Annotated in this window: 60 protein-coding genes (2 of these 60 only partly in view); 33 read left to right on the top strand and 27 right to left on the bottom strand. The window is 74.7% G+C overall.

Translation table 11 applies throughout. From position 1 onward, the window contains the following. Positions 1–291, top strand: partial view of a Pup--protein ligase gene (gene pafA / locus BM142_RS16990; RefSeq protein ID WP_092201401.1) — the end only. 1,068 nt of this gene lie to the left of the window's left edge; the window shows 291 of its 1,359 coding nt (coding positions 1,069–1,359); its start codon lies off the left edge, out of view; it ends in the stop codon at positions 289–291. A 3-nt stretch (positions 292–294) separates the two neighbouring features. On the opposite strand, the gene BM142_RS16995 is transcribed toward pafA, so the two are convergent. Beyond that, complete coding sequence (locus BM142_RS16995) at positions 295–588, bottom strand: putative quinol monooxygenase (RefSeq protein WP_092201403.1); 294 nt, start codon at positions 586–588, stop codon at positions 295–297. Beyond that, entirely contained in the window at positions 585–1,721 is a 1,137-nt protein-coding gene (locus BM142_RS17000) for a DUF3866 family protein (RefSeq protein ID WP_092201405.1), read from the bottom strand. The genes BM142_RS16995 and BM142_RS17000 overlap by 4 nt, the downstream gene beginning before the upstream one ends. A gap of 122 nt (positions 1,722–1,843) precedes the next feature. Between BM142_RS17000 and BM142_RS17005 the strand changes: the two genes are divergently transcribed. The 8 genes from BM142_RS17005 (at position 1,844) to BM142_RS17040 (ending at position 9,955) form a co-directional block, all read left to right on the top strand. Beyond that, positions 1,844–2,821: a helix-turn-helix transcriptional regulator gene (locus tag BM142_RS17005; protein ID WP_092201407.1), complete on the top strand. Its 978-nt coding sequence runs from the start codon at positions 1,844–1,846 to the stop codon at positions 2,819–2,821. A gap of 31 nt (positions 2,822–2,852) precedes the next feature. Next, a complete protein-coding gene (locus BM142_RS17010; protein WP_092201409.1) occupies positions 2,853–3,830 on the top strand; it encodes a helix-turn-helix transcriptional regulator in 978 nt (325 codons plus the stop codon). A gap of 9 nt (positions 3,831–3,839) precedes the next feature. Next, the gene (locus BM142_RS17015; RefSeq protein WP_092201410.1) at positions 3,840–4,034 is read left to right on the top strand and encodes a hypothetical protein; all 195 of its coding nucleotides are present in this window, start codon (positions 3,840–3,842) and stop codon (positions 4,032–4,034) included. An 87-nt stretch (positions 4,035–4,121) separates the two neighbouring features. Then, entirely contained in the window at positions 4,122–4,463 is a 342-nt protein-coding gene (gene tatA / locus BM142_RS17020; RefSeq protein ID WP_092201412.1) for a Sec-independent protein translocase subunit TatA, read from the top strand. Positions 4,464–4,488: 25 nt separating this feature from the next. Continuing rightward, positions 4,489–5,382: a twin-arginine translocase subunit TatC gene (gene tatC, locus BM142_RS17025; RefSeq protein WP_254791028.1), complete on the top strand. Its 894-nt coding sequence runs from the start codon at positions 4,489–4,491 to the stop codon at positions 5,380–5,382. A 13-nt stretch (positions 5,383–5,395) separates the two neighbouring features. Next, the gene (locus BM142_RS17030) at positions 5,396–6,301 is read left to right on the top strand and encodes a diacylglycerol/lipid kinase family protein (RefSeq protein ID WP_092201414.1); all 906 of its coding nucleotides are present in this window, start codon (positions 5,396–5,398) and stop codon (positions 6,299–6,301) included. A 101-nt stretch (positions 6,302–6,402) separates the two neighbouring features. Continuing rightward, positions 6,403–9,249, top strand: a complete 2,847-nt coding sequence (locus BM142_RS17035) for a DEAD/DEAH box helicase (RefSeq protein WP_092201416.1) — start codon at positions 6,403–6,405, stop codon at positions 9,247–9,249. 103 nt (positions 9,250–9,352) lie between these two features. Continuing rightward, a complete protein-coding gene (locus BM142_RS17040) occupies positions 9,353–9,955 on the top strand; it encodes a DUF4333 domain-containing protein (RefSeq protein ID WP_092201418.1) in 603 nt (200 codons plus the stop codon). On the opposite strand, the gene BM142_RS17045 is transcribed toward BM142_RS17040, so the two are convergent. Beyond that, positions 9,956–10,876, bottom strand: a complete 921-nt coding sequence (locus BM142_RS17045) for a 5'-3' exonuclease (protein ID WP_092201560.1) — start codon at positions 10,874–10,876, stop codon at positions 9,956–9,958. Positions 10,877–11,029: 153 nt separating this feature from the next. Here BM142_RS17045 and BM142_RS17050 point away from each other — a divergent pair, with 153 nt between their 5' ends. Genes BM142_RS17050 through BM142_RS17065 form a run of 4 tightly spaced genes read left to right on the top strand, consistent with a single transcriptional unit; the run spans position 11,030 to position 14,233 of the window. After that, complete coding sequence (locus BM142_RS17050) at positions 11,030–12,181, top strand: M24 family metallopeptidase (protein WP_254791029.1); 1,152 nt, start codon at positions 11,030–11,032, stop codon at positions 12,179–12,181. After that, positions 12,156–12,638: an Lrp/AsnC family transcriptional regulator gene (locus BM142_RS17055; RefSeq protein ID WP_092201420.1), complete on the top strand. Its 483-nt coding sequence runs from the start codon at positions 12,156–12,158 to the stop codon at positions 12,636–12,638. Before BM142_RS17050 ends, BM142_RS17055 begins: the two co-directional genes overlap by 26 nt. Continuing rightward, positions 12,638–13,054, top strand: coding sequence for a nitroreductase/quinone reductase family protein (locus BM142_RS17060; RefSeq protein WP_217640764.1), 417 nt, complete (start codon positions 12,638–12,640; stop codon positions 13,052–13,054). The genes BM142_RS17055 and BM142_RS17060 overlap by 1 nt, the downstream gene beginning before the upstream one ends. Before the next feature lie 30 nt (positions 13,055–13,084). Further along, on the top strand, positions 13,085–14,233 hold the full coding sequence (locus BM142_RS17065) for an Rv2578c family radical SAM protein (protein ID WP_254791030.1): 1,149 nt from the start codon (positions 13,085–13,087) through the stop codon (positions 14,231–14,233). Positions 14,234–14,354: 121 nt separating this feature from the next. Here the strand turns inward: BM142_RS17065 and BM142_RS17070 are convergent, their stop codons facing one another. Beyond that, positions 14,355–15,200 carry a hypothetical protein gene (locus BM142_RS17070; RefSeq protein ID WP_092201422.1) on the bottom strand — a complete coding sequence of 282 codons (846 nt, stop codon included), beginning with the start codon at positions 15,198–15,200 and terminating at the stop codon, positions 14,355–14,357. 243 nt (positions 15,201–15,443) lie between these two features. Here BM142_RS17070 and BM142_RS24630 point away from each other — a divergent pair, with 243 nt between their 5' ends. Further along, entirely contained in the window at positions 15,444–15,590 is a 147-nt protein-coding gene (locus BM142_RS24630; protein WP_175527321.1) for a hypothetical protein, read from the top strand. After that, on the top strand, positions 15,568–16,428 hold the full coding sequence (locus BM142_RS17075) for a lysophospholipid acyltransferase family protein (RefSeq protein WP_092201424.1): 861 nt from the start codon (positions 15,568–15,570) through the stop codon (positions 16,426–16,428). The genes BM142_RS24630 and BM142_RS17075 overlap by 23 nt, the downstream gene beginning before the upstream one ends. Before the next feature lies 1 nt (position 16,429). Here the strand turns inward: BM142_RS17075 and BM142_RS17080 are convergent, their stop codons facing one another. Then, positions 16,430–16,960 carry a GNAT family N-acetyltransferase gene (locus tag BM142_RS17080; protein WP_254791031.1) on the bottom strand — a complete coding sequence of 177 codons (531 nt, stop codon included), beginning with the start codon at positions 16,958–16,960 and terminating at the stop codon, positions 16,430–16,432. A 103-nt stretch (positions 16,961–17,063) separates the two neighbouring features. Then, positions 17,064–18,473: a KamA family radical SAM protein gene (locus BM142_RS17085; RefSeq protein WP_092201426.1), complete on the bottom strand. Its 1,410-nt coding sequence runs from the start codon at positions 18,471–18,473 to the stop codon at positions 17,064–17,066. A gap of 123 nt (positions 18,474–18,596) precedes the next feature. On the opposite strand from BM142_RS17085, the gene kdd reads away from it, so the two are divergent. The 8 genes from kdd (at position 18,597) to BM142_RS17125 (ending at position 27,403) form a co-directional block, all read left to right on the top strand. Next, positions 18,597–19,625: an L-erythro-3,5-diaminohexanoate dehydrogenase gene (gene kdd / locus BM142_RS17090; protein WP_217640765.1), complete on the top strand. Its 1,029-nt coding sequence runs from the start codon at positions 18,597–18,599 to the stop codon at positions 19,623–19,625. Between the two features lie 52 nt (positions 19,626–19,677). Further along, on the top strand, positions 19,678–21,195 hold the full coding sequence (locus BM142_RS17095; protein ID WP_254791032.1) for an amidohydrolase: 1,518 nt from the start codon (positions 19,678–19,680) through the stop codon (positions 21,193–21,195). Further along, the gene (gene kamD / locus BM142_RS17100) at positions 21,192–22,808 is read left to right on the top strand and encodes a lysine 5,6-aminomutase subunit alpha (protein WP_092201430.1); all 1,617 of its coding nucleotides are present in this window, start codon (positions 21,192–21,194) and stop codon (positions 22,806–22,808) included. The genes BM142_RS17095 and kamD overlap by 4 nt, the downstream gene beginning before the upstream one ends. After that, positions 22,801–23,547, top strand: coding sequence for a lysine 5,6-aminomutase subunit beta (gene kamE, locus BM142_RS17105; RefSeq protein ID WP_092201432.1), 747 nt, complete (start codon positions 22,801–22,803; stop codon positions 23,545–23,547). The genes kamD and kamE overlap by 8 nt, the downstream gene beginning before the upstream one ends. Further along, positions 23,544–23,945, top strand: a complete 402-nt coding sequence (gene kal / locus BM142_RS17110; protein WP_092201434.1) for a 3-aminobutyryl-CoA ammonia lyase — start codon at positions 23,544–23,546, stop codon at positions 23,943–23,945. The genes kamE and kal overlap by 4 nt, the downstream gene beginning before the upstream one ends. 491 nt (positions 23,946–24,436) lie before the next feature. Continuing rightward, a complete protein-coding gene (lnt, locus tag BM142_RS17115) occupies positions 24,437–26,104 on the top strand; it encodes an apolipoprotein N-acyltransferase (protein WP_254791033.1) in 1,668 nt (555 codons plus the stop codon). Beyond that, the gene (locus BM142_RS17120) at positions 26,101–26,886 is read left to right on the top strand and encodes a polyprenol monophosphomannose synthase (protein ID WP_092201438.1); all 786 of its coding nucleotides are present in this window, start codon (positions 26,101–26,103) and stop codon (positions 26,884–26,886) included. The genes lnt and BM142_RS17120 overlap by 4 nt, the downstream gene beginning before the upstream one ends. Then, complete coding sequence (locus BM142_RS17125; RefSeq protein ID WP_092201440.1) at positions 26,879–27,403, top strand: FxsA family protein; 525 nt, start codon at positions 26,879–26,881, stop codon at positions 27,401–27,403. The genes BM142_RS17120 and BM142_RS17125 overlap by 8 nt, the downstream gene beginning before the upstream one ends. Here the strand turns inward: BM142_RS17125 and BM142_RS17130 are convergent. From BM142_RS17130 to BM142_RS17160, 7 genes are all read right to left on the bottom strand, one after another. Further along, positions 27,400–27,978: a dihydrofolate reductase family protein gene (locus BM142_RS17130; protein WP_092201442.1), complete on the bottom strand. Its 579-nt coding sequence runs from the start codon at positions 27,976–27,978 to the stop codon at positions 27,400–27,402. The genes BM142_RS17125 and BM142_RS17130 overlap by 4 nt on opposite strands. 92 nt (positions 27,979–28,070) lie before the next feature. Further along, on the bottom strand, positions 28,071–28,415 hold the full coding sequence (locus BM142_RS17135) for an RNA polymerase-binding protein RbpA (RefSeq protein ID WP_089336610.1): 345 nt from the start codon (positions 28,413–28,415) through the stop codon (positions 28,071–28,073). A gap of 189 nt (positions 28,416–28,604) precedes the next feature. After that, positions 28,605–29,345, bottom strand: a complete 741-nt coding sequence (locus tag BM142_RS17140) for a thymidine kinase (RefSeq protein ID WP_092201444.1) — start codon at positions 29,343–29,345, stop codon at positions 28,605–28,607. After that, complete coding sequence (locus BM142_RS17145) at positions 29,342–30,703, bottom strand: MFS transporter (RefSeq protein ID WP_092201572.1); 1,362 nt, start codon at positions 30,701–30,703, stop codon at positions 29,342–29,344. Before BM142_RS17145 ends, BM142_RS17140 begins: the two co-directional genes overlap by 4 nt. A gap of 52 nt (positions 30,704–30,755) precedes the next feature. After that, the gene (locus BM142_RS17150; protein ID WP_092201446.1) at positions 30,756–31,658 is read right to left on the bottom strand and encodes a lysophospholipid acyltransferase family protein; all 903 of its coding nucleotides are present in this window, start codon (positions 31,656–31,658) and stop codon (positions 30,756–30,758) included. Beyond that, positions 31,655–32,431: a glycerophosphodiester phosphodiesterase family protein gene (locus BM142_RS17155; RefSeq protein WP_254791034.1), complete on the bottom strand. Its 777-nt coding sequence runs from the start codon at positions 32,429–32,431 to the stop codon at positions 31,655–31,657. Before BM142_RS17155 ends, BM142_RS17150 begins: the two co-directional genes overlap by 4 nt. Before the next feature lie 68 nt (positions 32,432–32,499). After that, positions 32,500–33,714, bottom strand: coding sequence for a MalY/PatB family protein (locus tag BM142_RS17160; protein WP_092201576.1), 1,215 nt, complete (start codon positions 33,712–33,714; stop codon positions 32,500–32,502). 89 nt (positions 33,715–33,803) lie between these two features. Here BM142_RS17160 and BM142_RS17165 point away from each other — a divergent pair, with 89 nt between their 5' ends. Beyond that, positions 33,804–34,211, top strand: coding sequence for a hypothetical protein (locus BM142_RS17165; RefSeq protein ID WP_254791035.1), 408 nt, complete (start codon positions 33,804–33,806; stop codon positions 34,209–34,211). A gap of 8 nt (positions 34,212–34,219) precedes the next feature. Here BM142_RS17165 and BM142_RS17170 read toward each other — a convergent pair whose 3' ends face one another. After that, positions 34,220–34,450 (bottom strand): hypothetical protein, encoded by a 231-nt coding sequence (locus tag BM142_RS17170; protein WP_092201450.1) that lies wholly within the window; start codon positions 34,448–34,450, stop codon positions 34,220–34,222. 844 nt (positions 34,451–35,294) lie between these two features. Between BM142_RS17170 and BM142_RS17175 the strand changes: the two genes are divergently transcribed. Further along, on the top strand, positions 35,295–35,654 hold the full coding sequence (locus BM142_RS17175) for a VOC family protein (protein WP_092201452.1): 360 nt from the start codon (positions 35,295–35,297) through the stop codon (positions 35,652–35,654). Between the two features lie 41 nt (positions 35,655–35,695). Here BM142_RS17175 and BM142_RS24635 read toward each other — a convergent pair whose 3' ends face one another. Both BM142_RS24635 and BM142_RS17185 read right to left on the bottom strand, forming a co-directional pair. After that, positions 35,696–36,478, bottom strand: coding sequence for a hypothetical protein (locus tag BM142_RS24635; RefSeq protein ID WP_092201454.1), 783 nt, complete (start codon positions 36,476–36,478; stop codon positions 35,696–35,698). Next, the gene (locus BM142_RS17185) at positions 36,475–37,389 is read right to left on the bottom strand and encodes an ATP-binding cassette domain-containing protein (protein ID WP_092201456.1); all 915 of its coding nucleotides are present in this window, start codon (positions 37,387–37,389) and stop codon (positions 36,475–36,477) included. The genes BM142_RS24635 and BM142_RS17185 overlap by 4 nt, the downstream gene beginning before the upstream one ends. A 139-nt stretch (positions 37,390–37,528) precedes the next feature. Between BM142_RS17185 and BM142_RS17190 the strand changes: the two genes are divergently transcribed. Genes BM142_RS17190 through BM142_RS17200 form a run of 3 tightly spaced genes read left to right on the top strand, consistent with a single transcriptional unit; the run spans position 37,529 to position 39,732 of the window. Beyond that, entirely contained in the window at positions 37,529–38,812 is a 1,284-nt protein-coding gene (locus tag BM142_RS17190) for a sensor histidine kinase (protein ID WP_217640767.1), read from the top strand. After that, positions 38,809–39,489 (top strand): response regulator, encoded by a 681-nt coding sequence (locus BM142_RS17195; protein WP_092201580.1) that lies wholly within the window; start codon positions 38,809–38,811, stop codon positions 39,487–39,489. Before BM142_RS17190 ends, BM142_RS17195 begins: the two co-directional genes overlap by 4 nt. A 57-nt stretch (positions 39,490–39,546) precedes the next feature. Beyond that, entirely contained in the window at positions 39,547–39,732 is a 186-nt protein-coding gene (locus BM142_RS17200) for a hypothetical protein (protein WP_092201458.1), read from the top strand. A gap of 7 nt (positions 39,733–39,739) precedes the next feature. Here BM142_RS17200 and BM142_RS17205 read toward each other — a convergent pair whose 3' ends face one another. Further along, a complete protein-coding gene (locus BM142_RS17205; RefSeq protein WP_092201460.1) occupies positions 39,740–40,384 on the bottom strand; it encodes a LysE family translocator in 645 nt (214 codons plus the stop codon). An 85-nt stretch (positions 40,385–40,469) separates the two neighbouring features. Here BM142_RS17205 and BM142_RS17210 point away from each other — a divergent pair, with 85 nt between their 5' ends. Beyond that, positions 40,470–41,165: a M50 family metallopeptidase gene (locus BM142_RS17210; RefSeq protein WP_217640768.1), complete on the top strand. Its 696-nt coding sequence runs from the start codon at positions 40,470–40,472 to the stop codon at positions 41,163–41,165. Here BM142_RS17210 and BM142_RS17215 read toward each other — a convergent pair. Together BM142_RS17215 and BM142_RS17220 are read right to left on the bottom strand one after the other, a co-directional pair. Continuing rightward, positions 41,158–43,566, bottom strand: a complete 2,409-nt coding sequence (locus tag BM142_RS17215; RefSeq protein WP_092201462.1) for a glycoside hydrolase family 65 protein — start codon at positions 43,564–43,566, stop codon at positions 41,158–41,160. The two genes, BM142_RS17210 and BM142_RS17215, sit on opposite strands and share 8 nt — an antisense overlap. Continuing rightward, entirely contained in the window at positions 43,563–44,309 is a 747-nt protein-coding gene (locus BM142_RS17220; protein ID WP_092201464.1) for an HAD family hydrolase, read from the bottom strand. Before BM142_RS17220 ends, BM142_RS17215 begins: the two co-directional genes overlap by 4 nt. A gap of 189 nt (positions 44,310–44,498) precedes the next feature. On the opposite strand from BM142_RS17220, the gene BM142_RS17225 reads away from it, so the two are divergent. Together BM142_RS17225 and BM142_RS17230 are read left to right on the top strand one after the other, a co-directional pair. Next, positions 44,499–45,044 carry a YbhB/YbcL family Raf kinase inhibitor-like protein gene (locus BM142_RS17225; protein WP_092201465.1) on the top strand — a complete coding sequence of 182 codons (546 nt, stop codon included), beginning with the start codon at positions 44,499–44,501 and terminating at the stop codon, positions 45,042–45,044. Between the two features lie 134 nt (positions 45,045–45,178). Beyond that, positions 45,179–46,012, top strand: coding sequence for a class A beta-lactamase-related serine hydrolase (locus BM142_RS17230; protein WP_254791036.1), 834 nt, complete (start codon positions 45,179–45,181; stop codon positions 46,010–46,012). A 35-nt stretch (positions 46,013–46,047) separates the two neighbouring features. On the opposite strand, the gene BM142_RS17235 is transcribed toward BM142_RS17230, so the two are convergent. Then, positions 46,048–46,860: a GNAT family N-acetyltransferase gene (locus BM142_RS17235; RefSeq protein ID WP_092201469.1), complete on the bottom strand. Its 813-nt coding sequence runs from the start codon at positions 46,858–46,860 to the stop codon at positions 46,048–46,050. A gap of 114 nt (positions 46,861–46,974) precedes the next feature. Here BM142_RS17235 and coaA point away from each other — a divergent pair, with 114 nt between their 5' ends. Beyond that, complete coding sequence (gene coaA, locus BM142_RS17240) at positions 46,975–47,937, top strand: type I pantothenate kinase (protein WP_092201584.1); 963 nt, start codon at positions 46,975–46,977, stop codon at positions 47,935–47,937. Positions 47,938–48,149: 212 nt separating this feature from the next. After that, positions 48,150–48,353: a DUF5999 family protein gene (locus BM142_RS24255; RefSeq protein ID WP_139228916.1), complete on the top strand. Its 204-nt coding sequence runs from the start codon at positions 48,150–48,152 to the stop codon at positions 48,351–48,353. 31 nt (positions 48,354–48,384) lie between these two features. Here the strand turns inward: BM142_RS24255 and BM142_RS17245 are convergent, their stop codons facing one another. From BM142_RS17245 to gcvH, 7 genes are all read right to left on the bottom strand, one after another. Then, a complete protein-coding gene (locus tag BM142_RS17245; protein ID WP_092201586.1) occupies positions 48,385–48,975 on the bottom strand; it encodes a DinB family protein in 591 nt (196 codons plus the stop codon). Positions 48,976–49,016: 41 nt separating this feature from the next. Further along, positions 49,017–51,995, bottom strand: a complete 2,979-nt coding sequence (gene gcvP / locus BM142_RS17250; RefSeq protein ID WP_092201471.1) for an aminomethyl-transferring glycine dehydrogenase — start codon at positions 51,993–51,995, stop codon at positions 49,017–49,019. Positions 51,996–52,212: 217 nt separating this feature from the next. Beyond that, positions 52,213–52,782, bottom strand: coding sequence for a MerR family transcriptional regulator (locus BM142_RS17255; protein ID WP_092201473.1), 570 nt, complete (start codon positions 52,780–52,782; stop codon positions 52,213–52,215). 277 nt (positions 52,783–53,059) lie between these two features. Continuing rightward, positions 53,060–53,548, bottom strand: a complete 489-nt coding sequence (locus tag BM142_RS17260; protein WP_092201475.1) for a bifunctional nuclease family protein — start codon at positions 53,546–53,548, stop codon at positions 53,060–53,062. A gap of 126 nt (positions 53,549–53,674) precedes the next feature. Next, positions 53,675–54,412, bottom strand: coding sequence for a transcriptional regulator FtsR (gene ftsR / locus BM142_RS17265; protein ID WP_254791038.1), 738 nt, complete (start codon positions 54,410–54,412; stop codon positions 53,675–53,677). 85 nt (positions 54,413–54,497) lie between these two features. Next, the gene (gene odhI / locus BM142_RS17270; RefSeq protein WP_092201479.1) at positions 54,498–55,016 is read right to left on the bottom strand and encodes an oxoglutarate dehydrogenase inhibitor Odhl; all 519 of its coding nucleotides are present in this window, start codon (positions 55,014–55,016) and stop codon (positions 54,498–54,500) included. 263 nt (positions 55,017–55,279) lie between these two features. Beyond that, positions 55,280–55,672: the 3' portion of a glycine cleavage system protein GcvH gene (gene gcvH, locus BM142_RS17275; protein ID WP_092201481.1), read on the bottom strand. It continues 12 nt past the right edge of the window; only the last 393 of its 405 coding nucleotides appear in the window; its start codon lies off the right edge, out of view — the gene reads right to left on this strand; it ends in the stop codon at positions 55,280–55,282.

Raw genomic sequence — 55,672 nt, forward strand, 5'->3', positions numbered from 1 at the left:
TACCACGACATCAGCCGCCGCCGCGGGCTGTACTACCTGCTGGAGCGGGCCGGCCAGGTCGAGCGCGTCACCCACGAACCGCGCATCTTCGAGGCCAAGAACGTGCCGCCGCAGACCACCCGGGCGCGGCTGCGCGGCGAGTTCATCCGCAAGGCCCAGGAGAAGCGGCGCGACTTCACCGTCGACTGGGTGCACCTCAAGCTCAACGACCAGGCCCAGCGCACGGTGCTGTGCAAGGACCCGTTCAAGTCCGTCGACGAGCGGGTCGAGAAGCTCATCGCCAGCATGTGACTTCTACGGCGCCTCGACCGAGGCGATCCGGTATCTCCGGACCTCGGCGGACAGCACGTCGGGGAGGTCGGGCTCCGGGGCGTCCGGGTCGCCGGACGCCCGGAAGCGCTCGAGGTCCGCGTCGGACTCCCAGCGCTCGTAGACGGTGATCCGCTCGGCATCGAGCACATCGGCGGCCTGCACGAAATCCAGGCAGCCCGGTGCCCGTCGCGCCTGCCCGGTCACCTCGGCGACCCCGGCCAGGTAGCGGTCGCGGTCGTGCTCGGCGACCCGCAGCCACCCCGCGACGATGATCACGGGGCCGGCTCGGCCTCGACCTCGGCGCCGGGCACCGGCACCCGGAGGGCCGCGTACCGGCCGGCGGCGGCCGCCGCCAGGAAGTACGCCCGCTCCTCGGGATACCCGCGGCCCATCGTGCGCAGCGGGACGGGGGAGAGGACGAGGGCGTCGTCCAGCCCGTCGGTGTCCACCCAGACGACGGGGTTGCGGGCCGGCTGGCCGGCCAGGTCCTCGTCGACCTGACCACCGAGCTCGGAGGACAGCCCGCGCGGGGCGATGAGCGTGACGCCGCCCAGCGCCACCCGGCCGAAGGCGGTGAGGGAGTGGTGGGAGACGCCGCGGTGCCGGGTGCGCGGATCGGCGTCGGAGATCCGCAGCGCGCCGACCGGTTCACCGCCCAGCACGGTGACCGCGTTGCAGGCCTCCCCGGCGGCCACCCCGGAGAAGCCCCACGGCGTCCCGGTGCCGAGGTTGCCCGGCCCCTGGGTGACGATCGCCAGGTCCGCGCCCAGCACGTGCCGCGCGGCCAGCAGACCGGTGTGCACGGTGACCGCCTCCAGGTCGCCGCCGTACGCCTGGCCGACGGTCACCACACCGGCCAGGGACTTCGCCAGCGCGTCGAGCGTCCGCGAGAAGGCGGCCGGCAGCGCCCCGCCGTCGGTCATCACGTAGGCGACCTTGAGGTCGGGGTCGGTGGCGAGCATCCCGATGAGGATGGCCGGCAGCGCCGAGTGCAGGTCGGCGACGACCACCGGCATGCCGCCCAGGTCGTCGACCTCGGCGAGCAGCGCGTGGTGCTCGGTCTCCTGCTCGTCCACCCCGCTCACCGTCACCTGCAGCGGCGTGTAGCGGGCCTTCACCAGGTGTCCCGGCCCCTCCGGGTCGGGTGGCAGCCGGTCGGGCACCGCGACGACCATCGCGAAGCCCCCGGTGCCCAGCCCCTGGGCGAGTGCCGTCGTGTTGAGCAGCACCTCGTCCCCGACCTCGGGGATGCCCACGAGCGAGGGGTAGGCGAGCGCGGGCAGGGCACCCTCGTCGGGCACCTCGACGGTGAGCTGCAGGGTGTCACGGCCCCGGCGTCCGGTCTCCGTCACCTGCCCGCGTCGCCAGCGGATGCGCGAGGGCGGGGGAGGGGAGGAGGAGAAGGGCATGCAGGCAGCGTAAGGACCCCGGTGCCCCCCGGCCTCGCAGGCTCGGCGCAGGCCCCTGCACCGGGGGCCGGACAGACGGACGCCCGCGGAGCACACGACGCAGGGCTGACTAGCCTGGGCGCATGGCGGCCAAGCGGGCAGAACGACTGGTGAACCTGGTCATCGCCCTGCTCAGCACCCGCCAGTACGTCACCGCCGCCCGGATCCGCGCCATCGTGCCCGGGTACGAGGCCGACGACGGCTCCGAGCGCGCCGACGAGGCGTTCAAGCGGATGTTCGAGCGGGACAAGGCCGAGCTGCGCGAGATGGGCGTGCCGCTGGAGACCGGCCGCACCAGCGCCTTCGACACCGAGGACGGCTACCGGATCGCCCGCGCCGACTACGAGCTGCCCGAGATCCGGCTGACCGGCGAGGAGGCCGCCGCCGTCGGCCTGGCCCTGCGGCTGTGGGAGTCCGCGCAGCTCGCCGGCGCGGCGCACAGCGCCCTGGTGAAGCTCAAGGCCGCCGGCATCGACGTCGACACCTCCCGCGCCATCCCGCTGCAGCCGCGCCTGGACGCCGGTGAGCCCGCGTTCGAGCCCTGCTACGCCGCCGCCCGCGACCGCCGGCTGCTCGAGTTCGGCTACCAGCGCCCCGACGAGGACGTGCCCGCCCGCCGCCGCGTCCAGCCCTGGGGCGTCGTCGCCTGGCACGGCCGGTGGTACCTGGTCGGCCAGGACCTCGACCGCGCCGCGCCGCGCGTCTTCCGCCTCTCCCGGGTGGTCGGCACCCCCAAGGCGACCGGTCCGGCGAACGCGTTCGAGCCGCCCGAGGGCCTGGACCTCGCCGAGGTCGTGGCCGGGCAGGTGACCGGTGAGGAGCAGCTCGTCGTCGTCCGCGCCCGCCCGGGGACGGCGATCGGTCTGCGCCGGCACGCGACGCCGCTGGGCCCGGCCGACGACGGGGACGACCGGCTGCAGCTGCGCACCACCGAGCCCGGCCGGCTCGCCGACCAGCTGGCCGCGTACGGCTCCGACGTCCTCGTCGAGGCGCCGACCGAGGTGCGCGACGCCGTGATCACCCGGCTCACCCGGCTGGCCGCGATGGGGGTGCCGGCGTGACCCTCCGCTCCGTCCCCGCGGGGGCCCCACGATGAGCACCACCGGCACCACCGACCGCATGACCAGGCTGCTGGCGCTCATCCCGTACCTGACCGCCCGCGAGGACGGCGTCGCCGTGGCCGAGGCCGCCCGCGACTTCGGGGTCAGCGAGCGGCAGCTGCGCAGCGACCTCGAGCTGCTGTGGGTCTGCGGGCTGCCCGGCTACGGCCCCGGTGACCTGATCGACCTGTCCTTCGAGGGCGACCGGGTCCGCGTCACCTTCACGGCCGGCATGGTCCGCCCGCTCCGGCTCACCACCGACGAGGCGGTCGCCCTGGTCGTCGCCCTGCGCACGCTGCTGGAGCTGCCCGGCCTGGCCGAGCGTGACGCGGTCAGCCGGGCGCTGGCGAAGGTGTCGGCCGCCGCCGGGCACGCCGCCGACCGGGTGACCCCCGTGGCGGTCAGCGTCGACGCCCGCGAGGAGGCGCTCGCCGTCGTCCGGGACGGCCTGGAGCGCAAGCGCGCCCTGCACCTGCACTACTACGTGCCCACCCGCGACGAGCGGACCGAGCGGACCGTCGACCCGATGCGGCTGCTGCTGGTCGACGGCAAGTGGTACCTGGAGGCGTGGTGCCGGCGCGCCGAGGGGGTGCGGCTGTTCCGGCTGGACCGCGTCGACGACGTCGTCGTCCTCGACGAGCGGGCCGCGCCGCCCCCGCAAGCGCACGAGCGCGACCTCGACAACGGCGTCTACCAGCCCGACCCGGGGTCACCGGCCGTGCGGCTGCGGCTGTCCCGCAGCGCCCGCTGGGTGGCCGACTACTACCCGGTGGACTCGGTGACCCCCGTCGATGAGCCCCCGGGCGGCCTGGCGGTGACAGTCCGCACCCAGGACCTGGCCTGGGCGCGCCGGCTGGTCGCCTCCCTCGGCGGGGAGGCGCTGGTCGACGAGCCGGCCGGCCTGGCCGCCGAGGTCGCCGCCGACGCCCGCGCCGCGCTGGCCCGCTACGGGGTCGAGCCCACCGGCTAGGGTCGCCGCGTGCTGTTCTGGATCGTGCTCGCCGTCGTCGTCGTGCTGGCCCTCGTCGTCCTCGGCGTGGTCGGCTACGGCGTCTTCGGTGCGTTCGGCCGGCTGGGCCGGGAGCTCGAGGCCGCCGAACGCGATGTGAGACCGCTGATCGAGCAGGCCGGGGCGACCGCCGCCCGCGCGACCGAGGTCGCCGACCGGAGCTGATCCGGCGCGGACATCCGCACGGACGCCGGGATCCGAACGCCTCTCGGCGTAGCATCGCCGGAAGACCCCAAGCCTGGAGGACCTGTCATGGGCGGACTCGGCCCGCTGGAGATCGGCCTGATCATCCTGGCCATCCTGCTGCTGTTCGGCTACAAGAAGCTGCCCGACGCCTCCCGCTCGCTCGGCCGCTCGCTGCGCATCTTCAAGGGCGAGATGAAGGGCATGAAGGACGACGACGCCCGCGAGGGCGTCCGCACGAAGGACGCCGCCACGACGACCCCGGTCCGCGGGGAGATCGTCGCCCCGGGTAGCACGGCCGGCGACGACCGCAGCGCCCAGCTGGACGCCGAGGCCCGCGCCGCCGAGGCGCGCGCGGCGGAGCTGCGGGCCCGCGCCGAGCAGTCCCGCGCGGCCGACGGCTCCCGCTGACCCACCCGTACCGGGCAGGACGACGGTGAGCGGTCCCCGGCTGCGTCGGCGGCGCGCACCGCGCGACGCCGAGGCGACGATGTCGCTGGTCGCCCACCTCACCGAGCTGCGCAACCGCATCGCCAAGGCGCTGCTCGCCCTACTGGTCGCCACCGCCGTCTCGTTCTGGTGGTACGAACACGGGCTGGGTGACTTCATCCGGGCGCCCTACTGCGGACTGGACGCCGAGCTGCGCTTCGGCGACGACGCGGACGGCTGCGGCCTGCTGATCACCGACGTCTTCGGCGGTGTCTTCATCCGCCTGAAGGTCGCGTTCCTCGCCGGCGCGGTGCTGTCGGCCCCGTTCTGGCTCTACCAGATCTGGGCGTTCATCACCCCCGGGCTCAAGCGCAACGAGAAGCGGTACGGGGTCGGCTTCGTGGCCGTCTCGTCCCTGCTGTTCGCGCTCGGGGCGTTCCTGGCCTACGTCTCGCTGTCCGCGGGGCTGGAGCTGCTCCTCGGCCTCGCCGGCTCCGACGTGATCATCGCCCTGACCGCGCAGGACTACATCGGCTTCGTCCTGTCCCTGCTGGTGGCGTTCGGAGTCAGCTTCGAGGTCCCGCTCTTCGCCATCGCGCTGAACCTCGTCGGCGTGCTCAGCCACGAGGTGCTGGCCAAGAGCCGGCGCTGGATCTTCTTCCTGACCATCGTGTTCGCCGCGTTCGTCACGCCCACGCAGGACCCGTTCACGATGCTCCTGATGGCCGGGCCGATGATCGTGCTGTTCGAGCTCGCCATCCAGGTCGCCCGCGTCGTCGACAAGCGGCGCGCCAGGCGTGCGGCCCTGGAGCACTTCCACGACCTCGGTGACGACGACGCCTCCCCGCTGGACGCCCGGCCGTCCTCCCTGGACGACGCGCCGTCCCCGACGGCCCGCTGAACGCGCCCCGGCGGTGAGCAGCGCGGACGTCGCCGTCCTGGTGAGCCCCTCGGCGGGCCGTGGCCGCGGCACCCAGCTGGCCGGGCAGGTGCTCGACGCGTTCCGGGACGCCGGGTTCGACCCCGCCGTGCTGCCCGCCACGACCGGCGCGGAGGGGGAGCGGCTGGCCGCCGAGGCCGTCGCGGCCGGTGCCCGGGCGGTGGTCGCCGTCGGCGGTGACGGCACCGTGCACGCCGCGCTGCAGGCCGTCGCCGGGACGACGACGCCGCTCGCGCTGGTCCCGGCCGGCACGGGCAACGACCTGGTGCGGGCGCTCGACGGCCCGTCGGACCCGGGAGCCGCCGCACGGGCGGCCGCCGAGGACCTCGCGGCCGGCACGACGCGCAGCGTGGACGCCGGCCGGACCGGGAACCGCTGGTGGGCGACGGTGCTCTGCTGCGGCTTCGACTCCGCCGTCAGCGACCGGGCCAACCGGATGCGCTGGCCCCGCGGCCGGCGCCGGTACGACGTCGCCGTGCTGGCGGAGCTGGCCCGGCTGCGGCCGCGCGAGCTGACCCTCGTCCTCGACGGGGAGGCGCAGACCCTGCCGGTCACGATGGTCGCCGTCGGCAACACCGCCTGGTACGGCGGCGGCCTGAAGGTCTGCCCGGGCGCCGCCCCCGACGACGGGATCTTCGACGTCACCGTCGTCGGCCCCTCGACCCGCCTGGAGCTGATGCGGCAGAAGCCGCGCCTGGCCACCGGTACGCACGTCGACCACCCGGCGGTGGCGGTGTTCCGGGCCTCGCGGGTGGAGCTGTCCAGCCCCGGTGTCACGGCGTACGCCGACGGCGAGCCGGTGTCGCCCCTGCCCGCGGTCGCCGAGTGCGTCCCCGGAGCCCTCACCCTCATCGGCACGGGCCGCGCCACGATCAGCTGACCTGATCATGGCGCGTCCTCCCTCACCGCCGGACGTGAGGGAGGACGCCCGATGATCAGGGAGGCTGATCGTGGCGGGCTCCCAGCGCTTACCGTGGAGCCATGTCCAGCCCCGCTGAGCGGTACGCGGCTGCCCGGCGGCGGACCGCGCACCCCACGCTGTCGGACTTCACCGTCGGGCTGGGCTTCTCGCTTGACCCCTTCCAGGTGGAGGCATGCGAGGCGCTGGACGAGGGCTCCGGCGTTCTGGTGTGCGCGCCCACCGGCGCCGGCAAGACCGTCGTGGGCGAGTTCGCCATCCACAAGGCGCTGTCGGAGGGCCGCAAGGCGTTCTACACGACGCCGATCAAGGCGCTGTCGAACCAGAAGTACGCCGACCTCGTCGAGCGGTACGGCGCGGCGAAGGTCGGCCTGCTCACCGGCGACAACGCGGTCAACGGCGGCGCGCCGGTGGTGGTGATGACCACCGAGGTGCTGCGCAACATGCTCTACGCGGAGTCGCCGGCGATCGACGGCCTCGGCTACGTGGTGATGGACGAGGTGCACTACCTCGCCGACCGGTTCCGCGGCGCGGTGTGGGAGGAGGTGATCATCCACCTCCCGCAGGAGGTCACCCTCGTGTCGCTGTCGGCAACGGTGAGCAACGCCGAGGAGTTCGGCGAGTGGCTGGTCACCGTGCGGGGTGACACGAAGGTCGTCGTCAGCGAGGTGCGGCCGGTCCCGCTCTGGCAGCACATGCTCGTGGGCAACCGGGTCTTCGACCTGTTCGCGCTGCGCCCGGCGGCGCACGCGGGGGAGCAGGGGGAGAACCCCCGCGAGCTGTCCACCCGCGAGCGCGGCTCCTCGGTGGTCGACCCCGAGCTGGTCCGGTACGTGCGCGAGCACGAGCGCCGGATCGATTCCTGGCACGGCGGCGGGAACGGGGGCTCGCGCCGCGACTCCTGGCACAGACCGCGCTACCGGGCCCCCGCCCGGTCCGACGTCGTGGCCCGGCTCGACGCCGCCGGGCTGCTGCCGGCGATCACCTTCGTCTTCAGCCGCAACGGCTGCGACGCCGCGGTGCACCAGTGCCTGCTCTCCGGCCTGCGGCTCACCGACGAGGCCGAGCGGGCGCAGATCGCTGAGATCATCGACCGGCGCACCGGGTCGCTGCCCGAGGAGGACCTGCACGTCCTGGGCTTCTGGGAGTGGCGCGAAGGGCTGCTGGCCGGGCTGGCGGCGCACCACGCGGGCCTGGTGCCGGCATTCAAGGAGACCGTCGAGGAGTGCTTCGTGCGCGGCCTGGTCAAGGCCGTCTTCGCCACCGAGACCCTCGCCCTGGGCATCAACATGCCCGCCCGCAGCGTCGTCCTCGAGCGGCTGACGAAGTGGAACGGCGAGGCCCACGTCGACGTGACGCCGGGGGAGTACACCCAGCTCACCGGCCGGGCCGGACGGCGCGGCATCGACGTCGAGGGCCACGCGGTGGTGATCTGGGCGCCCGGCATGGACCCGTCGGTGGTCGCCGGCCTGGCCAGCACCCGCACCTTCCCGCTGAGGTCGTCGTTCCGGCCCAGCTACAACATGGCCGTCAACCTGGTCAGCTCCTTCGGGCGCGCCCGGGCCCGGGAGCTGCTGGCCTCCTCCTTCGCCCAGTTCCAGGCCGACCGCTCCGTGGTCGGCCTGGCCCGCGCCGCCGCCCGCCACGAGCAGGACGCCGAGGCGTTGGCCGCGCAGATGCGCTCCGACCGGGGGGACGTCGGCGGGTACGCCCAGCTCCGCCGCGAGATCGCCGACCGGGAGAAGGAGCTGTCCCGGGACTCGCAGGCCAAGCGGCGGATGGAGGCCGCCGAGGCGCTGGCCGCGCTGCGCCCGGGCGACGTCATCCGGGTGCCGTCGGGACGGCGACAGGGGCTGGCCGTGGTCGTCGACGCCGGGATCACCGACCTCGCCGACCCGCGGCCGCTCGTGGTCACCGAGGACAAGTGGGCCGGCCGGCTGGGCTCGGTGGACTTCCCGACGCCGGTCAGCGCGCTGGCCCGGGTGAAGGTGCCGAAGAACTTCAACCACCGCAGCCCGCACGCCCGCCGCGACCTCGCCTCGACGCTCCGCAACGCCCGCGTCGAGCACGAGCTGGGCGCGCGCCGGGTCCGGAACCGGTCGGCGGCCGCGGACGACCCGGTGCTCGCCGACCTCCGCCAGGCGATGCGCAACCACCCCGTGCACCAGCTGCCCGACCGCGAGGAGCGGGTGCGGGTCGCCGAGCGGTGGCTGCGCGCGGTCCGGGAGGCCGACGCCCTGCAGCGGAAGATGACCGAGCGCACCGGCTCGCTCACCCGCCAGTTCGACGCCACCTGCGACGTCCTCGAGGAGCTCGGCTACCTGGTGCCCGAGGCGGTGCCGCTGGTGCCGGCCGACACGCTGGTGGTCGGGGCGGCCGACGACCTGCCACTGGTCACCGACGACGGCCGTCGGCTGGCCCGGATCTGGTCGGAGGCCGACCTGCTCGTCGCGGAGTGCCTGCGCGCCGGGGCGTGGCGCGGCCTGAACCCGGCCGAGCTCGCCGCCGCGGCGTCGACCGCCGTCTTCGAGGCCCGCCGGGACAACCCGGCGCTGCCCGCCGTCCCGGCCGGGAAGGTGGCCGCGGCGATCGGGGAGATGCGGCGGATCCGGGCACGGCTGCACGACGTCGAGGCCGACCACGGCGTCCGCGTCACCCGCGATCTGGACCTGGGCTTCGCCTGGGCGGCCTACCGGTGGGCCGACGGGCAGAGCCTCGACCGCGTCCTGGCCGGCGCCGAGCAGGCCGGCACCGAGCTGTCCGGTGGCGACTTCGTGCGCTGGGCGCGTCAGCTCATCGATCTGCTGGACCAGCTGGCCAAGGTCGCCGACGAGCCGGTGGCCGGTGTCGCGCGGGCGGCCGTGGGCCGGATCCGCCGCGGTGTGGTGGCCGTCGCCGTCGGCGGCTGAGCGGCGAAACGCCGGAGGGGCCGGCACGTCGCCGCGTAGGGCATCATGCGTCCGACCGCGTTCGCAGCACGACGCGGGAGGACGCCGTTCCGGGGGAGCGACCATGACCCAGCCGCCGCAGGGCAGCCACGAGCCGGACCGCGACGCCGGCGACCAGGCCGATCCCGACCGCCACCCCACGCAGCCCGTGCCGTCCGTCGGCGGCCCCCACCAGCCGTACGGCGGCCCGGCCCAGCCCTACGCCGGGTACGGCCAGCCGCAGCCGGGCGGGCCCCCCGGCCCACCCGCACAGCCCCCCTCCCAGCCGTACGGCCAGTACGGGCAGGCCGGGTACGGGTCGCCGGGGTACGGGCCACCGCCGTACGGCAGCTCTGCCGGCGGGTACGGGCAGGCGCCGGCGAAGTCGCGGGTCGGCCTGATCGCCGCGGTGACGGCCGGCATCGTGGCCCTCATCGCCCTCGCCGTCGTCCTGATCCTCACCCTGTCCACCACGGTGCTCGACCGGAACGCGGTGGAGCAGGACGTGGCCGCCCAGTTCGAGCAGCGCGAGGGCGTGGCCGTGGAGCTGGAGTGCTCGGAGGAGATGGAGGTGACGTCCGAGGCGACCTACGACTGCACCGGGACCACCGCCGACGGCGAGGACGTCACGCTGCAGATCGCCGTCACCGACGAGGAGACCGCCGCCTACACCTGGACCGAGCCCTGATCAGCGGCCCAGGACGTCGGCCGGCCAGCCGAGGACGGCACCCAGCCGCCTGACCGAGTTGCCGATGCCGTGCCGGTCGGCCAGCTCCGCGAGGGCCCGGGGGTCGGCGGGGGAGCGGGGGAGGGCACCCTCCACCGGCGGCAGGTCGATCGTGGTCGCCACGGCCACGACGACGGGGGCGGCATCGAGGTAGTCCCCGGCGGCGTGCAGCTTCTTGAGGACGGCGGCGGTCAGCGGCGCCTTCGGGACGACGGTGCGCCCGGCGGCGGCGCGGATGCCGGCGAGGTCGCCGAACTCGTTGATCAGCGCGGCCGCCGTCTTGGCGCCCACGCCGGGCACGCCCGGGAGGCCGTCGCTCGGGTCGCCCCGCAGGACGGCGAAGTCGGCGTACGCCCTGCCCGGGATGCCGTACTTCGCCGCCACCCCCGCCTCGTCCACGAACTCGATGTCGGTGATGCCCCGCGCGGTGTAGAGGACGCGGACGGCCCGTGCGTCGTCGACCAGTTGGAAGAGGTCGCGGTCACCGGTGACCACGTCGACCGGCCCGCGGGCACGGGTGGCCAGCGTGCCGATGACGTCGTCGGCCTCGTAGCCGGGGGCGCCGACCCGGTCGATGCCCGCGGCGGCGAGCACCTCGACGAGGACCGGGACCTGCGGCCCCAGCTCGTCGGGCACCTCCTCGCCACCCTCGGGCGCGACCCGGTGCGCCTTGTACGACGGCAGCGCCTCGACCCGGAACGCGGGGCGCCAGTCGTCGTCCCAGCAGGCGACGAGCCGGTCGGGGCGGTGGGTGGCCAGCAGCCGCGCCGTCATGTCGAGGAATCCGCGGACGGCGTTGATCGGCCGGCCGTCCGGCGTGGTCACGCTGGTCGGCACCCCGTAGAAGGCCCGGAAGTACAGGCTGGCCGCGTCCAGCAGCATGGTCGTCACGACTCGTCCTCGCCGGCGCCCGTCGTTCCCGTGCCGATCCGTGCCGTGCGCATGGCCGGCCTCGCGAGCTCGTTCACGAGAGCGGACGGTAGCGGTCTGGCAACGATTGCGGGAAACGGTGCAGCCCGTCGTTAGTCTGCGCTGGTGGGAACCCCGACTTCACCGGCCGGAAGCGGCCTGGTCACGATCGACCGGGTGCACGCCGCCCGGGACATCGCGGCCGAGACCGGCGTCGACCTCCTGGTCCTGACGCCCGGATCCGACCTGCGCTACCTGTGCGGCTACGACGCGCACGCCATGGAGCGGCTCACCGCCCTGGTCGTGCCGCGCCGCGGGGAGCCGTTCCTCGTCGTCCCCCGGCTCGAGGCCCCGATGGTCGACGCGAGCCCGGCCGGGGGGCTCGGGCTCGACCTCCTCGCCTGGGACGAGACCGACGACCCGTTCGGGCTGCTGGCCCGGGAGGCCGGCGCCCGCCTCGGGACGACGCCCGCGCGGGTGGCCGTCGGCGCGCGGACCTGGGCCGAGCACGCGCTCGGCGTCCAGCGGGCGCTGGCCGGTTCGGCGCTGGAGATCGCGAGCCCGGTCGTGGACCGGCTCCGGATGGTCAAGTCCGCCGCGGAGGTCGAGGAGCTCGCCCTGGCCGGCGCCGCCATCGACCGCGTGCACGCCGGCATGGCGCAGTGGCTGCGGGTCGGCCGCACCGAGGCCGAGGTGGGCGCCGACATCGCGGCGGCGATCATCGCCGAGGGCCACACCGGCGTCGACTTCACCATCGTCGGGTCCGGCCCCAACGGCGCCAGCCCGCACCACGAGCTCTCCGGGCGCCCCGTGCAGGCCGGTGACCTCGTCGTGGTCGACATCGGCGGGGAGACGGCGACCGGCTACCGGTCGGACTGCACCCGCACCTACGTCGTCGGCGGACCGGCCGACGCCGAGGTGACCGAGTGGTACGCCGTCCTGCAGGCCGCGCAGGAGACCTCCACCGCCGCGGTCCGGCCCGGGGTGACCGCGGAGGAGGTCGACGCCGCCGCCCGCCGGGTGATCGAGGACGCCGGGTGGGGTGAGCACTTCATCCACCGCACCGGGCACGGCATCGGCCTGGACACCCACGAGGCGCCCTACATCGTGGCCGGCAACGACCTGCCGCTCGTGCCCGGCATGGCCTTCTCGGTCGAGCCGGGGATCTACCTCGCCGGCCGCTGCGGCGCCCGCATCGAGGACATCGTCGTGTGCACCGAGGACGGCGTCCGCATCCTCAACAACGGTTCCCGTGAGCTCGTCGAACTCCCCGGCTGAGCCGGGCGCGGCCGTGCCCGCCGTCGACGTCGACCGAGCACTGCTCGCCGCCCTCGCACGGGACGGGCGGGCCAGCTACACCGACCTCGCCGAGAAGGTGGGGCTGTCGGTGTCCGCGGTGCACCAGCGGGTGCGCCGCCTGGAGCAGCGCGGGCTGGTGACCGGCTACCGCGCCACGCTCGACCCCAAGCTGCTGGGCCTGCCGCTGACCGCGTTCGTGTCGATCACGCCGATCGACGTCGCGCAGCCCGACGACGCCCCGGCCCGGCTGGCCCACCTGTCGGCCATCGAGGAGTGCCACTCGGTCGCGGGGGTAGAGAGCTACATCCTCAAGGTGCGGGTGGCCTCGCCCGACGCCCTCGAGCACCTGCTCCAGGACATCCGCGCGGCCGCCAACGTCACCACCCGGACCACGGTCGTGCTCTCGACCTTCTACGAGGACCGGCCACCGGTCTGATGGCCGGCCGGCACCGGATGACCAACCGGGTCGTCAACCCGCTGCTGCGCCGGGTGCTGCGCGGCCCGCTCGGGCGTCGGCTCGGCCGGTCGCTCGCCGTGGTGCGGTACACCGGCCGCCGCACCGGCGAGCCGCACGAACTGGTCTGCCAGTACGTCCGGGACGGCGGCCGGGTGTGGGTCCTCGTCGGCGGGCCGGACCGGAAGACCTGGTGGCGCAGCCTGCGTTCGCCGGCGCCGGTCGACCTGTGGCTCGCCGGGCGGCACCATTCCGGGACGGCGGTGGCGGTGGTCGGCCGCGAGCAGCCCGAGGAGTGCGCACGCGGGCTGGCGGCCTATGCCGTGGCGGTGCCGCGGGCGGGACCCCTCGCGGTGCCCGACGTCGTGCTGGTGCGGGCGGACCTTCCCGGCAACTGATACTGGACAGCCGTTCGAACGTGTGTTCGCATGGACGTCATGCGATGGGATCGGCAACGGCTCGACCCGGACGAGTCCACGACGCTGCCGGGCATGCCGAGCATCCGCGGCCTGCTGCGCAGCGTCCAGGTGCCGGAGTTCCCCGGGCTGACGTTCCACGAGGTCCGGGCGAAGTCCGCCCTGAACCACGTGCCCGGCGAATCCGCGATGCCATTTCCATATACCATCAATCCATATCGGGGATGTTCTCATTCCTGCGTCTATTGCTTTGCTCGCAGAACGCATGAATGGCTGGAACTGGATTCGGGTCGGGACTTCGACACGCAGGTCGTGGTCAAGACGAACCTCGTCGACGTCCTCCGCCGGGAACTCGCGCGGCCGTCCTGGGCGCACGAGCACGTCGCCCTCGGCACCAACACCGACCCCTACCAGCGGGCGGAGGGCCGCTACCGGCTGATGCCCGGCGTCATCGGGGCCCTGGCCGAGTCGGGCACGCCGTTCTCCATCCTGACGAAAGGCACCCTGCTCCGCCGGGACATCCCGCTGCTGCGCGAGGCCGCGCAGACGGTGCCGGTGGGCCTCGGCGTCTCCCTGGCGATCTGGGACGACGCCCTGCACGCCGGCCTGGAGCCGGGAGTGCCGACGCCGCGGGCGCGCCTGGACCTGGTGCGCGCCCTCGCCGACGCCGGGTTGCCGTGCGGCGTGTTCCTCGCTCCGGTGCTGCCGGGCCTGACGGACGGCATCGCGGAACTGGACGCCGCGCTCGGTGCGATCGCCGCGGCGGGGGCCACCGGGGTCACCGTGATCCCGCTGCACCTGCGCCCCGGGGCACGGGAGTGGTTCATGGCCTGGCTGGCCGGCGCGCATCCGGCGCTGGTACCGCGATACCAGCAGCTCTACGCACGGCGGGCGTACGTCCCCGCCGAGTACCGCACCTGGCTGGCCCGCCGGGTGGCACCCCTGCTGACGAGGCACGGTCTCGACCGGCAGAGCGGCGGGACGGCACGGAAGGCGGTCGACCCGGCCGTCGCGACCGGCGTCCCCGGCGACTCCGAGGTCGGCTTCCCGGAGGGCAGCCTGCCGAGCACCGGGCTGCCGGGGGTCGGCTCGCCGCGGGACCTGATCTCGGGCGCACCGGATTCGGCTCCCGGTGGCAGCGAGCAGCTGACCCTCCTCTGACCCTGCCCCGACCTCCGTCCCGACACCGTTGCCGACAGTCGGACCTTGCCCACCGGGGTGGGCAAGGTCCGACTGTGCGCCGGGGCACCACCCCGCCCCGGGACGCCTGGCGCCCGGCGGGTCAGCCGGCGAGCCGGGTGTGCCGTCCCACTGCCCGCGCGGCCCGGACGACGCCCCGCGGCGAGACCGGCGGCGCCCCCGCGGCCAGGGCCAGCCGGCGGTAGGAGTCGTAGGAGAGGTCGCGGTAGGCCACGGCGAGCTCCTCGGCCCACGCCGCCCGGGACGGGGCGGACGTCGCGCGCAGATGCTGCGCGGTGCGGCCGGCGTGCTTGCTGAAGGTGGCCTGCAGCGCCTGGTTCGACAGCCGGCCGCCGATCCGCGAATCCAGGCCGGGCCCACGTCGCAGGGCCGGCAGGACCCAGGGACTGTCCGCCAGGGCCGGGAACCGGGCGCGCACCGCCTCCCAGGCGTGCCAGGCGGTCAGCGCGCCCGGAACCGACCACGCGCCGTCGTCGGTGGACACGATCAGCCGCCGTCCGCTGGGCCGCACCTGGTCCCGCCGCAGCGAGCGGAACGCCGCCACCGGGGCGGGCCAGCCCAGCGCCACCGCGCACCAGGCCACCGCCCGGAGGTGCTCGGGGTCCTCGGTGCGGACGCGGGTCAGGGGCCGCAGGTCCAGCTCGGGCGGGTCGGGCTCCGGTGTCGTCACCCGGGGCAGAGCCACGCCGCCGTACCGGGCCACCTTGCTGTACAGCGCCACCGTGGCCGGTTTCCAGCCGCGGGCGGCGGTGAGCGGCTCGAGGCCCGTCTCGCTCAGCTGGTCCGGGCCGAGTCCCAGCTCCATCGCCGCGTCGGCCAGGCGGCGCCACTGCGCCTCGTACCGGGGAGGGGCGTCCAAGCGGCGCCAGGCGCGGGCCGGCGGTGGGGCCGGCATGTCGGGCAGCGGCTGCTGCCACCCACCTCGCATGCACGAACACTACCGTTATCCCCAACAAACATGCGACCAGAATTTGTCGTCACCTGCCCAACGCCGGGGAACGGTGCCCTCCGGGCACCGCCGCAGCAACCGCGGGAGGCACGGAAGACCACGCGGGGTGACCCGGGGGAGTGGTGCCGCAGGCACCACCACTCCTGGCATCTCACTTGGGCATAACGGTCGACTCGCCGGAGTGGCGGCGGGGCGTCCGGCCAGCGGCGCACGCCGGGGCTGGTGATCATGGAGGAGGTGCGGACGATCGGGGTCGAGGAAGAGCTGCTGGTCGTCGACGGGGCCGGACGCCCCGTCCTGCTGGGCCGCACCCCGGGCACCCAGGTCCACCCGCTAGATTCCCGCCATGTACACCGCGAGCTGGCGTGACGTCGTCCGCCGTGACCTGTTCGGCCCGGCGCCGGACCCGCGGGACAGGCCGTACCGCTTCATCGACCGCGTGGTCCTCGTCCTCTTCACCGCGTTCGGCTTCCGCTTCGACGTCCGCGGCAGCCAGCACGTGCCGCTCAGCGGCGGGGCGATCATCGCGAGCAACCACGTCAGCTTCTTCGACTTCATGTTCGTCGGGTTCGGCGCGCTCCCACGGCACCGCCTCGTCCGGTTCATGGCGAAGTCCGCCGTCTTCGACCACTGGTTCGCCGGCCCCTTCATGCGGGCCATGCAGCACATCCCGGTCGACCGCAAGGCCGGTGCGGCGGCGTTCGAGTCCGCCGTCCGGGCCCTCAAGGACGGCGAGGTGATCGGCGTCTTCCCGGAGGCGACGATCAGCACGAGCCTCACCGTGAAGGACCTCAAGGCCGGCGCCGCCCGCATGGCCGTGAACGCCGGGGTGCCGATCATCCCGGCCGCGGTGTGGGGCGGGCAGCGGATCGCCACCAAGGGCCACAAGGTCCAGTGGCGCCGCGGCGTCCCGGTGACCGTGATCCTCGGCGAGCCGCTGGTGCACGAGCCCGGGGAGAAGCCGCAGGCCCTGCTGCGCCGCACGAAGGCCGCCATGGAGGCCCTGCTCGACGAGGCGCAGCGCAGCTACCCCGACCAGCCGGCCGGACCGGAGGACCGCTGGTGGCTGCCCGCCCATCTCGGCGGCACCGCCCCCACGCCGGAGGAGGCGGCAGCCACCGACTCCGTCCGGGCGGCCGGCAAGGCGGTGACGGCCGAGCGGCCGCACCCGCTCAAGCGGCTGGCGGCCCGGCTCGGCCGCCGCTGACTCACTCGACGACGTCGGGGGCCATCAGCCGGAACGCCTCGAGGTCGACGTCGTACCACCGGCGGAACCGCCCGATCCGCTGCATCCCGAGCCGGGTGCACACCGCCACGGAGGCCTCGTTGCCGGGGCGGACGACGGCGTAGACCTCGGGCAGCCCCGCGCCGAACCCCCGGTCGATGACCGCGCGGGCCGCCTCCGTCGCGTACCCGTGCCCCCAGGAGTCCGGGTGCAGGTGCCAGCCCACCTCGACCTCGCCGACCCCGTTCGGCAGCGGCTTGAGCAGCACGGTGCCGGCGGCGGCGGGGGACCCGGCGGGCTCGATCGCCCAGCAGCCGTGCCGCGGGTCCAGCTCGGTCACCGCCGCCCAGCGGGAGACGAGCTCCACGGGCGGGACCGACGGCGTCCCGCCGATCCACCGGGTGATCTCCTCCCGGGAGTAGAGATCGGCCAGCCGGGCCAGGTCGGCGGGGGAGGTGGTCCAGGCGCGCAGCCGCAGCCGCTCCGTGCGCAGCACCTCCAGCGTCGTCCCCACCGCCGGTGGCTACCGCCGCCGCCGGGAGGCAAACATCGTCCGGGCGGGTGCGTCCCCGCGCGCTGCTCCGCGCCGGTGCGAACGCCCCGGTCGGCGAGGGCGCTCAGCCCGCGAGATCGGCCACCGAGGCAGCGCGGGACTCCGCGGCCCGGACCTCGGCGGCGACCGGGTCGTGCGCCCGCTCCGCCCACCAGGCGCGCCCGATCTCCGGCAGCGACGCGATCGGGTCGTAGTAGGTGTAGCGCCGGTCGAGGGCCGCCTCGTCACCGGCCTCGATACCGGTGCGGTAGTTCTTGGTCCAGTAGCTGATGCCGCGCTCGCGGTCGTACTCGGCCACCTGGTGCACCCAGCGCTTGCCGACGTAGGGGACGTCGCACACGATCCGCGGGGTGGCGAAGCCGGGCAGGTAGCCCATGATGTCGTGCTGCAGCGTCTGGGCCCGGTCCAGCGAGACCCGCCAGTGCTCGGCGCTGGGGATCATGTCGCACATGTAGAAGTAGTAGGGCGTGATCGAGGCGCCGTCCTGCAGGGCGAAGCACAGGTCGAGCAGCTGCCCGGCCGTCGCGTTCACGCCCTCGAGCAGGACGCCCTGGTTGCGCACGTCCCGGACGCCGGCCGCGAGCATCGCCTGCGCGGCCTCCGCCACCAGGGGGGTCACCGACTGCGCCGCGTTGACGTGGGTGTGCACGGCGAGCGAGACGCCGCGCGCACGGGCGGTGGCGGCCAGCCGGGTCATGCCCGCGACCACGTCGCCCTGGAGCCAGTGCTGGGGCAGCCCCATGAGCGCCTTGGAGGCCAGCCGGATGTCGCGGACCGACTCGATCTCGAGCAGTCCGGCGACGAAGGCCTCCAGGTTCTTGAACGGCAGGTTGGCGACGTCGCCACCGGAGACCACGACGTCGCGGACACCCGGCGTGGCCCGCAGGTACTCGAGCATCGCGCCCTGGCGGTCGACCGGCTTGAGCTCGAACCTGAGCTTGGGGACGGCGGGGGTCGAGTTGCCCACCAGGTCCATGCGGGTGCAGTGGCCGCAGTACTGCGGGCAGGTGGACAGCAGCTCGGCGAGCACCTTGGTGGGGTAGCGGTGGGTCAGCCCCTCCACGGCCCACATCTCGTGCTCGTGCAGCGAGTCGCGTGCGGCGTACGGGTGGCTGGCCGCCGCGCCGGGCAGCCGGTCGGAGGCCACGGGGAGCATGTAGCGGCGCACCGGGTCGGCGAGCATCGCCGCGGTCGTCGGCACCTCGCCCGGGACCATGGTGTTGAGCAGCTGCGGGGGCAGCAGCAGCGACATCGTCGCCCGGCCGGCCTGGTCGGCCTCGACGTCGGCGTAGAAGGCCTCGTCGAGAAGATCGCCGTAGACGCCGCGCAGCTGCCGCAGGTTCTTCACGCAATTGACCCGCTGCCACTGGGCGCTGCGCCACTGGTCGGCGGTCACCTCGGCGAAGCCGGGCAACCGCCGCCAGTCCGGCTCGACGAGCTCGCGCGCCGAGTACTCGTAAGGCTGTTCGAGCACGGTCGGGCCTCCTGTCCGCCTGCGGGTCTCCGCACCTCGGGTGAGCCTACGGGAGAATCTTCGGCAAACCGAGGTATGGACGATAGGTTCTTCTGCATCGAACGGGTGAGACGGGAGAGACGGGTGTCGGGAACCGCAGAACGTGCGCTGGGCGTGCACCGGGTGCTGGAGCCGCGCGGCGCCCTCCCGCAGGCCGCCGACCGGCTGGACGCCGACCCCGCGATCGGCCCCGACGAGGTGCGGGTCGCCGTCCAGCGGCTCAACCTCGACGCCGCCTCGTTCCGCCAGCTGTCGGAGTCCTGCGCCGGGGACGGGGCGGCCGTCCGGGCGGCGGTGCTGGGGATCGTGGCGGCCCGCGGCAAGATGCAGAACCCGGTGACCGGCTCCGGCGGCATGCTGATCGGGGTCGTGGACGCCGTCGGGCCGGACTCGCCCCTGGGGCTGACGGTCGGGCAGCGGGTGGCCACGCTGGTGTCCCTCACCCTCACCCCGCTGCGGCTCACCGACGGCCTGGCCGGGTGGGACGGCCTCGGCGAGCAGGTGCCGGCCGCGGGGACGGCGATCCTCTTCGCCCGCTCGATCGCCGCCGTCCTGCCCGACGACCTGCCCGACGCCGTCTCCCTGGCCCTGCTCGACGTCTGCGGCGCGCCGGCCGCCACTGCCCGCGTGGTGGCCCGCGACCGCGCCCGCTCGGTCACCGTGCTGGGCGCGGCCGGGAAGTCCGGGTGCCTGTCCCTGGCGGCCGCGCGGGACGCGGGGGCCACCGAGCTGACCGGCCTGGTGCGCGACGGGGCCGAGGCCGCCGCGCTGACCCGGGCCGGCCTCGCCGACCGGGTGGTGGTCGCCGACGCCACCGACCCGCTCGCCGTCGCCGCCGCCGTCGGCACCCCGGCCGACGTGACCGTGGTGTGCGTGGACGTGCCGGGCGCCGAACACGGAGCGGTCCTCGCCACGGCCGAGGGGGGCACCGTGGTCTTCTTCTCCATGGCCACCTCCTTCTCGGCGGCGGCCCTGGGTGCGGAGGGGATGGCAGCGGACGTGACGATGCTGATCGGGAACGGCTACACACCGGGGCACGCGGCCCTGGCCCTGGAGCTGTACCGCCGGACCGCGGGGGTCCGCGCGCTGGTCGATCCGCGGGTGCGCCGGTGAGCGCCGCCGCGACTGCGACGGCGCCGACGGGCGGAGCGGGCGAGGGGGCGCGGTGAGCCTGCTGATCACCGACGTCACCGTCGGCGACCGGCCGGGCCGGGCGGTGCACGTCGTCGACGGGCGGGTCGGCTGGCTGGGCGATGCCTCCGGTGCGCCGGCCGCCGACCGGGTGCTGGCCGGCGAGGGCGCCCTGCTGACTCCGGCCTTCGTCGACGCGCACGTGCACGCCACCGCGACCGGGCTGGCGCTCACCGGTCTCGACCTCCACTCGAGCGTAAGCCTGCGGGAGGCCGTGGGCTCCGTGGCGGCGCACGTCTCCGCGGTGCCGACCGGGATCGTCCTCGGCACCGGCTGGGACGAGACCGGCTGGCCGGAGGGACGGGGACTGACCCGGCACGACGTGGACGCCGTCGTCGGCGACCGCCCCGCCTACCTGGCCCGGGTCGACGTGCACTCCGCGACGGTGTCCACCGCGCTGCTCGACCGCATCCCCGGCATCACCGGGCTGCCCGGCTTCAGCGCCGACGGCCGGCTGCGCCTGGACGCCCACCACGCCGTCCGCCAGGCCGCGTACGGCGCGGTGGACCCGGTGCAGCGGCGCCGCGCCCAGCAGGCCACCCTCGTCGCCGCGGCCGGCCTCGGCATCGGCAGCCTGCACGAGATGGCCGGGCCCGAGGTGTCCGGCGCCGACGACCTGGCGGCCCTGCTCGCCCTGGCCGGCGAGGAGCCCGGCCCCCGGGTGCTCGGCTACTGGGGCGAGCTGGCCGAGCGGGGCGGCCTGGAGGTCGTCCGGGCCCTCGGGCTGGCCGGCGCCGGCGGGGACCTGTTCTGCGACGGCGCGTTCGGGTCGCACACCGCGGCGCTCGGCAACGGCCCGTACACCGACCGGCCGGAGACCGCCGGCGCCCTGCGCTTCGCCAGCGGCCAGCTCGTCCACCATGTGCGGGCCTGCACGCTCGCCGGCATCCAGGCCGGCTTCCACGCCATCGGGGACGCCGCGGTCGCCCAGGTGGTCTACGCCGTCGAGACGGTGGCGGCCGAGCTCGGCCGCCCCGCCGTCCGCGCCTGCCGGCACCGGCTCGAGCACGTCGAGATGATCGACCGGCCCGACATCGAGCGGATGCGGGACCTCGGCATGGTCGCCAGCGTCCAGCCCGCCTTCGACGCCGCGTGGGGCGGCGACGCCGGCATGTACGCCGACCGGCTCGGTCGCGAGCGCGCCCTCGCTACCAACCCGTTCGCCGGTCTCGCCGACGCCGGCGTCGCCCTCGCGCTGGGCAGCGACGCACCGGTGACCCCGCTGGACCCGTGGGGGAGCGTGCACGCCGCCGTGGACCACCGGACGCCGGGCTCGGGGCTGCGGCCGTTCGACGCGTTCGACGCGCACACCCACGGCGGCTGGCACGCCGTCCGCGCCGAGCACCCCGCGGGCCCGCTGGGGGTGGGCGCCCCGGCCCACCTCGCGCTCTGGGCGACGCCGCAGACGCTGTCCACCGTGCTGTCCGAGCGGTCGCGGCCCACGTGCCGGGGCCTGCTCGTCGACGGCGAACCGATCGGAGACCTCGCATGAGCACCCTCGCGCTGGACCCCGGGCTGGTCGCCCGGGCACGGGAGCTGGCTGCCCGCGCCGCCCAGCCGGTGATCGACCTGGCGCACCGGCACACCACCGTGTCCGTCGAGCGCGCCGTGCTGCGGCTGGCCGGGCTCACCGGCACCGACCCGGTGACGGGGGAGGGGGCGGCCGGGGGCGGCGGGGTGGGTGGCAATGTCATCGACCGGGTGCCCTGGGCCAACCGCGTCGTCGACGCCGTCCGCGAGCAGGTGGGCCTCGAGTCCGGCGTCGCGCTCCCGGTCTGGCACGCCCTGGCCTCCGGGGGGACGCTCCAGTCCCTCGCCGAGCAGGTCGGCGCCGGGACGGCGCGGTTCGAGATCCCCACCGGCACCGACACGGAGCGGGCACGCGAGGCCGCCCGGGAGGCGGCGGCCCGGGGCATCGCGTGCATCGACGCCAACCGCCGGCGGCGCGAGGAGCTGATCACCACCCACGGCGATCCACCGCGCCGGCCGTGGATCTACCTGATCGTGGCCACCGGCGACATCCACGAGGACATCCCGCAGGCGCAGGCCGCCGCCCGCGCCGGGGCCGACGTCATCGCCGTCATCCGGTCCACCGGCCAGTCCCTGCTGGACTACGTGCCCGAGGGCGCCACCCGCACGGGCTACGCGGGCACCTACGCGACCCAGGAGAACTTCCGGCTGATGCGGGCCGCGCTGGACGAGGTGAGCGCGGAGCTCGGCCGCTACGTCCGGCTGACCAACTACGCGTCCGGCCTGTGCATGCCCGAGATCGCCGTCCTCGCCGGGCTGGAGCGGCTGGACATGATGCTCAACGACGCGATGTACGGGATCCTCTTCCGCGACATCAACCCGCGGCGCACCTTCGTCGACCAGCGGTTCAGCCGGATGGTCCACGCGCGGGCCGGGATCATCATCAACACCGGCGAGGACAACTACCTCACCACCGCCGACGCCGTCGACGAGGCGCACACCGTCACGGTCAGCCAGCTGCTCAACGAGACCCTGGCCAAGGAGGCGGGCCTGCAGGACTGGCAGCTCGGCCTGGGGCACGCCTTCGAGATCGACCCCGACGTCCCGGAGTCCTTCCGCCTGGAACTGGCGCACGCACTGCTGGCCCGCAGCCTCTTCCCGGACGCGCCGCTGAAGTGGATGCCGCCCACCAAGCACATGACCGGCGACGTCTTCCGCGGCTACCTGCTCGACGGCTTCTTCAACCTGGCCGGGTCGCTCACCGGCCAGGGCATCCTGCTGGTCGGGATGATGACCGAGGCCGTGGTCACGCCGTGGCTCTCCGACCGCGACCTGGCGCTGCGCAACGTCCGGTACGTGCTGAACGCGGCCGGCAACCTGGCCGAGGACTTCGCCCCGCCGCCGGGCGGGTTCATCGACCGGCGGGCGAACACCGTGCTCACCGAGGCCGTCGGGTTGCTGGAGAAGATCGCCGACCATCCCGAAGGCCTCATCCAGGCGATCGCCGACGGCACGTTCGGCATCACGAAGCGTCCGGCGGACGGCGGCAAGGGCCTGGAGGGCGTGGTCGCGACCGCGCCGGACGCCTACAACCCCGCGCTGGACCTGCTGGAGAGGAAGGTCTCCCGTGCCTGACGGGACGGTCGTCCGGCCGTACGGGGACACCACGGGGGACGGGATGGTGCAGACGTCCTTCACGCTGCCCGTCCCCGCCGGCCCGAAGGCCGAGGGCGCGGCGCTGCAACTGGCGAACAAGATGGGGCTCGAGCCGGCCATGGTCGTGCACAGCCACGCCATCGACCGCGGCTACACGTTCTTTGTCGTCTACGGCAGCGTGCGGCACCTGGTCGACCTCGACGCCGTCGTCGTGGAGGAGCGGGCCTACCCGCTGCTCACCTCGTCGGAGATCAACGCCGCCATCCGCAGCCGGCTCAACCGCAAGCTGGTCGTCCTCGGCGCCTGCATCGGCACCGACGCGCACACCGTGGGCATCGACGCGATCCTCAACGTGAAGGGCTTCGCCGGGGAGAAGGGCCTGGAGTACCTGCGCGAGATGGCCGTGGCGAATCTCGGCGCCCAGGTCACGGTGCCCGAGCTGGTCGCCCGGGCCCGGGCCGCCCGCGCCGACGCCGTGCTGGTCTCGCAGGTCGTCACGCAGAAGGACGCGCACCTGCGCAACACCCGGGAGCTCGCGGCCGCCTTCCGCGAGGCGATGGGGGAGGACCGGCCGCTGCTCGTGGTCGGCGGCCCCCGGTTCGACCCGGCCATGGCCGGCGACCTCGGCGTCGACAAGGTGTTCGGCCGGGGGACGACGCCCGGCGAGGTCGCCAGCTACCTCATCTCCGCACTCGTCCTGGAACGGAGCACCTCATGACCGACCCCCGGCTCGGCCTGACCGTGACCCACCGCCGCTACGTGCCGCACGCGCACGCCCACTACGGCGGCTCCCTGGTCGACGGTGCCTACACCCTCGGCCTCTTCGGTGACGTGGCGACCGAGGTCGCCATCGTGCTGGACGGCGACGAGGGCCTGCTGGCCGGCTACTCCGACGTGCGCTTCCTGGGGCCGGTGCGCGCGGGCGACGTGCTGGAGGCCACCTGCGAGGTGGTCCGGATCGGCCGGCGCAGCCGCGAGCTGCGCTGCACCGCGCAGGTGGTCGCGCGGGCCCAGCCGGAGCGGGGCCCGTCCGCCGCCGCCGTGCTCGACCCGCCGCTGCCGGTCGTGGCGGCGACGGCGACACTGGTCGTCCCGGAGCCCTTGACGGGCGGATAACGATTCAGCCACAGTAGCTCCCGCAGTCACCGTAGGTACGCACGCGGACGCGAGGAGTTCTTACAGTCGCTGCAGTTCCATCCGGGAGCACCGCGCCGCGCTCCTCCGGATCGAGCCGAGCCGCCCTCCGGCCAGCACCGGGTCGAGGGGGTGCCCGGCCGGCCCGGGGTCCGCGGGACGGTTCCCCCGGCGGGGCCCACACGGATCCGCGTCATCAGACAACGGTCGTGCCGCTCGCTGCCAGCGACCGGTCGTCCGGCCCGAAGACGCGGCGCCCGCGCGGAGCACCTGCCGGCCGCCGACGGAGTGGATGCAGGACCCCGTCCCCCCGGCCCTCCGCACGCGCAGGCCGGGTCCCGGGGCGGGACCGTGGGATGCTGGGTCAGGACCGTGGCGACGGCGCGGCGGTCCGGACCCCGTCCGACCGGCTCGGGGTACCAGGCCGGTTCCCGGGTCCCCCGGGCACCGGAGCGGGTTCCGGGAGGCTGTGGGTGCCGGCAGGGGCAGGGCAGCCGGGAGTCGGCACGCTGGCGCGGCCGCAGCCGCCGGCCGCGGGACCGGCGCAGCCCGGCGGGCGGACCGCCCTGCCGTGGCGCACGCTGCTCGCGCTCACCGGCGGCCTCGTACTCGTCCTGGCCTATCCCGGCTACGACCTGATCGCGCTCGCGGTCCTCGGTCCGGCCGCTCTCGCGCTCGCCGTCCACCGGCAACGGGTGCGCTCGGGCCTCTGGCTCGGCCTGGTGTTCGGGCTCGGCTTCTTCGTCCCGCTGCTGTCCTGGACGGGCATCTACGTCGGCGCCTTCCCCTGGCTCGCCCTGGCGGTCTGGGAGGCCGTGCACCTGGCCCTGCTGGGCGGCGCGACCGCCCTCACCTCGCGGCTCCGGTTCTGGCCGGTCTGGACCGCGGCGCTCTGGGTCGCCGACGAGGCCCTGCGGGGCCGCTTCGTGCTCGACGGCTTCCCCTGGGGGCGGCTCGGCTTCAGCCAGACCGACGGCCCCCTGCTGGCGCTGGCCGCCTACGGCGGGGTGCCGCTGGTCAGCTTCGCCGTCGCCCTCGTCGGCGCCCTGCTGGCCGCGGCCGTCCTCGCCGTGGCCCGGGCCCGGCGGGCGCCCCGCGGCACGGGGGAGCAGGACACGGGGGAGCGGAGCACGGCGCTCCGGGCCGGGGCGCTGCTCGTGGTGGGCGCGGTGGCGGTGCCGCTGGCCGGCCTGCTCGCCTGGCTGCCCCTGGCCGGACCGTCCCTCACCGCCGGCGGCCCCACATCCACCGTCGCCGTCATCCAGGGGAACGTGCCCCGCGCCGGCCTGGACTTCAACGCCCAGCGGCGCGCGGTGCTCGACAACCACGTCCAGCGCACCCTCGAGCTCGCCGCGGCCGTGGCGGCGGGGGAGCAGGAGCAGCCGGACGTCGTCATCTGGCCGGAGAACAGCTCCGACATCGACCCCTACACCAACGCCGACGCCGCGCGGCAGATCGACCGGGCGGCCACCGCGATCGGGGCGCCGATCCTGGTCGGCGCGGTCGTCGAGGGCCCCGGCCGCTTCATCAGCAATACGGCGATCGTGTGGGACCCCGCCGACGGCCCGGGGGACACCTACGTGAAGCGCCACCCCGTCCCGCTGGCCGAGTACGTCCCGGCCCGCGACTTCTTCCGGTTCTTCAGCGACAAGGTCGACCTCGTCCGGCGCGACTTCGCCGCCGGCGACGAGGTAGGGGTGCTCGACGTCGGCGGGGTCCGGATCGGCGACCTGATCTGCTTCGAGGTCGTCTACGACGGCCTGGTGGACGACGTCGTCGACGCCGGGGCGGGGATGATCGTCGTCCAGACGAACAACGCGACCTTCGGGTACACCGACGAGAGCGCCCAGCAGCTGGCGATGAGCCGGCTGCGGGCCGTCGAGTTCGGCCGCACCGTCGTCGTGGCGGCGACCAGCGGCATCTCGGCGATCGTGGCTCCCGACGGGTCGATCGTGGAGTCCTCGGAGCTGTTCACGCCCGACGTGTTCGTCCGCGAGATCGCCCAGCGGAGCTCCTCGACGCCGGCCCAGCGGCTCGGCGCCGTGCCCGAGTGGCTGCTGACGGGCGCCGGCGTCGGTGCCCTGCTCGCCGCCGCCTGGCCGGGCCTGACCCGCCGCCGGCCGGGGAGGACCACCGGATGACTCCGCGGGTGCTGGTCGTCGTGCCCACGTACGACGAGGTGGACAACCTCGAGTCCATCCTCGACCGGCTGCACGCCAGCGTGCCCGAGGCGCACGCCCTGGTCGCCGACGACGGCTCGCCCGACGGGACCGGCCAGCTCGCCGACAAGCTCGCCGCCCGCGACGACCGCGTCCACGTGCTGCACCGCGGCGCCAAGCTCGGGCTGGGACGGGCCTACGTGGCGGGGTTCCGGTGGGCGCGGGAGCACGGCTTCGACGTCCTCGTGGAGATGGACGCCGACGGGTCGCACGCCCCCGAGCAGCTGCCGGACCTCCTCGCCGCCCTCCGGACCGCGGACCTGGCGCTGGGCTCGCGGTACGTGCCCGGGGGAGCGGTGCGGAACTGGCCGGCGCACCGCCAGCTGCTCTCCCGGGCGGGGAACCGGTACACCCGCTGGGCGCTGCGGCTGCCGCTCAGCGACGCGACCGGCGGGTACCGCGCCGCCCGTGCCGAGCTGATCGACCGGCTGCCCTTCGACGACGTCGCCAGCCAGGGCTACTGCTTCCAGGTCGACTGGGCCTGGCGGGCCGTCCGCGCCGGGGCCCGCGTGGTCGAGGTGCCGATCGTCTTCACCGAACGGACCTGGGGCAGGAGCAAGATGAGCGGCTCGATCGTTAGGGAGGCATTGGTCCGCGTCACCGTCTGGGGTCTGCAGGACCGGCTGGCCGAACGGCTGCCGGGCCTCGTCCGCCCTCCGGTGCCGGCACGAGCAGGACGCAGAGAGGCAGGACAGCATGAGTGACGCCGTCGGACGGCGGGTCCGGACCATCGCCGGCCTGCTCGTGCTGGCCGAGCTGGTCGTCTTCGTCCTGGTCGCCGCCTGGATCGGGGTGGGCTGGACCATCCTCGCGACGCTGGCCACCAGCGCGCTCGGCTGGATCCTGCTGGCCCGCCAGGGCACCCGCGCGCTGGCCGACCTGCGCGAGCGGGCCCGGACCCGTCGGTCTCCCGGGGCCGAGCTGGGCAACGCCGGGCTGGTCGCCGCGGGGGGTCTGCTCATGGTCCTGCCGGGCTTCATCGGGGACGTCGTCGGCCTGCTCTGCCTCCTGCCCGGGACGCGGAACCTGGTGCGCGGGATCCTGACCCGCCTGGTGCTGACCCGGCTGCCCGCGGGCCTGCGCCCGCCGGTGCGGGTGGAGAGCGTCCGCACCGCCGAGGTACCGCGCACCGACGACCGTGGTCCCGGGACCACCGACGCCCCGCCCCGGGTCATCGAGGGCGAGGTCGTGCGCGGGCCCGACGGGCGGCCTCCGGCCTAGCGGCGGCCCCCGGGGCCCTGGCGGAGCACCCGGAAGCGCAGCGTGGTCCGGGCGCCGTGCTCCTCCACGCCCAGCTTCTCCAGCTGCACCGTCCCCGGCGGGATGCCGTCGAGCAGCCTCCGTCCGCCGCCGAGCAGCACCGGCATCACGTCGACGCGCAGCTCGTCGACCAGCCCGGCGGCCAGGAGCCCGCGGGTGAGGTCGGCGCCGCCGAGGACGGTCACCGCCCGGTCCCCGGCCAGCTCGGCCGCCCGGGCGACGGCGGCCTCCACCCCGTCGGTCACGAAGGTGAAGAACAGCCGGTCGTTGCGCTTCGGCTCCCGTTCCGGAGCCCGGTGCGTCACCACCACGATCGGCACCTGGAACTCGTAGCCGTCGGCGTAGCCGTCCGGGTCGGGAGCCATGTCGAAGAAGCGCCGGCCCATGAGGGCAGCGCCCGTCTCGGCCCGGGCCGCATCCAGGCAGGCGGAGTCCTGGAGCCCCTCCAGGTCGGAGTAGAGGGCCGAGATGCCGCCGTCCGCGTCCTCGAAGAACCCGTCCAGGGAGACGGTCATCCCGCCGATCACGTGTGTCATGCCGGTAGGACCGCGGCGGGCGGGGGAACTGATCGCGGACGCAGAACGGCCCCGGTGGATCTCTCCACCGGGGCCGTCAGGTACTGCTGGGTTCAGCTGGCGCGGGTACGCCGGCCGCGGAGCACGTCGAGGCGCTCGGCGAGCACCTCTTCGAGGTCCTCCACCGAACGGCGCTCGAGCAGCATGTCCCAGTGGGTGCGCGGGGGCTTGACCTTCTTGGGCGCCGGCTCGGCGCCGCCGACCAGCTTGGCCGCGGAGCCGTCGAACTTGCACTCCCAGGTGTCGGGGAGCTCGGCGTCGTCGGCGAAGGGCACCGTGAACAGGTGACCCGACGGGCACCGGTACTCGGCGTACTGCCGGTCGATCGGCGCGGTGTTCCGCTCGGTCTCGTAGCTGACGCTGCCCAATCGGCTGCCGCGCAGGGAACGCTCGCCCATGGCACACCGTCCTCTCGTTCGTGGTGTCGGTCGCGACTCGATGTCCGGCGACGGGGGCATACCCACGAACCGGGGAGTCACAGAGATGAACGACAGAAAACGCGGAAGGATTCCGCCGAATCAGTTGTCCATCATCGCATGGGGTCAGAACGGCGGGCGCGGTGCCCCCCGGAGGGGTGAGCGCACGGCTCAGGGGAGGGCGAGCTGCCCCGGCCCGGCCGGCGTGGGGCCGAGCTCGCCGCGCACGTAGTGCCGCCGGCACAGCACCTGGTAGCGGACGACGGGGGAGTCGGTGGGCTGCCCGGGCAGCCCGGCGGGCACGGTGTCCGCCACCACGACGGTCTCCCCGGAGCGGACCATCGCACCGTCCACGACCCGGGCGTTCAGCAGCCCGGGCAGGCCGCACCAGCAGAGCACCTCGACCTGGACGCGCTGCACGTCGTCGGCGAGCTCCAGCAGCCGCTGGGTGCCGGGGAAGAGGCGGGTGCGGAAGTCGGTCGTCAGGCCGAACGCGTAGACGTCCACGTGCCAGTCGTCGACGAGGCCGGCGAGCTGGTCGACCTGCGGGCCGGTGAGGAACTGGGCCTCGTCGGCGATCAGGTAGTCGACCCGGGACCCGCCGGCCCAGCGGTCCCGCACGAGCGCGCGGAGGTCGGTGGCGGCGTCCACCTCGGTCGCCTCCCGGGCCAGGCCCACCCGTGAGCTGATCCGCGGGGCCGCGGACCGGTCGCCCTGGGTGATCAGGAGGCCGTGGCGGCCCTGCCGGCGCTGGTTGTGGTCGACCTGCAGCGCCAGGGTCGACTTCCCGCAGTCCATCGGCCCGTGGAAGAAGTGCAGGTGGGCCGGCGCCGGGTGGCGACGACGGTCACCGGAGGCGGGTACGGACGACAGCCCGGGGACGACGGGGGAGAGGTCGGGATCGAGGGTCACAGGCGTTCCGGAGGCGTGTTGCCGGCGGCGAGGACCGCGCGCCGCATCGGGAGGGCGGCCAGGGCGACGAAGCCGCCCACGAAGAAGATCACCAGGCTGACGATGGCCAGCCGGTAGGAGCCGGTGAGCTGGTAGGTCAGCCCGAAGGCCAGGGGACCCAGCCAGCTGGTCCCGCGGTCGCTGATCTCGTAGAAGCCGTAGTACTCGGCCTCCTTGCCCGCCGGGATGAGCTGGCTGAACAGCGACCGGGAGAGCGCCTGGGTGCCGCCCTGCACGAGGCCGATGACCGCGGCCAGGGCGTAGAACTGCGCGACCGCGCCGGTCTGCAGGAAGAAGGCCGCGAACAGCACGCCGATCCAGGCCACCAGCGCGCCCAGCACGACCCGCTTGGCCCCGTATCGGCCGGCCATCCGGCCCAGTCCCAGGGCCCCGAAGACGGCCACCACCTGGACCATGAGGATCGCGCCGGTCAGCACGTCCTGCGCCAGGTCGAGCTCCTCGGTGGCGTACGTCGCCGACAAGGAGATGACCGTCTGCACGCCGTCGTTGAACAGCAGGTAGGCCCCGAGGAACCACAGCGTCAGCGGGAAGGCCCGCATCTCCCGGAACGTCGTGGCGAGCTGGCGGAAGCTGCTTCCCGAACGCACCGCGGAGGCCGCCACCGGGCGGTTGCGCAGCCGGGACACCGAGAACAGCGTGAACGCGCCCCACCACAGGCCCGCGGTGGCCAGGCAGATGCGCACCGCCTCGCCGGTGGTCAGGCCGAGGTCCTCAGCGGCCACGACGAGGCCGAGGTGGACGGCGAGCAGCAGCGCCCCGCCGACGTAGCCGAACGCCCAGCCCTTGCTGGAGACGGCGTCGCGCTCGTCGGGGCCGGCCAGGTCGGGCAGCCACGAGTAGTACACGACCGTCGCCGCGCCGAAGCTGATGTTGGCCAGGACGAACAGGACGGCGCCCAGGAGCCACCGGCCGTCACCGGCGAAGAACAGCGCGGTGGTCGCGATCGCCCCCAGGATCGCGAAACCGGCGAGCATCTCCCGCTTGCGGCCGGTGCGGTCGGCGACGGCGCCGGTCAGGGGGAGCACGAGTACCTGCAGGACGACCGAGGCCGAGAGCACGTAGGAGAACCAGCTGCCGGCCGCGATCGACAGGCCGAGGAAGGAGAGCCGCTCGTCGGGACCGGCGGCGTCCCGCGCGATGGCGGTCAGGTACGGGCCGAGGAAGACGGTCGTCACCGAGGTGTTGAAGACCGACATGGCCCAGTCGTAGGAGTACCAGCCGAAGCGCTCCCGCTTGAGCGCAGGATCGGCCGGGGGCAGCTGGGGCCCGACGCCCGCAGCGGGCGCGTTCGTCGTCACCGGCGCAGGCTGCCAGCCGCCGCACGGCCGGTCCAGCACCGGACCGTGCCCGTCACGGAATGTCCCCGGGAACCACACCACCGGGGTACGCGGCGACGACGGTGGTCGGCCGGGTGGGGTCGAGGAAGGCCGGCCGGTCGCGCTCGGCGGCGCGCAGGGGGACCAGCCCCCGGGTGATGGCCGCGGCGATCCGGTAGCGGGCCCGGTTGGCGTCACCGACGCGGCCCATCCGCAGGTCGTCGAGCCGCACCGGCGGGCCGACGTGCACCCGCAGGGCCGGGCGGCGCACCACCGCGCGGGCGGCGGTGCGCAGCTTGCCCCAGTCGTTGCCGTACTGCAGCACCTCGTGCGCCCCCCACTGGCTGACCGGGAGGACCGGGACGCCGAGGCCGAGGGCCAGGCGGGCCATGCCGGTACGGCCCCGCTCGGGCCAGCCGTCGGCGGTCAGCCCCACCCGGCCCTCCGGGTAGGCGACGACGTGCCCGCCGGAGACGAGGGCGACCTCGGTGACCCGCACCGCGTGCCTGGCCAGCTCCGTGCCGCGCTCCACCCGGATCGCTCCGGCCCGCTCCAGCAGCGGGCCGGCCACCGGGGCGGACAGGATGCCCCCGGTGGCCATGATGCGGGGGACCACGCCCGCCCGGTGGAGGGCGACGGCCACGACGACCGGGTCGAAGTCGCCGATGTGGTTGGCGGCCAGCAGCAGCGGACCGTCCCGCAGCTCCTCCGGGATGCCGCCGGTGACCTCGACCCGCCCGAAGAGGCCCACCAGCCAGGAGAAGTTGCGCAGCAGGAACCGCCAGACCCACCAGGGCGGGGCGGCCGCGATCGCCAGCTCGCGGGCGAACCACTCCGGGTCCTCGGGCCGGAGGAGCTGTGCGAGGTCCTCCGGCAGCGCCGGCGGGCGGGGATGCCACGTGCGGAGCCGGGCGCGCAGCCGTGCGCCCCGGCTCATCGGGGGTACCACTGGCCGCGCTTCTCCAGGAGCTCGCGCATCATCGCCGGGCGGTCGGTCATGATGCCGTCGACCCCCAGGTCCAGCATGCGGGTGGCCTCCGCCTCGGTGTCGACGGTCCAGACGTGCACCTGCAGCCCGCGCGCGTGGGCGGCGGCGAGGAAGCGCTCGTCGACCAGCGCGCGACCGCCCAGCTGCAGCGGCACCTGGGCGCACCCGGCCTGGATCCGGACCAGCCCGGCCGCCTTGGGCGAGTAGGACGACAGCCGCAGGGCGGCCACGCCGCGGGGCCCCAGGGAGGTGCACACCGACGGGCCGAACAGCCGGCGGGCCGCGGCGATGCGGGCGTCGGAGAAGGAGCCGAGGCAGATGCGGTCCTCGACGCCCAGGCGCCGGACCGTGCGCACCAGCGGGGCCAGCACGCCGGCGGCCTTGATGTCGAGGTTGAACCGCACGTCGGGCCACGCGCCCAGGAGATCCTCCAGGCGCAGGACCGGCTCCCGACCCCCGATGCGGGCCTGCGACACCTCCGACCACGGCAGGCTCTCCACCCGTCCGGTGCGGTCGGTGACGCGCTCCAGGGTGGCGTCGTGGAACACGGCCAGGACGCCGTCGGCGGTGACGCGGACGTCGGTCTCCAGGTAGCGGTAGCCGAGGTCCACGCACGCCTGGAAGGCGGGCATCGTGTTCTCGAGGTGCTCGATCGCACCGCCGCGGTGCGCCATGGCCAACGGGGTCGGCCCGTCGAGGAAGGCGTGATGCACGGCGGGCACGGCGCCCACGCTAGTGCCCGGGGCGGCGGGGCCCGGCGACGGCCCGGAGGCTCCCTCGGCCACCCGCGTCAGCCGGTCCGGACGGCGTCGGCCATGCGGCGCACGATCGTCGTCAGGACCGGCCGCGGGGTGGCGAAGTTGAGCCGGACGTGGCCGGTCCCGGGGGCACCGCACTCCGGCCCGTCGACCAGGGCGACCCCCGCGCGGTCGAGGAAGAACTCTCCGGACGACACCGGCAGGCCCAGCGCGCGGCAGTCCAGCCAGGCGAGGTAGGTGCCCTCGGGCGGGGTCCAGCGCACGTCGGGCAGGTGCTCGGCCAGCAGTGCGGCCAGGTGCGCCCGGTTCCCGTCCAGGTACGCGAGGACGCCGTCCAGCCAGTCGCCGCCGGCGTCGTAGGCCGCCGTGCCGGCCAGCACTCCGGGGGTGGAGGCGCCGTGGGTGTGCAGCCAGCCCACCCGCTCCCACGCCGCGGCGTCCTCGGGGTTGCCGAGGATCAGCTGGGCGGCCTTGAGGCCGGGCAGATTCCAGGCCTTCGAGGCCGACGTCGCGGTCACGGCGTGCCCGGCGGTGACCGGGGAGAGGGACGCGTACGGGCGGTGCACCGCACCGGGGAGCACCAGGGGCGCGTGGATCTCGTCGGAGAAGACCCGGGCCCCGGCGGCGTCCACCACCGCCGCCAGGTCCAGCTGCTCCTCGGCGGTGAACACGCGCCCGGTCGGGTTGTGCGGGTTGACGTGGACGAGCAGCCGCGCGCCGCCGTCGAACGCACGGGCGATCCCGTCCAGGTCGTAGCCGGCCCGGCCGTTCCGCTCGACCATGGGCACCTCGACGAGCTCTCGGCCGAGCAGCCCCGGCACGGCCCGGAACGGCATGTAGGCCGGGGTGGGCAGCACCACGGCGCTGCCGGGGGGCGTGAAGCGCTCGATGGCGACCTGCAGGCCGGCGACGACGTCGGCCAGCGGCGTGATCCGCTCGGCGGGCACCTCCCAGCCGTACCGGCGCCGCTGCCAGTCCGCGCAGGCGCGGGCCATGTCGGCGGCCGCCTCCGGGGTGAGGTAGCCCAGCCGGCCGTGCTCCACCGCCTCGTGCAGGGCCGCGGTGACGGCCGGGGCGGTGCCGACGTCCATCTCGGCGACGAACGCGCCGATGGCCGGGCCGTACCGCGTCCACTTCAGGCTGCCCGCACCGCGCAGGGCCTCCTCCGACACCCGGTCGAACGAGGCGGCGTCGAACGCGGCCGCACCGGCGCCCACGGGTCCTCCGTCCTCGGCCCGCTCGGTCATGGCGTCCTCTCCGTCCCCGGTGTCCGGCACGGTGGCTTCCTGGCGTGTTCGGCGGACGCTGTCACCCCGGGCGTCTACCGTGCGCAGGCGTGGCACAACGACACGCGGCCGGCAGCACGGCAGAGCTCCCCGTGACGGCGTCCCCGAACCGGGGGAGCGAGGAGCCGCGTCGCTGCGGCTGGTGCCGCCGGGTGCTGCCCTCGCAGGGGTCGGTCGGCCGACCTCGGCTGTACTGCGGCCAGGCGTGCCGGCAGCGCGCCTACGAGCAGCGGTCGGCGACCGCCAAGGCCGGGCTGCCCGGTGACGTCGTCCTCGTCTCGCGCAACGAGCTCGACGGGCTGCAGGACCGGCTCTACCAGTTGCGCTGCGCCCTGGAGGACGCGCAGACGCTGCTGGCCGAGAAGCCGACCAAGGCGGAGCTCGAACGCCAGCTGGCCGAGCTGATCCGCTCCACCGGCCGCCTGGACCGACTCTGGGTCACCGAGCGCTCGGGCTGACCGCCGGCTCAGTCCGGGTCCTGGGTGTCGCCGTCGTCGCCCGCGTCCTCCGGCTCCGGATTGCTGTTGTCCGGCAGGTTCTCCCGGTCGGCCTCCTCCGGCTCCAGCTCGTCCACCTCTTCGTCCGTGGTGCCGTCGTTCTGGTCCTGACCGGCCGCCTGGCACCCGGTCATCGTGGCGCCACCCCCGAACAGCGCCAGGGCGGTGACGAGGGCGGCGATCGGACGTCGGATCTGCATGACCCGACCCTACGAAGACCCGGCCGTTCGTGCCCGTCGAGGCGGCCTACCCAGGTGGATTACGTCACCGTGACGGAATCAACCCGGGGTAGGTGGACCGGGAGGGGGGACGTCGAGCGATCGCCGGACCGTCCGGAGGGCGCCGGCGACATGGATCGGCACGGCCGACCTGCAGGCTTCATGATCATCTCCGGAGGACGGGCACGTCGCGGGGGAGTCGACGGGACAGCCCGGCCGGGTCGCGTCGGTGCGCGGGCCAGGCAGTCGCCGAGGCGGCACGGCCCGGTCCGAGGGCGACCAGGAGCACCACGGCGACGCGGCGACGGGCGACCGGGTCGCCGCAGCGCCGCCCAGGGCAACGCGACGGTCAGGAGCGGGCGCCCGACGAGTGCACGGCGGGCAGGATCATCCCGATCGACACCCCTTCCGACCACTCGGACGCTGCGCCGATAATGCACATTATGTCAACTAGTCGGAGCGACCCCGCCCGCTCCGGCCGGACATCGCTCCCCGCCACCGATCCGCGTCTCACCGATCCGCATTGCACGATCCGCATCGCACGATCCGCGTGTCGCCCCGCGGGCTCGCCGACGCCGGCGACTGCTCCGCACCGACCCGTGTCGTCGGCCCGCCGCCGACGGTCCGAGGCGCCGGTCCCTCGCGGCCACCCTGTCACCACGCGGGCGCCGCCCAGGACGACGACCCGGGACACCTCCGGAATCCGGACAGGCCGACCCCGACCCGGCCCGGTCCTCGCCCGTAGTTCCGTCACAGTGACGCATCCGGCGATGAGTTGCCGGCCGGACGCCGGTCATCGTCTGCGAACCTCCCGGAAGGAGCGACCGTGCCCACCGTCTCACCGATCATCGCCACCCCCGACCTCGACCGGCTCACCGCCTTCTACACCGGGCTGCTCGGCGCCACGGTCGCGGAGCGCTACCCGGACGACGGACCGACGTTCTTCGTCGGCCTGCGGATCGGCGACTCGCACCTGGGCCTCGTGGCGAACGGCGAGGTCTCCCCGGGCACGCCGACCCGCGTGGTGCTCAGCATCGAGGTGCCCGACGTCGACGCCCTCCTCCCCCGCGTTCCCGGGCTCGGCGGCGACGCCGGCGCGGGCAGCAACGACATGCCGTGGGGCCAGCGCGTGGCGCACGTCGCCGATCCGGATGGCAACGCGCTCAACCTGACCCAGCAGCTGTGACGGACCGGGGTGGCCGCCCCTGGAGCGACGGCCACCCCGGCTCAGGCGATCTCGCTGCGCTGCACCCGGATCCACCCGGCCACCAGGGGGACGACCAGCCAGAGCAGCGTCGACGTGCCGACCTGCGCCCACCCCTCCCCCTGGAGGTCACCGCTGTACATCGGGCCGGTCGTCGTCGTCAGGTCCCACCAGTCACGGAGCCAGTCCAGCGACGCCACGGTGCTCACCAGCACGGTGAACGCCGTCGGCAGCGCGAAGTAGACGACGATCGCCAGCGGCGAGCTCAGCAGCAGCAGACCGAACGCGACACCGACGAGGACCACCAGCACCTGGGCCAGCGCGGTCTGGGCCACCTGGGCCGGCTCCAGGGACCACGAGGCCGGGTCGGCGGTGAGCACCGGGGTCAGCGCCACCGCCAGGACGCCGGACAGGAGGGTGGCGACGACGCCCAGCCCCCCGAGGACCACGGCCGCGAGCAGTTTGGCCAGGAGGACGCGGGACCGCTGCGGAACCAGGGCGAAGGTGCTCAGCGCGGTCCGCTGCGACCACTCGCTGGTGACCAGCAGGATGCCCAGGACCGGCAGCAGCAGGGCCACCGGCAGCTGGGCGACGGCGACGTACTCCGACAGCGCCTTGTCCGGCGGGTCGGCGAAGAACAGGATCAGGGCCGGCGCGGCCAGCGCCAGCACGCCGAGGCTCACGAGCAGCCAGAAGCCGGCCCGGGTGTCGGCGGACTTGCGCAGCTCGACCCGCACCAGGGTGCCCAGCCCCGGGGCCGGGACGTCGGGCAGCCGGTCGGCGGCGGGCAGGGTGGGCGCGGTCATGCGCGGGCCTCCTGGAGGTGCGGAACGGCGGGGTCGCCGCCCTGGGTGAGGGTGCGGAACAGCTCTTCCAGCCCGGCGCCGGAGGCGGCACGCAGCTCGAGGAGCGGCACGCCGGCACGGGCGGCGGCCAGGCCGACGGCCTCCGCGTCGGTGCCGGCCAGCAGCGCACCGTCGTCGGCCGGCTCCGCGGCGATCCCGGCCGCGACGAGGGCCCGGCCGAGGGCCGCGCCGTCGCGGGCGCGCACCACCGTGCCGGTGCCGGCCAGCAGCTCGTCCTTGCCGGCGGCGGCCACCACCCGCCCGGCGGCGATGACGACCAGCCGGTCGGCGACCGCCTCCACCTCGTGCAGCAGGTGCGAGGACAGGAGCACGGTGCCGCCGCGGTCGGCGAAGCCGCTCAGCAGCCCGCGCATCCAGCGGATGCCGTCGGGATCGAGGCCGTTGGCCGGCTCGTCCAGCACCAGGACCTGGGGATCCCCGAGCAGGGCGGCGGCGATGCCGAGCCGCTGCCGCATGCCGAGGGAGTAGTTGCCGACCCGCTTGCCGGCGGCCGGGCCGGCCAGGCCCACCTGCTCGAGCACGTCGTCCACCCGCTTCCGCGGCACGCCGAGGACCATCGCCGCCAGTGCGAGGGTCTCCCGGCCGGTGCGTCCGGCGTGCTGGGCGCCGGCGTCGAGCAGCACGCCCACGTGCCGCCCGGCGTTGGGCAGGTCGCGGTAGCGGCGACCCGCGATCGTGGCGGTCCCGCTGGTCGGTTCGGCCAGCCCGCACAGCACCCGCATGGTGGTGCTCTTGCCGGCGCCGTTGGGACCCAGGAACCCGGTGACCGTGCCGGGCGGGCAGGAGAAGGAGACATCGGAGACGGCGAGCTGGCTGCCGTACCTCCGGGTGAGGTGCTCGATGGTGATCACGAGCCCACCCTGTCCGCGCGCGCCGCCTCCCCGCGTCCGCCGCCGGTCGGCACCGGTGCGACTTCGGTCGGTCCCTCCCGGGAGGGACGTCGACCTTCGTCGGTGCCGGAACCGCGCCTCCCGCCACTAGCCTGGGCCGGTGCGCACGGCGATCGGCGAGGCAGCGCCCCGCCCCACGGGCGTGGACCACCCCTCGTTCGTGCCGGCCCTCCTGCTGGCCGACTCCCTCTCCCCCGGTACCGGCGAGCACCACCGGGTGCGCCGCTCGGTGCGGGACTGGGTCGTCGACGTCTCGCTGTTCCTGATCGCCGTCGTGGCCGGCCTGCTGGCCTTCGCCGAGGCCGCCGACCGTGCCGAGCCGCCCCCCGACGGACTGCTCCTGCTCGACCTGGTCGCCGGCTCGCTGGCCTGCCTGCTGCTCTGGGGCCGGCGGCGCTGGCCTCTGGCGATCGCCCTGGTGCTGGTCGTACCGGGCGCGTTCTCGGACATGGCCGGCTTCGCCGTGCTGATCTCGCTGTTCACCGTGGCCGTGCACCGCACGTGGCAGCCGGTGGCCGCGGTGACGGCCGCGAACCTGGCCTCCTTCGCCGTGTACCTGCAGCTGCGCCCCGATCCGGAGCTCCCCACCGCGGCGTTCGCGGCGATCGGCGTCGTCGCGACCGCCGCCGTGGTCGCGTCCGGGATGTTCGTGCGCGCCCGGCGCCAGCTCGTCGTGTCGCTGCGCGACCGGGCCGTGCGGGCCGAGAACGAGCAGCGGCTGCGGGTGGAGCAGGCGCAGCAGCTGGAGCGCACCCGGATCGCCCGCGAGATGCACCACGTCCTGGCGCACCGCCTCTCCCTGCTGAGCATGCACGCCGGCGCGCTGGAGTTCCGGCCCGACGCCCCGGCGGCGGAGGTGGCCGCGGCGGCGGGGGTGGTCCGGGCGAGCGCCCGGCAGGCCCTGGAGGACCTGCGCGAGGTGATCGGGGTGCTGCGCGCCGCCGCCGGACCGGGTGCGGTCGAGCGGCCCCAGCCGACCCTGGGTGACCTGCCCTCCCTGGTCGAGGAGGTCCGCGGGGCCGGGCTGCGGGTGCGGGCCCGGTACGCCGTGCCCGACCTGGCGTCGGTGCCTGCCTCCACCGGGCGCGCGGCGTACCGGGTCGTCCAGGAGGCGCTGACCAACGTCCGCAAGCACGCGCCGGGAGCGGTCGCCGACGTCGTGGTCGAGGGCGCGGCGGGCAGCGGCCTGACCGTGGAGGTGCGCAACCCGCTGCCCACCGGCGCCGAGCCCGCGGGCGAGCTGCCCGGCAGCGGCACGGGCCTGGTCGGCGTTCTCGAGCGGGTCAGCCTGGCCGGCGGGACGCTGGAGCACGGCTGGACCCCCGGGGGCGAGTTCCGCCTGCGCGCCCGGCTGCCGTGGCCGATCCCGGCGAGGACCGCATGAGCGGTGACGCCGCGCCCGGCGACGTCCGGGTGCTCGTGGTCGACGACGACCCGCTCGTCCGCGCGGCGCTGGCGATGGTCCTCGGCGGCGCCCCCGGTCTCGCCCTGGTCGGCGAGGCGACCGACGGCGACGAGGTGCCCGCGGTCGTGGCCGCGGCCGCGCCGGACGTCGTCCTCATGGACATCCGGATGGCGCGCGTGGACGGGCTGTCGGCCACGGAGCGGTTGCAGGCCGGCGGCGACGGGCCGCAGGTCATCGTGCTGACCACCTTCGACGCCGACGACCACGTCCTGAGCGCGCTCCGGGCGGGGGCCAGCGGCTTCCTGCTCAAGGACACCCCGCCGGCCGCGATCGTCGAGGCGATCCGCCGGGTCGCGGACGGTGAACCGATGCTCTCCCCCACCGTGACCCGCCGGCTGATGGCCCACGTCGCGGGTACGGCGGCGTCCCGGGACGACACCGGGGACCGGGCCCGGACCCTCCTGTCGCGGTTGAGCGAACGGGAGCACGAGGTGGCGCTGGCGGTCGGTCGGGGCCTGCCCAACGCCGACATCGCCGCCGAGCTCTACATGAGCGTGGCGACGGTCAAGGCGCACGTCTCCCGGCTGCTCACCAAGCTGGACGCGACGAACCGGGTGCAGGTGGCGCTGGTCGTGCACGACGCCGGAGTGGTCTGATCCGCCCGCTCCGACGCCCACGCGTGACGTCCGGCCGGCACGGGTAGCGGGCTCCCCATGACGACGGAGCGCCCCGACACCGACGAACGCGACGAGCCGGGCGGTACCCCCTCCCCCGGCCCGGCCGACCTGATCGACCGGCCGGCGACCCCCGGCGACGACGGGACGGGCGCCGTCCCCGGGGCCTACGCGGCCGACGACGCCGAGAAGGAACGCGGCAAGGACGTCAAGCCGGGCAACTGAGCACCGGTCAGCGGCCGGACACCGCGACCCGCAGGCCCAGCGCCACCAGGACGGAGCCGCTGACCGCCTCCAGCCGGGTGCGGATCCGAGGACGGCGGAACCACGCCCCGGCCCGGGCGACCCCCGCGGCCAGCGCGAGGTAGAGCCCGGTCTCGATGCTGATCTGCAGCAACCCCAGCAGGGCGGTCGTGGCGAACACGGGCCCGTCGGCCGGCACGAACTGCGGATAGAAGGCGATCATGAAGACGGCCGCCTTCGGGTTGGCCAGCTGCACCACCAGGCCCTCACCGAACGCCGCCCACCACGACCTCCGGCCCGGCACGGCGGGCACGGTCGGCACCCGGCCAGGCTCCCGGCGCCCCCGCCACGCCGCCAGCAGCGCACGGACGCCGAGGGCCAGCAGCACGGCCGCGCCGACGACGCGGAGCACCAGGTAGGCCACCTCCGACGCGGCCACCAGGGCAGCGAGACCGGCGCCGGCGAACAGCGCCCAGAGGTAGATCCCGGCCTCCAGCCCCAGGACGGTCGGCACCGAGGCCCGCAACCCGCGCAGTGCGGCCCGCCGGAAGATCAGCGCCATCGCCGGCCCGGGCGAGGCGGAGATGAGCAGCACCGCCAGCAGGAAGGCCGGCAGCGACACCGCGAGGTCCACGGCGGGAATGGTGGCACTCCCCTCCGCCGCCGTCGACCCGCCCACCTCCCCGCCGCACCCAGGTGCGTGCGGTTGACTCGCCGGTGTGGAGGCAGTCGGCCGGTTCTGGGACGAGGTCACGGCGGTCACGCCCGACCTGCGGACGGAGCTGCTGCTCCTCGCCGCCGGCATGGCGGCGGTGCTGGTCCTCTCCCCCGTGCTGTGGCAGCGGGCCCGGCACGTGGTGACCATCGCGCACGAAGGCGCCCACGGCGTCGTCGCCCTCGCCGCCGGCCGCCGGCTGGCGGGCATCCGGCTGCACTCGGACACCTCGGGGCTGACCGTCTCGGCGGGCCGGCCGACCGGGCTCGGCATGGTGCTCACCTGCGCCGCCGGCTACACCGGGCCGGCGCTGTTCGGCCTGGGCTCCGCGGCGTTGCTGGCCGCGGGGCACGCGATCGGGCTGCTGTGGGCGCTGCTGGCCCTGCTCCTCGTGCAGATCCGCAACTGGTACGGGCTCCGGTCGGTCCTCGTCACCGGCGCCGTCGTCTTCGCCGCCACCTGGTGGCTGCCGCCCGAGGGTCAGGCGGTCTTCGCCGCCGTGGCCACCTGGTTCCTGCTCCTGGCCGCCCCGAAGACGGTGTGGGAGCTGCAGGCCAAGCGGCGCCGCCGCGGGGCGCCGGACTCCGACGCCGACCAGCTGGCCCGCCTCACCCCGTTCCCGGCGTTGCTCTGGGTCGGCGTCTTCCTGCTGGTCGACGTCGGCGCGCTCCTCCTCGGCGCCCGCTGGCTGCTCACCTGAGGACGGCGGAGTCCTCCGCCGACGCATGCCGCTCGGGCCGCACTCCCGGCCGGGACCGGCGACGGGGTTCGCAGCCGACCGGCTGACGGACCGGGTCGGGCTGCGGCGCCGGCGGGATCGCCAGCACCAGGTCGCGGTGGTCGACGGTCACCTGCCGGCCGTGGTGCCGGATGTCGAGCGGTTCGCCGTCCTCCAGCCGGTAGGTGGCGTTCTCGTGCGTGACGGTCACCGTCAGCTTCCGGCCGCGGTAGACCACCCGGAACCGCATCCGGGTGATCCGCTCGGGCAGCCGGGGTCCGAAGGTCAGCTCCCCGTTGTGGTCCCGCATCCCCCCGAACCCGGCGACGGCGACGGTCCAGCCCCCGGCCAGCGACGCGATGTGCAGCCCGTGCCCGGAGTTGTGGTGCAGGTTCTGCAGGTCGGTGAGCGCCGCCTCGGCCCAGTAGTCGTAGGCCAGCTGCAGGTGCCCGGTCTCCGCGGCCACCACGGCCTGCTGGCTGGCCGACAGCGAGGAGTCCCGCGTCGTCCGCGCCTCGTAGTAGGCGAAGTTCGCGATCTTCTCCTCGAGGGTGAACGCGTCCCCGCGCAGGTGCAGCGCCATGACCAGGTCCGCCTGCTTCACCACCTGCTTCCGGTAGATCTCGAAGTAGGGGTAGTGCAGCAGCAGGGGGTAGTTCTCCTTCGGCGTGCCGGCGAAGTCCCACTCCTCGTGGTGGGTGAACGCGTCGGACTGCATGTGCACGCCGCGCTGGGTGTCGTAGGGCACCGCCATCAGCGAGGCGGCCCGCAGCCAGACGTCGACCTCTTCGGGAGCGACGTCCAGCCGCCCGGCCACGTCGGGCTGGCGCTTCACCGCCTCGGCGGCCTCCCGCAGGTTCCGCTGCGCCATCAGGTTCGTGTAGACGTTGTTGTCCACCACCGCCGTGTACTCGTCCGGACCGGTGACCCCGTCGATGCGGAACCCGTGCTCGGCGTCGAAGTGCCCCAGCGACGCCCACAGCCGGGCGGTCTCGATCAGCAGCTCGGCACCGAAGTCGCGGTCGAAGTCCTCGTCCAGGGTGGCGTTGTGGTAGCGGACCACGGCGTCGGCGATGTCGGCGTTGATGTGGAAGGCCGCCGTCCCCGCCGGCCAGTAGCCCGAGGTCTCCTCGCCGCGGATGGTCCGCCACGGGAAGGCGGCACCCCTGCGCCCCAGTTCGCGGGCCCGCTCGCGGGCGAGGTCCAGCGTCGAGTGCCGCCACCGCAGCGCGTCGCGCACGGCGTGCGGCGCGGTGTAGGTCAGCACCGGCAGCACGTAGGTCTCGGTGTCCCAGAACGTGTGCCCGTCGTAGCCGGGTCCGGTCAGCCCCTTCGCGGGGATCGGCTGCCGCTCGGCCCGCAGCCCGGCCTGCAGGACGTGGAACATGCCGACGCGCACCGCCTGCTGCAGCTCGTCGTCGCCCTCGATCTCGACGTCGGCCTCGTCCCAGTGCTGGTCCAGCACGTCCCGCTGCTCGCGGGCCAGGCGGTCCCAGCCGGCCAGCTTTGCGGTGGCCAGCGCGGCCTCCACCTGATCCCGGAGGGCCGCGCTGGACCGGCGGGAGGACCAGCCGTAGGCGAGGAACTTGACCAGCCGCAGGCTGCCGCCCTGCGGGATCCGGGCGGCCAGGGTGTAGCGGGCCAGGTCCGCGGAGGCCTCGATGTCCTCGGTGCTGCTGTCGGGGATCTCGATGAGGTGGTCCATCCCCGCCGCCAGGCGCAGCCGGCTGCGCCGGGTCTGGTGCACCAGCACGGCCCGCCGTCCCCGGCCCACGGCGAGCTCGGAGCGCAGCGGCTTGGCCAGCGCGGCGGCCGCCCGCGGGTCGTCGTCCTCGGTGGGTACGTCCTCGTTGGCCAGCAGGTCCGACTGCAGCGCGACGTAGAGGTCGCCGAGGTCGTCGGTCAGCTCCACCTTGTACTCGATCGCGGCGATCGAGCGCCGGGCCAGCGACACCAGCCGCGTGCTGGTGACGCGGACCGTGCGACCGCCCGGCGACCGCCACTCCGTCGACCGGCGCAGCACACCCGCCCGCAGGTCGAGCGTCCGCGTGTGGTCGATGATCTCGCCGTACTCGAGGTCCAGCGGTGAGTCCTTCACCAGCAGCCGGATCAGCTTGCCGTCGGTGACGTTGACCATCGTCTGGCCCTGCTCCGGGAAGCCGTAGCCGGCCTCCGCGTAGGGCAGCGGCCGCTCCTCGAAGAAGCCGTTGAGGTACGTGCCGGGGACGACGACCGGCTCGCCCTCCTCGAACGAGCCGCGCATCCCGATGTGGCCGTTGGTCAGGGCGAAGACGGACTCGTGCACACCGAGCGAGGCGTGGTCGAGTCCGACCTCGGTCAGCGACCAGGGCTCGATCGGGAAGGTGGCGCGTCCCTCCGTCACGAGGACTCCCCCATCAGCTGCTCCAGGTCGGGGACCACGACGTCGGCACCGGCGGCGCGCAGCGCCTCCGCCTGCCCGACCCGGTCCACCCCGACCACGAAGCCGAAGTCCCCGGCCCGGCCGGCCTCGACCCCGGAGATGGCGTCCTCGAAGACGACGGCCTCCCGCGGCTCGAGCCCGAGCAGGCGCGCCCCCGCCAGGAACGTGTCCGGTGCGGGCTTGCCACGCAGCCCGTCCCGCGCGGCGACCAGGCCGTCCACGCGGACGTCGATCAGCCCGGCGAACCCACCGGCGGCGATCACCTTCTCCCCGTTGGCCGAGGCGGTCACCACGGCCGTGGGCATCCCGGCCTCCTTCACCGCCCGCAGGTAGCGGACCGAGCCCGGGTAGACCTCCACCCCGTGCTCGTCCAGCTCCCGCAGCACCATGTCGTTCTTGCGCGTCGCGATGGCCTGCACCGTCTCCGCCTCGAACGGGTCCCCCGGCGTGCCCTCGGGCAGCACGATCCCGCGGCTGGCGAGGAACCCGCGGACGCCGTCGGCCCGGTGCCGGCCGTCGACGTGGTCGTTGTAGTCCAGCTGGCTGAACTCGGGCTGGCCGGGTTCGTAGCGCTGGAGGAACTCGTCGAACGTGCGCTTCCAGGCGGCGAAGTGGACCGTCGCCGTCCGGGTGAGCACGCCGTCGAGGTCGAAGAGGCAGCCGCGGACGGAGTCCGGGAGGCCGAGGGGTCCGGGAGCTGGCACGACGGCGACGGTACCGGCGCGAGAGCGCGGCCACGTGTCATGCGGGCGGCAGTCGCGTATCGGATCGTGTCCACCGTCGGGCAGCGGAGTGCCGCCCCCCTGCCTAGGGTCGACCAGGGGGCGCTCCTGCACCACCCGTCGCTCCCCTCCCGTTCCTCCCGAGCCCGTCCGAGAAGAGGAGAGCCCGCGATGGCCGACCGACCCCTGTCCTATGACCCGTACGCGCACTTGCCACAGGTCCCGGACTTCACCGTCACCAGCACCGACTGCGCCGACGGCGACGTCCTCCCCACCCCGCACGTCAGCGGCGTGATGGGCGCCGGCGGCGAGGACCGCTCCCCCCAGCTCAGCTGGTCCGGGTTCCCCGAGGGCACCCGGAGCTTCGCCGTCACCGTGTACGACCCGGACGCCCCGACGGCCAGCGGGTTCTGGCACTGGGCGGTCGCGAACATCCCCGCCTCGGTGACCGACCTGCCCGGCGGAGCCGGCGACAAGGACGCCCCCCGGCTCCCCGAGGGCGCGCTCCAGCTGCGCAACGACGCCGGCTTCCCCGGCTACGTCGGTGCGGCACCACCGGCGGGGCACGGCCCGCACCGGTACTTCGTCGTGGTGCACGCCGTGGACACCGACGCCCTCGACGTCGACGCGGACACCACGCCCGCCGTCCTGGGGTTCAACCTCTTCTTCCACACGCTGGCCCGGGCCACGATGATCGTGACCTTCGAGGAACGCTGAGCGCGGTCGGTTGCTCACGATGGAGCAGCGCCACACCTGATTTCCGTGAAAGCTGAATCATCTGCCGGTTCCCGGGGCATGGCATCCCCATGCCGGCGGCCGGTCCACGCACGCGACGCGAGGGGCGGCGCGCCGTGCTCGTGGTCGTCCTGCTCGCGTCGGTGCTCCTCCTGGCTGACGGCCGGGCGGTCGCCGGCGAACCGCACGCCGCCGAGCTGGTGCCGCGGGTGACGGCGGCCTATCCCCCGGTCGGCACGCTCGCCGTCGCGGTCGCCCGGCAGCAGGTGCCCGGGTCCGGGCTGTCGCTGCGGGCGGCGGAGGCGCGGGCGGCACGGGTGGCGGCCGCCGCGGCCGGGAACGCCGCGGCCGGCCGCTCCTTCCCGACGGCCTCCATGGTCAAGCTGTTCGTGGCCGAGGACGTCCTGCACCGGGCCCGCACCGGACGGCTCGTCCTCCGACCCGACGATCCCGCCCTGCTCGAGGACATGATCCGCCGGTCCGACGACCCGGCCGCCTCGACGCTGTGGGTGCGCTACGACGGAGCCCGGATGGTGGTCGACGTCGCCCGCCGCTACGGGCTCGAGGGCACCGCTCCCCCGGACGTCCCCGGCCAGTGGGGGCAGGCGCTGACCACCGCGCAGGACCTCGCCCGGTTCCTGTCGCTGCTGCCGGTGGTGGCCCATCCCGACGACGCGGCCTCGATACTGGCCTGGATGCGGGCCGCGACGCCGCTGGCCGCGGACGGTTTCGACCAGCGGTTCGGGCTGTTCGGGACCGCACCCTCCGGGACGGCGGTGAAGCAGGGCTGGATGTGCTGCGTGGGCGGCAGCCGGCACCTGCACTCGGTGGGCGTGATCGGGTCACGCGTGGTGGTGCTGCTGAGCGAGGTGCCGCGCAGCACCGGCTACGCCGCCGCCCGGGCCGCGCTCACCTCCGCGGCGGCGGCGATCCCGCCCCCGCCTCCCTGAGGCGCATCCCAGCAGCGCGTCGGCCGAGGCGGATCTCAGCAGGGCGGGCGCAGGTCGGCCACCGCCGAGGTGGCCAGGCGGGCGAACCCCACCCGCTCGTAGACCCGGGCGACGTCGTCGTCGCCGGCGGCGAGGAAGACCATGTCGGCCGTCTCGGTCGCGTGCGCGACCAGGGCCGACGCCACGCCCGCCCCGACGCCGCGACCGCGCAGCCGCGGGTGGGTCGCCACGCCGACGACCTCGCTGACCTCCGTGCCACCGATGTCGACCGGCTGGTGCGTGCCGACCGCGACCGGCTCGCCGTGGTCCACCGCCACCATCATCACGGTGCGGCCGGAGGCGATGCGCTCGCGCAGCACCTCGGTGCGCGCGCGGGCCTCGTCGGAGGAGTCCAGGGGGACGTCGCCGACGTCGGCCGGGCCGCCCGGGTGGGCGAAGGCCGTGGCCGCCACCAGCTGGTACCGGGCCAGCTCCGGGTCGTCGGCACCGACGACGTAGAGGCGCAGCCCCACGGGCAGCAGCAGCTCCACCGGGTCGACGGCGACCAGCAGCGGCAGCTCCTCGACCGTCAGCCCGGCCGCCCGGGCGGCGGCGGTGGTCTCCGGGGAGCGTTCCGGCACCCACTCCAGCGCGGCGGGCAGCCCGGACTCCTCCTGCAGGGCCACCGTCGCGCGCACGTCGTCGGCGGTCACCGGACCGGCCCCCGCGCGGGGGTGAGCGGGATAGGGCCAGGCCGGGTCGCCGATCGGCACGTCGAGGCCGCCCACGGAGCGGATCCGCGCGTCCGGGAGCGGGGCGGCGGCGACGTAGCGCTCGATGCACTCGAGCAGCCCCGGGCGGGTGGGCACACGCGCACCCTAGACGCGCGCCGGCACCGCGTCCGCTCCGTCCCCCCTCGCGGTGCCGCTCTCCCACCCGGGCGGGTGACCCGGACGTTCGCCACCGGACGCCCGGACGGCACGATGGGCCCCGTGACGGTCGGTGCACGCGGCTCCATCTCGCCCTACGCGGTCTTCGACCGCGCGTCGTGGCGAGCCCTGGCCGCGGGGTCACGGCTGCCGCTGGACGAGGCCGAGCTCCGCGAGCTGGCCACGCTCGGCGACCGGATCGACCTGGACGAGGTGGCCACGGTCTACCTGCCGCTGGCCGAGCTGCTGGACCTGCACGTGACCGCCAGCCAGCGGCTCTGGGCCGCCCAGAGCGACTTCCTGGGCAACAGCACGGCCAAGGTGCCGTTCGTCATCGCCGTCGCCGGCAGCGTCGCGGTCGGCAAGAGCACGACGTCCCGCCTGCTGCAGCGCCTCCTGGCCGCCGCCCCCGGCTCCCCCCGCGTCGACCTGGTCACCACCGACGGCTTCCTGCACCCCAACGCGGTGCTGGAGTCCCGTGGCCTGCTGGGCCGCAAGGGCTTCCCGGAGAGCTACGACCGCCGGGCACTGGTCCGGTTCCTGGCCGACGTGAAGTCCGGCCGCGAGGAGGTCTCCGCCCCGGTCTACGACCACCAGTCCTACGACGTCGTCCCCGGCGCCCGGCAGGTGGTGGACCGGCCCGACGTCCTGGTGCTCGAGGGGCTCAACGTCCTGCAGGCCGGTGGCCGGGCCGACGGGACGGCGCCCCCCGTGTTCCTCTCCGACTTCTTCGACTTCTCCGTCTACGTCGACGCGGCCGAGGCCGACATCCAGCGGTGGTACGTCGAGCGGTTCCTGGCGCTGCGGCGCACGGCGTTCCGGGACACCACGGCGTACTTCCACCGCTTCGCCGACCTCACCGACGACCAGGCCCGGGAGACGGCCCTGGGCATCTGGTCGGCGGTCAACGGCCCCAACCTGCGCACCAACATCGCCCCCACCCGTTCGCGGGCACGGCTGGTGCTGCAGAAGGCCGCCGACCACTCCGTGCGGCGGGTGCTGCTCCGCAAGCTCTGACCGCGGCGCCGGCGGACGCGCCGCCGACCTGCGCGTTCGCACCCGGGCGTCGGAGGCGTTGGCACTACCTGCCGACTCCTTGGAGTGATTCGGTGACCCAGCTCACGCCCGGCGGCTTCAGTCGGGGCGCACACTTGCCGAATCCAGTGACTAGACGAACACGGTGCGTAGTTCCGGGCCGTGTCGTGGATGCCGAACGAAGAGAGACCGCCATGTGCCACCACGTAACGCCCTGCCCCGACGCCGCGAGCGAGGCACGTGACCTCGCGGCCGTGGTCCGGAGCCGCCCCGAGCAGGGGTGGAGCCTGCTGTGCAACGGCGTCGTGCTCTTCGACGACGACGGCGAACTGCTCCCCGACGGCCAGGCCGTCCCGGACCACCACGTCTGGCTGGCTCCCGAGCTCGCCCAGGCCTGATCAGGGACCCCTGCGGGCCCGGGACGGTGCCTCACGAGGTGGCTTCGCGCGCGACCCGTTCCAGCCGGTCGCGGTAGCCGGTCCACCAGGCCCGGTCGACGGCGGGCAGGTTGTCCCCGCCCGCGCGCAGCCCGGCCGCCCCGTCGATGAGCTCCCGCACGATGTCGGCGTGACCGACGTGCCGGTCGGTCTCCGCGATGACGTGCACCAGCACCCGGTGCAGGGTCACCTGCGCGCGCTCCCCGTCCCACCACGGCACCCGGCCCGGGGCGTCCAGCGGCAGGTCCTCGACCGTCGCGTCCGCGTGCCGCCACGCCCGGCGGTAGAGGGCCACGACGTCCTCGCGGGACTCCTGGGCCGTCGCCCACATGTCCCAGTTGGGCCGGCTGCCGTCGTCGGCGACCCATGGTCCGGCCTCGTCCGCCGGACGGCCGAAGGTCTCGCCGAAGTAGCCCAGTTCGACGTACGCCAGGTGCTTGACCAGCCCCAGCAGGTTCGTGCCCGTCGGGGTCATCGGCCGCCGGACGCCGTACTCGTCGAGGCCGTGCAGCTTCCAGAGCAGGGCGTCCCGCCCCACCTGCAGGTACCGCTGGAGGTCCGCCTTGACGGTCTGCTCGCTCATGGCCGCCACCCTGCCAGCCAGGAGCGGCACGGCGTCCGTCGTCAGTTCCGGGCGCCCACCACGTCGGCGGTCGTCCCCAGGTCGTCGGGCGCTCCGTCCCCCCGTCCCGGCTGCACGGCCTCCGGGGCCGCGGGCTCGGCGAACGCCTCGGGCGGCGGGCACGAGCACACCAGGTTGCGGTCGCCGTAGGCCTGGTCGACCCGGCGGACGGGGCTGAGGTAGCCGCGGCCACGCAGTGCGCTCACCGGGTAGACCGCCTCGGCCCGCGGATAGGGCCGCTCCCACTCCCCCGCCAGCATGGCCAGCGTGTGTGGCGCGTTCCGCAGCGGGTTGTCGGTGGCGTCGTACTCACCGGTCGTGACCTTCTCGATCTCGGCGCGGATGGTCACCATCGCCTCGACGAACCGGTCGAGCTCGGCCTTGTCCTCGCTCTCGGTCGGCTCGACCATCAGCGTGCCGGCGACCGGGAAGCTCATCGTCGGGGCGTGGAAGCCGAAGTCGATCAGCCGCTTGGCGATGTCGTCGTTGGTGATCCCGGTGGCCCTGGTCAGCGGCCGGATGTCGAGGATGCACTCGTGCGCGACGAGCCCGTCGGCGCCGGTGTAGAGCACCGGGTAGGAGTCCCGCAGCCGAGCGGCCACGTAGTTCGCCGCCAGGATGGCGTGCTCGGTGGCGGCGAGCAGCCCGTCGGGCCCCATCAGCCGGATGTAGGCCCACGAGATCGGCAGGATGCCGGCCGAGCCCCACGGCGCGCCGGAGACGGCCGGACCGCTGCTGCCGGTGTCGACCAGGGGGTGGCCCGGCAGGAAGGGCACCAGGTGCTCGCGCACCCCGATCGGGCCCACTCCCGGTCCGCCCCCGCCGTGCGGGATGCAGAACGTCTTGTGCAGGTTGAGGTGACTCACGTCGGAGCCGAACCGGCCCGGCTTGGCCAGCCCGACCAGGGCGTTGAGGTTGGCGCCGTCGACGTAGACCTGCCCGCCGGCGTCGTGCACCGCGGCGCAGATGTCCTGCACCGCCGCCTCGAAGACACCGTGGGTCGACGGGTAGGTGAGCATGATCGCGGCCAGCCGCTCGGCGTGCTGGCCGACCTTGGCGTGCAGGTCGGCGACGTCGACGTTGCCGGCCTCGTCGCAGGCCACGACGACGACCCGCATGCCGGCCATGACGGCGCTGGCGGCGTTGGTGCCGTGCGCCGAGCTGGGGATCAGGCAGACGTCGCGCTGCTCGTCCCCGCGGGAGCGGTGGTAGCCGCGGATCGCCAGCAACCCGGCGAACTCTCCCTGGGACCCGGCGTTGGGCTGCACGCTGACCGCCGCGTAGCCGGTGACCTCGGCGAGCATGGCGCAGAGCTCGTCGATCAGCTGCCGGTACCCCCGGGCCTGCTCCGCCGGGACGAAGGGGTGCAGGTTCGCGAACTCCTGCCAGGTGATCGCGGCCATCTCCGTGGCGGCGTTCAGCTTCATCGTGCAGGAGCCCAGCGGGATCATCGTCCGGTCGAGCGCGAGGTCCTTGTCGCTCAGCGACCGCAGGTAGCGCAGCAGGGCCGTCTCGGAGCGGTGGGCGGAGAACACCGGGTGCGTCAGGTAGGGCGTCCGCCGGCGGAGGTCGGCGGGGAGGGCGTCGGGCCCCGCGTCGTCGAGGGCGGCGTCGTCCGGGGCGACGCCGAAGCACTCCGCCACGGCCCGCAGGGTCTCGGGGGTGGTCGTCTCGTCGCAGGCGACCACCACCGTGTCGTCGTCGACCCGCCGCAGGTTGATCCGCCGCTCCGCGGCGGCGGCGACCACCTCGGCGGCGCGGCCGGGAACTCCCACCGCGACGGTGTCGAAGAAGTGCTCGTGCACGATCGCCAGCCCGCCGGCCCGCAGCCAGCCGGCCAGGACGGCGGCGCTGCGGTGCACCCTGGCCGCGATCGCGGCCAGCCCCTCGGGGCCGTGGTAGACCGCGTAGGCGCCGGCCATGACGGCGAGCAGCACCTGGGCGGTGCAGATGTTGCTGGTCGCCTTCTCGCGGCGGATGTGCTGCTCGCGGGTCTGCAGCGCCAGCCGGTAGGCCACGTCGCCGTCGGCGTCGACCGAAACGCCGACCAGGCGGCCGGGCAGCTGGCGGGCCAGGCCCTCGCGGACGGAGAGGTAGCCGGCGTGCGGGCCGCCGAAGCCCATCGGGACGCCGAAGCGCTGGCTGGTACCGCAGGCCACGTCGGCGCCCCACTCCCCCGGCGCCTCCAGCAGCGTGAGCGCGAGCAGGTCGGCCGCGACGACGACCGAGGCCCCGGCCTCGTGCGCGGCGGAGGCCAGCGCCCGGTGGTCGCGGACGGCCCCGCCGGCGCCCGGGTAGGACAGCAGCACGCCGAACGCACCCGCCTCGGGCAGCTCGGTGGGCCACCCGGCCGACAGGTCGGCGACCTGCAGCCGGATGCCGAGGGGCTCGGCGCGGGTCCGGAGGACCGCGAGGGTCTGCGGGAGCGTGTCGGCGTCGACGAGGAACACCGAGTCGGGCCGGGCCCGGCCGGCCCGGCGGACCAGCGTCATGGCCTCGGCGGCCGCGGTGGCCTCGTCGAGCACGGAGGCACCGCAGACGGGCAGGCCGGTGAGGTCGGCCACCATCGTCTGGAAGTTGATCAGCGCCTCGAGCCGGCCCTGGCTGATCTCCGGCTGGTACGGCGTGTACGCGGTGTACCAGGCCGGGTTCTCCAGCAAGGCGCGCTGGATCACCGGCGGCGTGACGGTGCCGTGGTAGCCCAACCCGATCATCGAGGTGTAGACGTCGTTGGCGTCGGCACGCTCGCGCAGCAGGTCCAGGACCGCCGCCTCGTCACGGGCGGCGGGCAGGTCCAGCGGCGTCCGGTCGCGCACGCCCTCGGGCACGCAGGCGTCGACCAGGGATTCGAGGGTGCTGTGGCCGACGGCGGCGAGCATCTCCGCGGTGTCTCCGGCACGTGGGCCGATGTGCCGGGCGGCGAAGGCCCCGGCCGGTTGCAGGGAACTCAGTGATGGCAGGGGTCCAGCACGGTCGGCCACTGCAGGAACGCTACCAGCGGGGGCCCGACGAGCGGGGGCCCGAAGGGTCCCCCGAGGAGGGACGGGACGGCAGACGAAGACGCTGGAACGCGAGCCGTCCCGCGAGGCCGGCCCGACGAGCGGGAGCCCGAGGGGTTCCCCGAGGAGGAGCCGGGGATGGGCTCCACGCAGCCCGGGAACGGCACGTGGCCGCGGTCGTCGTCCGGAGGACGACAGATCACATGGCGCGGCGACGGCGGCGCAGCGACAGCTCGTCGTCGGCGGTGTGCACCGGGCCGCCGTCGAGGCGCTCGGCGGGCAGCTCGGCGAGTTCACCGGAGAGCTCGCGCAGTGCGCCGGACACGGCGATCCCGAAGACGCCCTGGCCGCCGGCGAGCAGGTCGACGACCTCCTCGGCGGAGGTGCACTCGTAGACCGTGGCGCCGTCGGAGAACAGCGTGATGTTGGCGAGATCCTTGATCCCGCGCGTGCGCAGGTGGTCGACCGCCTTGCGGATGTTCTGCAGGGAGACGCCGGTGTCCAGCAGCCGCTTCACGACCTTGAGCACGAGGATGTCGCGGAAGGAGTACAAGCGCTGGGTGCCCGACCCGGTGGCGCTGCGCACCGATGGCGCGACCAGGCCCGTCCGGGCCCAGTAGTCCAGCTGGCGGTAGGTGATCCCTGCAGCGGCACACGCCGTCGGACCGCGGTATCCGACCAGGTCGGTGTCGACCTCGTCGTACTGCGGAGCCCCGACAGCGGCATCGCTGAACAGCTGACCCTGAGAGCCGTCCCTCTGGTCGCTCACGTCCAGCGTCCTCCTCCGGTCCCGGTCCGCTCGCACGGCCCGGGTCGACGGTTCGCACCCGAGGTGCCGCCCCGTGCGCGGCGACCGGTGGGCGTTGCACCCACTGACCTCAGATGTCACACCGTTGTTGTTCGCCGACCGTAAGCCGGGTGGTGGACCCGGTCAACTGAGCGGGGCGGCGTGTCGCGTCGCTCATCACTTCGAGTGGAGGTCGAGACGCCACCTGCCGATGTTCCCGGGATGGCCTCTCCACGCGGGACTGCGCGGTGGCCCCTGCTCAGGCGGAGCCGCCGGACCCGGATCCGGCGCCGAAGTCCTCAGGCGAGATCTGGTCCAGGAACTCCCGGAACTTCTCGACCTCGTCCTCCTGCTCGTCGGGGATCTCGATCCCCACCTCGTCGAGCAGGTCGTCCGCGCCGAAGATCGGCGCACCGGTGCGCACCGCCAGCGCCACGGCGTCCGACGGGCGGGCGCTGACCACCCGCTCGTCCCCGAAGACCAGCTCGGCGATGTAGATCCCGTCCCGCATCTCGGTGATGTTGACCGCCTCGAGGGTGGCGCCCAGGGCGCTCACGACCTCCCGCAGCAGGTCGTGCGTCATGGGCCTGGCCGGCCGGACCCCCTGCTGCTCGAACGCGATGGCGGCCGCCTCGACGGCGCCGATCCAGATGGGCAGGTACCGCTCGCCCTGCGTCTCCTTGAGCAGCAGGATCGGCTGGTTCCCGGGCAGTTCGACGCGGACACCGACGACTCGAAGCTCCTGCACGGTGCGACTCCTCGGCTGCGGCCCGGGGGGAGCGGGCGGCTCGGTCAGGTCAGGCGACGGTCGCCGGGCCGGGAGGGAACGACCCGCTCCCGGCTCCGGTGCGGCCACGTCCACGGTACGCCGCGGTCACGGACGGAGGAGATCCCGGAGGCGCGCCTCCAGCAACGCGGTGTGCAGCTGCGCCGACAGGGTCGCGAGCTCGCGCAGCTTCTCGGTCGCGCGGGTCCGCGCCTCCTCGGAGCGGGCCCGCAGCACGGGGGCGACGAGCTGCTCGACGAGCCCGGCCTCGCGCTCGACACCGGTGCGGTACACGCGCAGGTGCCGCGGCTCGATGCCGTGGCGGGCCAGGCCGGCCGCCGCCCGCGCGATCGGCAGGTCCGTGGCGGGGTGCCGGCCGTCGGCGTCGGTCGACAGCAGCCCGAACTGCACGCAGTCGGCGAGCTGGTCCGGCTCCAGGCCCGCGGCGCGGGCGAACTGGTCCGACGTCAGCGGGGGTACGCCCGCCTCGGTGTCGACGTCGGCGGCGGACGCCGGCGGCACCGAGCCGGGGCCGGTGGCCGGCGCCGGCAGGGGCTCGCCGCGGTCGAGGGCGTCGAGGTGCTCCTTGATCACCCGCAGCGGGAGGTACTGGTCGCGCTGGGCGGCCAGGACGTAGCGCAGCCGGCTCACGTCGGCCCGCGAGAACTTGCGGTACCCCGACGGCGTGCGCTGCGGGTGCACCAGGTCCTCGGACTCGAGGTAGCGGATCTTGCTGATCGTCACGTCGGGGAAGTCGTCGCGCAGGACTGCCAGCACCTCGCCGATGGTCAGCCGTGGCGTGTGCTGATCGGCGGCGTCCCCGAGCGCGCTGTCGCGCTCGGGCACCGCCGTCACGTCCCCGTCTCGCCGACGCCCCGGCCCCGGGCGCCGGACCCTGCCCCGCCGACGCGGGGACCCGCCGGTCCGCGCACTAGCGAGCGGCCGGCTCGCCGGTACGGGGGCCGGTCAGGTAGACGAGGCGGAACTTCCCGATCTGCACCTCGTCACCCCCGGCCAGGCTGGCGACGTCGACCGGCTCCCGGTTGACGTAGGTGCCGTTCAGGCTGCCGACGTCGTGCACCGAGAAGCCGCCGCCCTCGCGGTGGAACTCCACGTGCCGCCGGCTGACGGTCACGTCGTCCAGGAAGATGTCGCTGTCGGGGTGCCGGCCGGCGGTCGTGACGTCCTGGTCGAGCAGGAAGCGGCTCCCCGCGTTCGGCCCGCGCTTGACGACCAGCAGGGCCGAGCCGGCCGGCAGCGACTCCACGGCACCGGCGTGCGCGTCGGCCGCCGACTCGGTGATCTCCGGCTGCTCGGTGGAGTCCTCCCCGCCGACCTTCGGGATCACGCTGGTCGACTCACCGACCCGCTCCTGGGAGAGCGCCGAGCCGCACTGCGCGCAGAAGCGACTGCCCTCGGGGTTCTCGTGGCCACATCGAGTGCAGTGCACGTCTGTCTCCTCCTGTGCGAGGGGCCCCGCCGCGGGCCTCTGGACGGGCCGCGAGCGGCCGGCGGACAGCGGGCCGGGCGGCCCGCCGTGGGTCGGCCGCCGCGCGAGCGGCGGACCGGGGTCATGGAACCAGCCGGTCGGCCCGAGGGTCAACCGGACGGTCAGGGTCGTGGAACCGAGGTCCCCGTGCTGATCACCGGCGAACCGGTGTCCTCACACGATCATAGTGAGCACCGGGGCCGCCGGGCTCGGTGGCGGGGCCGTCACGAGGACTCGACCACCGCCTGGTACGCGTCGGCGTCCAGCAGACCGCCGATGGGATCCCCACCCTCCCCGGGCACGCTGATCTCCACCAGCCACCCGGCGCCGTACGGATCGGCGTTGACCGTCTCCGGGGTCGCCTCGAGCGCCTCGTTGACGGCCGCGACCACCCCCGCGACCGGTGCGTAGATGTCCGACACGGACTTGGTCGACTCGACCTCACCGATCGGCGTCCCCGGGACGACCTCGTCACCGACGGCCGGCAGCTGGACGAAGACGATGTCCCCGAGCGCGTCCTGGGCGTGGTCGGTGATCCCGACCCGGACGACGGAGGACGTGCCGTCGGTGCCCTGGACCATCGCCCACTCGTGCTGGTCGGTGTACCGGCGGTCATC

This window comes from Blastococcus tunisiensis (assembly GCF_900112815.1).
Classification (GTDB): Bacteria; Actinomycetota; Actinomycetes; order Mycobacteriales; family Geodermatophilaceae; genus Blastococcus_B; species Blastococcus_B tunisiensis.

Coding starts and splice junctions, on each gene's coding strand:
- BM142_RS17040 (WP_092201418.1), top strand. CDS start 9,353: ATGACCCAGCCGCCGCAGGGCAGCCACGAGCCGGACCGCGACGCCGGC.
- BM142_RS17170 (WP_092201450.1), bottom strand. CDS start 34,450: ATGCAGATCCGACGTCCGATCGCCGCCCTCGTCACCGCCCTGGCGCTG.
- BM142_RS17200 (WP_092201458.1), top strand. CDS start 39,547: ATGACGACGGAGCGCCCCGACACCGACGAACGCGACGAGCCGGGCGGT.
- BM142_RS17120 (WP_092201438.1), top strand. CDS start 26,101: ATGACTCCGCGGGTGCTGGTCGTCGTGCCCACGTACGACGAGGTGGAC.
- kamD (WP_092201430.1), top strand. CDS start 21,192: ATGAGCACCCTCGCGCTGGACCCCGGGCTGGTCGCCCGGGCACGGGAG.
- BM142_RS17070 (WP_092201422.1), bottom strand. CDS start 15,200: ATGCGAGGTGGGTGGCAGCAGCCGCTGCCCGACATGCCGGCCCCACCG.
- BM142_RS17125 (WP_092201440.1), top strand. CDS start 26,879: ATGAGTGACGCCGTCGGACGGCGGGTCCGGACCATCGCCGGCCTGCTC.
- tatA (WP_092201412.1), top strand. CDS start 4,122: ATGGGCGGACTCGGCCCGCTGGAGATCGGCCTGATCATCCTGGCCATC.
- BM142_RS17060 (WP_217640764.1), top strand. CDS start 12,638: ATGGCCGGCCGGCACCGGATGACCAACCGGGTCGTCAACCCGCTGCTG.
- BM142_RS24635 (WP_092201454.1), bottom strand. CDS start 36,478: ATGACCGCGCCCACCCTGCCCGCCGCCGACCGGCTGCCCGACGTCCCG.
- BM142_RS17225 (WP_092201465.1), top strand. CDS start 44,499: ATGGCCGACCGACCCCTGTCCTATGACCCGTACGCGCACTTGCCACAG.
- BM142_RS24255 (WP_139228916.1), top strand. CDS start 48,150: ATGTGCCACCACGTAACGCCCTGCCCCGACGCCGCGAGCGAGGCACGT.
- BM142_RS17195 (WP_092201580.1), top strand. CDS start 38,809: ATGAGCGGTGACGCCGCGCCCGGCGACGTCCGGGTGCTCGTGGTCGAC.
- BM142_RS17035 (WP_092201416.1), top strand. CDS start 6,403: ATGTCCAGCCCCGCTGAGCGGTACGCGGCTGCCCGGCGGCGGACCGCG.
- BM142_RS17065 (WP_254791030.1), top strand. CDS start 13,085: ATGGACGTCATGCGATGGGATCGGCAACGGCTCGACCCGGACGAGTCC.
- BM142_RS17045 (WP_092201560.1), bottom strand. CDS start 10,876: ATGCTGCTGGACGCGGCCAGCCTGTACTTCCGGGCCTTCTACGGGGTG.
- BM142_RS17005 (WP_092201407.1), top strand. CDS start 1,844: ATGGCGGCCAAGCGGGCAGAACGACTGGTGAACCTGGTCATCGCCCTG.
- BM142_RS17130 (WP_092201442.1), bottom strand. CDS start 27,978: ATGACACACGTGATCGGCGGGATGACCGTCTCCCTGGACGGGTTCTTC.
- BM142_RS17245 (WP_092201586.1), bottom strand. CDS start 48,975: ATGAGCGAGCAGACCGTCAAGGCGGACCTCCAGCGGTACCTGCAGGTG.
- BM142_RS17150 (WP_092201446.1), bottom strand. CDS start 31,658: ATGAGCCGGGGCGCACGGCTGCGCGCCCGGCTCCGCACGTGGCATCCC.
- BM142_RS17135 (WP_089336610.1), bottom strand. CDS start 28,415: ATGGGCGAGCGTTCCCTGCGCGGCAGCCGATTGGGCAGCGTCAGCTAC.
- BM142_RS17075 (WP_092201424.1), top strand. CDS start 15,568: ATGTACACCGCGAGCTGGCGTGACGTCGTCCGCCGTGACCTGTTCGGC.
- coaA (WP_092201584.1), top strand. CDS start 46,975: ATGGGCCCCGTGACGGTCGGTGCACGCGGCTCCATCTCGCCCTACGCG.
- BM142_RS17010 (WP_092201409.1), top strand. CDS start 2,853: ATGAGCACCACCGGCACCACCGACCGCATGACCAGGCTGCTGGCGCTC.
- kal (WP_092201434.1), top strand. CDS start 23,544: ATGACCGACCCCCGGCTCGGCCTGACCGTGACCCACCGCCGCTACGTG.
- BM142_RS17000 (WP_092201405.1), bottom strand. CDS start 1,721: ATGCCCTTCTCCTCCTCCCCTCCCCCGCCCTCGCGCATCCGCTGGCGA.
- BM142_RS17160 (WP_092201576.1), bottom strand. CDS start 33,714: ATGACCGAGCGGGCCGAGGACGGAGGACCCGTGGGCGCCGGTGCGGCC.